This window comes from Pseudomonas sp. WOUb67 (genome assembly GCF_050058005.1).
Classification (GTDB): domain Bacteria; phylum Pseudomonadota; class Gammaproteobacteria; order Pseudomonadales; family Pseudomonadaceae; genus Aquipseudomonas; species Aquipseudomonas putida_R.
This window is the reverse complement of sequence record NZ_CP170112.1, coordinates 284,249-341,919: the sequence shown is the minus strand read 5'-3', so window position 1 is coordinate 341,919 and position 57,671 is coordinate 284,249. Positions and strand designations below refer to the sequence as shown.

The following is a 57,671-nucleotide window of genomic DNA, read 5'->3' as shown; positions in this document are numbered from 1 at the left end:
ATAACGCTGCGCCCAAGCCGCGCCAGAGCGCTTTTGGCCCTGCGCGCCGGGGTGTGCTGGCGGCGCGTAATGTGGCCATTGTCGAAGATGAGCTGTTGGGTGACGCAGAGCTGCAGCCGGCACGCCCGAGGCCCAAGCGCCTGAAGGTGATCAAGGCCAAGAGCGGTGCGGACCGCATGAAGGCGGCGACGGCCAAGGCCAGTGGCGGCGGTGGCAAGGTGCTGAAGGATGTTTCGCCACAGGAAGGAGCCGAGGCCATCCTCAAGCTGCTGGTGGAAGAGGGCGTGCTGCGCTAAAGCCTTTAGCCTTTACTGGCCTCATCGCCGGCAAGCCAGCTCCCACAGGATCACCACTGCCTTCGGGTTTAGTGGAATACCTGTGGGAGCTGGCTTGCCGGCGATTGGCCCTGACAGGCTAATGACGTTCCCTGGCCACATTGAACGCCCAGTAGCCCAATACCTCGGTCACAGGATTGAATGACACCCGCATCCCCCTCGACAACGCCACATTCACCGCTGCGCAGCGTAGAACCAGGTATTCCCGGGTTTGACCTTCGGCGCTGATAATCCCAATCCCCCGCCCTTCATCGAACCACTTCACAGTGCCCTCCTGGCGGCTGTGCATAAGTCACTCCTGGATAATGACAAAGTAGTAGCCATTACCCCATCACATCGCTGCATTTAACGAAACTGGCAGAAATATCAGGTACGCCTCTGTTTTGCCCACGGAATCTGTTCGCCAAGGTGTGGATAAAGTGTTGGCGCATGGCTGTGAGCCTTATGTAGCGGGGCTTACAGAGTTTTGATCATAAAGTGATCAGCGCGGACTCGGCTCACCAGCTAAAAATTGGCGTGGCGCTGTCTGGTTTTGCCCACAATCGCTGTTAGCGGGTCTGTGGATAATCTGTTCGGCACTACCTGAAAGCCGCGCAGTTAGTGGTCTGTGAGGAATTGATTATAAAATGATCAATTGGAAGAGAATGCCTTCCGATCCATGATTATCAAGGCCTTGAATCCCTTATCCACAACCCAAGCGCTGCATGTTCGCGTTTTGCTCACAAACTCTGTTGGTGTCTCTGTGGACAAGGTGTATGAACTGCGCTTTAGCCTAGATGGCGTGCGGCTTTGAGCGCTTCGATCAAAAAATGATCAGTCTGCACCTGATATTTATGCCAGTACGAAGGCCCGCAGTCTGACGCTAAGGTAGTAGAAACATTTGAAAGGGTTGTGGATAACCATGGCGACTCATCTTCTGGTTGCAGATCGGCAGTGTTCTATCCTGGGAGGGTTTCCCCCCCATGCACAAGCTTATTCACCGTATGGCGTTGTGGGAGATGGCCCGGCAACAGCGCTGGCATTTTCAGGGCAACGCCGTGATCCGTTAGTGGGCGGGTACCCATTGGGCAACGGCCGACGGTTCTATAGTCCGAGTTTGATGCGCTTCCTCGCGCCTGACGCGCTAAGCCCGTTCTCCAAGGGAGGCATCAATGGCTACGTTTATTGTGGGGCTGATCCGGTAAACCGGCATGACCCAAGTGGTGCTTTCTGGGTCAGCCTACTGTTGAGAGTCATTGGCATGGCCTCCAGCGGCGCCACCTTGTTTGGCGCCACGATGCGTACGGCCAGGAATGTTGTGTCGCGCAGGGCTGCTGGGCGGGCTGGCGCGTCTGGGGCTGCAAGCGGGGTCGCTTCAGCCATACCTTCGCATCAGGAACTGCCCCATGCAGCCAGGGTTTCCAACCAGATGTTCGCTTTGACCGGTACTGCTGGCGTGGCCACACACGCAGCGTTGATGGCCAGCGGTGTACCCGCAGGCATCTCTACCCTTTCCGAGGGCTTCGGTTTCGTCAACACAGTCTCTAATCTGAGTGGTGGCCTGGCGGGGAGTGCAGCTGCGGCTCGTGAGGTAGCCAATTATTTGCTGGTCAATCCTGGTGAGGCCGGGGGCGTCGCTCTGGAGACGTTCATGGACGTGACGATGCTGGACGAGATGCTAGCGGCTGGAGGGCGAGGGCTGGCGGGGTTATCGAGACGTATAAGGTCGAGCCGCCCGCAAATTTATGACACTCAGGTATAGAGCGGTCGTGACTGGTAAGGGTGACCTGGCGAGCTTCATGAGCGCTGCCAGGTCACTTTCACTTGCTTACTGCGCCTTCACCTCTTTCAGGTATGGAGCAGGCTCTGCACCCAAGTTGGCCAATACGCGGTCGCTGTACCAGTCAATGAAGTTCACCACGCCAAACTCGTAAGTCTTCGAGTAAGGCCCAGGCTGGTACGCCGTGGAGTTGATCCCGCGCTGGTTCTCTTCCGCCAGGCGGCGGTCCTGGTCGTTGGTGGCGTCCCACACCTTGCGCATGCGCTCAGGGTCGTAGTCCACACCTTCCACGGCGTCCTTGTGCACCAGCCACTTGGTGGTGACCATGGTTTCCTGGGCGCTGATCGGCCACACGGTGAACACGATCATGTGGTCGCCCATGCAGTGGTTCCACGAGTGCGGCAGGTGCAGGATGCGCATCGAGCCCAGGTCCGGGTTCTTGATGCGGCCCATCAGCTTCTGGCAGGCCTGCTTGCCGTCCATGGTCATCGACACGGTGCCTTTGAGCAGCGGCATGCGCACGATGCGGTTACGCAGGCCGTGGCTCTTGTGCAGGTAAGGGATTTTCTCGGCGTCCCAGGCAGCGGCCGAAGCGGCCACGTGGTCCTTGAATTCCTGGCTGGCGCGCGGGTCGTTGGTGTCGTCCCACTCCAGCAGGGTTTGCAAAAGCTCCGGGTGCGAACCGCTGCAGTGGTAGCACTCGCGGTTGTTTTCCAGCACCAGCTTCCAGTTGGCCTTTTCCATCAAGGTGGTGTGCACCGCCACCTTGGTGTTTTCCATGTCGTACGGTTCCATGTAGTGTTCCAGGGTGGCCAGGAACTCGTCGATGGCAGGCGGGTTTTCTGCCAGGCTGATGAAGATGTAGCCGCCGGCTACCTTCACGTGCACAGGCTTCAGGCCGTACTCCTTCATGTCGAAGTCGGCGCCCATTTCGGTGCCGGCGAACAGCAGACGGCCGTCCAGTTCATACGTCCATTGGTGGTAATGGCACACCAGCTTTGCCACCTTGCCTTTGTCGCTGACGCACAAACGCGAACCACGGTGGCGGCAGACGTTATGGAAGGCGTGCACCTTACCTTCGGCACCGCGTACTACCAGGATCGGGTTCTTGCCGATCTGCAGGGTGATGTAGTTGCCTTTCGCCGGAATTTCGCAAGTCATGCCGGCGATCAACCATTCTTTCTGGAAGATCTCCTGCATGTCGATCTGGAACAGACGCTCGTCGGTGTAGAAAGGCTGGGGCAGCGAGTAGGTCCGCTCGCGGGTCTGCAGCATTTCGGCGGTGGCCTTGCGTGCAGGTTCCAGTGGATCGCCCAGGCTCAGGGTTGCGGTGACGTCCATCGTGTATTCCTCGGGGCCGCGTGCGGCCGGCAAAAGGTGGCTAATCGTTGTTGTGGTGCCGCAAGGCCGTCTATCAAGAAACAGCCTGTTTATTTGCCGTGGAGTGTGCGTCCGAAGACGCCGTGATCCGTATCCACGGGCGACATGGCCGAATTGAATTACGACGCGCCAGCCCTTGTAGCGCGGGGCTGGTCGCGATAAGCACGCCGATGTCGCTGGCAGGAATGTACGTCGCTCTCAGCTTGCGCATTATCCAAGCCATAAAAAGCCCGATAGTCGGCTGCTGGAGATGAACATGTCCGATACCTTCCTCAATCCGGTCACCACCCAGACCTGGGCCAACGGCCGCCACATCGTGCGCTGCGTCAAGGTCATCCAGGAGACCTGGGACGTGCGCACTTTCTGCTTCATGGCCGATCAGCCGATCATGTTCTTCTTCAAGCCCGGGCAGTTCGTCACCCTGGAGCTGGAGATCGAAGGCAAGCCGGTGATGCGCTCCTACACCATCTCCAGTTCGCCATCGGTGCCGTACAGCTTTTCGATCACCGTGAAGCGTGTGCCGGGCGGCCTGGTGTCCAACTTCCTGCACGACACCATGCACGAAGGCGCCGAGCTGCCGGTGCACGGCCCGGTGGGGCTGTTCAACGCCATCGACTTCCCGGCCGGCAAGGCGCTGTACCTGTCGGGCGGTGTGGGCATTACGCCGGTGATGTCGATGGCGCGCTGGTTCTACGACACCAACGCCAATGTCGACATGGTGTTCGTGCACAGCGCCCGCTCGCCGAAAGACATCATCTACCACCGCGAGCTGGAGCAGATGGCCTCGCGCATCCCCAACTTCAGCCTGCACATCATTTGCGAGAAGCATGGCCTGGGCGAGCCATGGGCGGGGTACCGCGGTTACCTGAACCAGCGGCTGATGGAACTGATTGCGCCGGACTACATGGAGCGCGTGGTGTTCTGCTGCGGCCCGACGCCTTACATGACGGCGGTCAAGCGCATGCTCGAAGCGGTCGGCTTCGACATGAAGAACTACCACGAGGAGTCGTTCGGCGCGACGCCGCCAGAGGCCAAGGCCGACGCGGTGGAGCACGCCGAGCAGGCAGCCGATGCACCGGAGCTGGATGTTTCCGACCTCAACCTGGTGGAGTTCATCGGCAGCGACAAGAGCATCCGCGTTGCCCCGGGCGAGACCGTGCATGCGGCAGCCGCCAAGGTTGGCCTGATGATCCCGAAAGCCTGCGGCATGGGCATTTGCGGCACCTGCAAGGTGCTCAAGCTGGGCGGCGAAGTGGAGATGGAGCACAACGGCGGCATTACCGAAGAGGACGAAGCCGAGGGCTACATCCTGTCGTGCTGCAGCGTGCCGAAAGGGGATGTGCGGATCGATTACTGATTCACTGATCCGAGATCGCAGGGGGCTGCTTTGCAGCCCATCGCCGGCAAGCCAGCTCCCACAGGTACTGCACACGCGGTCGGTGTGGGAGCTGGCTTGCCGGCGATGGGCCGCAGAGCGGCCCCCGGTGCTTCAGGTCAGGTACGGAACCGTGCCACCAACCCATTCAGGTCCACCGCCAGGCGCGACAATTCAGCACTCGCCGCACTGGTCTGATGCGCCCCGGTAGCGCTCTGCACCGACAGGTCATTGATGTTAACCAGGTTGCGGTCCACTTCCCGCGCCACCTGCGCCTGCTCTTCCGCCGCACTGGCAATCACCAGGTTACGCTCGTTGATCTGCGCCACCGCCCCGGCAATGGTATCCAGCGCCATGCCTGCACCCCGGGCGATGTTCAGTGTCGACTCGGCACGTTCGGTACTGGTGCGCATCGACTCCACCGCCTCTTCCGTACCGCCCTGAATGCTGCCGATCATCCGTTCGATTTCGCTGGTCGACTGCTGGGTACGGTGGGCCAGCGCACGCACTTCATCCGCCACTACGGCAAAACCACGGCCCGCTTCGCCGGCACGCGCCGCCTCGATGGCAGCGTTGAGCGCCAGCAGGTTGGTCTGGTCGGCCAGGCCGCGGATCACGTCGAGTACCTTGCCGATGTCGCGCGACTGCTCGGCCAGGTGAGTGATCAGTTTGGCAGTGGCCTGCACATCACCGCTCATGCGCTCGATGGCGCCCACGGTCTCCATCACCAGGTCGCGACCGTCACCGGTGGAGCGGCTGGCTTCACTGGACGCTTCCGAGGTACTAACGGCGTTGCGCGCCACTTCTTCCACAGCGCTGGTCATTTCGGTTACAGCGGTGGCGGCCTGTTCTATTTCGTTGTTCTGCTGTTGCAGGCCACGGGCACTTTCGTCGGTGACGGCATTCAACTCTTCGGCCGCCGAAGCCAGCTGGGTCGCAGAACCGGCGATCAGTTGCAGGGTGTCGCGCAGCTTGTCCTGCATGCGGGCCATGGCGCGCAGCAAGCGGGCGGCTTCGTCGGTGCCTTCGGCGCGGATGACGTGGGTCAGGTCACCGTCGGCAACTTGCTCGGCGCACGTCAGCGCCTCTTCGATCGGCTTGACGATGCTGCGGGTCAGCAGGAAGGCGCAGGCGAAGGTCAGCACGGTGGCGGCAACCAGCAGGCCGATCACCAGGGCGAACGCCGCTGCGTACTGGCTGGCGGCTTTCTCGTTGGTGGCGCGGGTCTGGTCGGTGTTGATGCGCACCAGGGTGTCCATCACCTTGTTGATCTGCTCGGAGTTGGCCAGCAGGTCGCGGTTAAGCAGGTCGCGCAGTTCCTCGACGCGGTCGGCCTGGCTCAGGCTGCGCATGCGCGATTCCAGCTGGCGGTACTGGTTGAGCAACTGGCCGTACTGGTCGAATGCGGCCTGTTCGTCGGCGGCGCCGATCATCGGCAGGTAGGCCTGGCGCGCGCGGTCGATCTGGCTGTTGCGCTGGTCCAGCAGGTTGAGGGTATCGCGTTGCGTTTCCTGCTCACGGTTCAGCAGCAGGCGATAGGAGAGGGTGCGCATGCGCAGGTTAAGCGCGGTGAGCTCGTCGAGGATCTTGATGCTGGGCACGCTGACCTGTTCGATGGCTACGCCGGCCTGGCGGATGTTGCCCATCTGCACCAGCGAGAAGATGCCAAGGCCAAGCATCAGCAGGCCGATAAGCGCGAAGCCGAGCAGCGCGCGCGGGGCGATATTCATGTTGCGTAGAGACATGGAGGGGAGGTCCAGGCAAGGGGGGAAAGGTGCGACAAAACAAGACGTGTCTGGCTATCGGTCGTGACTGATCAGTCTTGAGTGCGACCCGCCAAATTTGTGAGGTGGCTAACCTTTTCCTGACCGGCGGTTGACCCAGGTCGGAACAAGGGGCCGGTTACCCTGTCAATCTGCGGGCCAGACACCTTATGAATCCGATATTTAATGGCGATGGGCCGCGCTTTTCTTTATCGTGTGCGCCCCTCGCAACAACCTGAGATAGACCCATGCTGGAAGCTTCCCTGAATCAAATCGAGCAACTGGTCAGCGACCTGATGCAGAAAAACGCTCAACTCACCGAGCAGAACTCCACCCTCGGCACGCAACTGGCCCAGGCCAAGGAAGAGAACGAAACCCTGCAGCTGTCGCTGATGGAGCAGGAAGAGAAGAACGGCAGCACCGCCGCCCGCCTGCAGGCCCTGGTTGACCGCGCCAGCGCTGGCGTTGTTGGCGCATGAGATTGCAAGAGCAGCCGGTCAATGTCGTGTCGATACTCGGCATCGACTATTCGATCAAGGCGCCCGAAGGCCAGGAAGAAACCCTGGCCCAGGCGGTGCGGATGCTCAACACCGCCCTGAACGAAACCAAGCGTCAGTACCCGACCCTGATCGGTGACAAATTGCTGGTGCTGGCTGCCCTTAACCTGTGCTCCAAACAGGTTGAACTGCAGAAAGAACACCAGCAGACCCTGGCGCGCACCCAGGCGCAGATCGACGCCACGGTGGACGCCATCGTGCGGACCATTGCCGAGTCCTGATCGGTAGCCGGGGGCGCTTCGCGCCCCAATCGCGACACAAGGCCGCTCCCACAAGGGTTATGCGTTCCCCTGTAGGAGCAGCCTTGTGCTGCGAATGGGCTGCACAGCAGCCCCAAAGGCCCAACTCATTGTTCCAGGTCACTGGATTAACTGGATACGCAAGTGTATACACTTCTCGCAAAACAATAATGTGCGGGGGAGTAGGGGCATGCGTATCTGGCGTAAAAGCATCCAGTGGCAGTTGATCACCAGCATGGGCGCCGCCCTGCTGGCCAGCATCCTGGTGGTGGTCATCATCTTCACCGTGGCGCTCAACCGCCTCACCGACCGCTACCTGGTCGACACTGCCCTGCCCGCCAGTGTCGAGGCCATCCGCAATGACATCGAGCGCATGCTCGGCCAGCCGCTGGTGGCGGCGGCGGACATTGCCGGCAACACCCTGCTGCGCGACTGGCTGGCTGCCGGTGAAGACCCCGCCCAGGCCGCGGCATTCATCGAATACCTGGACGCCGCCAAACAGCGCAACCGCGCCTTCACCACCTTGTTTGCCTCGACCGAAACCGGCCATTACTACAACGAAAATGGCCTGGACCGCACCCTCAGCCGCAGCAACCCCAAGGACAAGTGGTTCTACGGCTACATCGACAGCGGCGCCGAGCGCCTGATCAACATCGACATCGACGGTGCCACTGGCGAGCTGGCGCTGTTCATCGACTATCGCGTGGAAAAGGCCGGCCAACTGGTGGGCGTGGCCGGCATGGGCCTGCGCATGACCGAGCTGTCGCAGCTGATTCACGACTTCAGCTTTGGCGAGCATGGCAAGGTCTTCCTGGTGCGCAACGATGGCCTGATCCAGGTGCACCCGGACGCTGCTTTCAGCGGCAAGCGCCAGCTCGCCGAGCAGCTCGGCACGGATGCTGCCAAGGCCGTGATGACGGGCGGCGAAGGCCTGCGCAGCAGCCGCTTCAGCCGTGACGGCGAACGCTACCTGGCACTCGGCCTGCCCCTGCGCGACCTCAACTGGACGCTGGTGGCCGAGGTGCCGGAGTCGGAAATCTACGCGCAAATGCATCAGGCGGTATGGCTGACCAGCATGATCGGTGGCGGCGTGGCCCTGGTGTCGCTGCTGCTGGTAGTGCTGCTGGCGCGGGGCCTGGTGCGGCCTATCCGCCGTGTTACCGCTGCGCTGGTGCAGATTGGCAGCGGCGCAGGCGACCTCAGCCACCGCCTGGATGATTCACGCCAGGACGAACTGGGCGACCTGGCCCGGGGCTTCAACCGCTTTCTCGATAGCCAGCGCAGCCTGATTGGCGAGGTGTTGCAGACTTCCGAGCGGCTGCATCGGGCGGTCGAGCAGGTGACCCAGGTGGTGGACAACACCGCTGAACGTTCTGGGCGGCAGCAGGAAATGACCGAAATGGTGGCCACCGCCGTACACGAAATGGGCCTGACCGTGCAGGACATTGCCCGCAATGCCGGTGATGCGGCGCAGGCCTCGCAGTCGGCGCGGGATGAGGCGTTGCAGGCGCGGGAGGTGGTGCGGCGTTCGATTCAGGGCATCGAGGGCATGTCGGGCGACATTGGCAAGGCGGCCGATGCAGTCAGCCAGTTGGCCGACGAAGTCGCCTCTATCGATGAAGTTCTCGCGGTTATTCGCAGTATTTCCGAGCAAACCAATTTGCTGGCGCTGAACGCCGCCATCGAGGCTGCGCGGGCCGGAGAAATGGGCCGCGGGTTTGCCGTGGTGGCCGACGAAGTGCGCACGCTGGCGCGACGTACGCAGCTGTCTACCGATGAAGTGCAGCAGATGATCCAGCGCCTGAAGCACGGTGCGGGTTCGGCGGTGAGTTCGATGCAGGCGGGGCAGCAGGCGACCGGCAGTGGCGTGGAATCGAGCCAGCGCACTGGGACGTCACTGGGGGCGATTACCGACCAGGTGGAACACATCAGTGACATGAACCATCAGGTGGCCACGGCGACCGAGGAGCAGTCGGCGGTGACTGAGGAAATCAACCGGACGGTGCAGGGCATTTCCGACCTGGCGCGGGAGACGGCGGCTGAGGTGCAAGGGTGCCGCGAGGAGTGCCAGGCGTTGCGTGGTTTGGCCGATGACCTGGCGCGGCAGATGGGTGGGTTCAGGCTTTAGATCCGTGCTGGATTCTTCGCGGGCTTGCCCGCTCCCACAGGTTCATCATTGCCCTTGAGGGCAGTGCTGCACCTGTGGCCCTTGCAGGCTTATCACAGGCCTTGAGGCCTGCGCGGTCCCTGTGGGAGCGGGCTCGCCCGCGAAGAGGCCCTGTCAGGCGGTGATGATGCTGCGGATATCCGCGGCCAGTTCGCGCACCCGCTCTTCCTCGGTATCCCACGAGCACATGAACCGCGCCCCGCCGCTACCAATGAAGGTATAGAACCGCCACCCTTTGCCCCGCAGCGCTTCAATCGCGTGCTCCGGCATCTGCAGGAACACCCCGTTGGCCTCCACCGGGAACATCAGCTCTACCCCCGGCAAATCACTCACCAGCGACGCCAGCAACTGCGCGCAATGGTTGGCGTGCTTGCCATGGCGCAACCAGGCGCCATCTTCCAGCAGGCCCACCCACGGCGCAGACAGGAAGCGCATTTTCGACGCCAGTTGCCCGGCCTGCTTGCAGCGGTAGTCGAAGTCTTCGGCCAGCTGGCGGTTGAAGAACAGGATCGCCTCACCCACCGCCATGCCGTTCTTGGTGCCGCCAAAGCACAGTACATCGACGCCGGCCTTCCAGGTCAGCTCGGCCGGGCTGCAGCCCAGGAACGCGCAGGCATTGGTAAAGCGCGCGCCGTCCATGTGCAGGTTAAGCCCCAGCTCCTTGCAGGTGGCGCTGATCGCCTTCAGCTCGTCGGGGCGGTACACGGTGCCCACTTCCGTGGCCTGGGTAATGGTCACGACCCGTGGCTTGGGGTAGTGGATGTCCTGGCGCTTGAGCGCCACTTCGCGGATCGATTGCGGCGTCAGCTTGCCGTTGACGCTGGCCGCCGTCAGCAGCTTGGAGCCGTTGGAGAAAAACTCCGGCGCGCCGCATTCGTCGGTTTCGACGTGGGCGGTCTCGGAGCAGATCACGCTGTGGTAGCTCTGGCACAGCGAGGCCAGGGCCAGGGAGTTGGCGGCGGTACCGTTGAAGGCGAAAAACACTTCGCAGTCGGTTTCGAACAGGTTGCGGAAGTATTCCGAGGCACGCTCGGTCCACTGATCGTCGCCATAGGCGCGGTCGTGGCCGTGGTTGGCCTTCTCCATCGCCGCCCAGGCTTCGGGGCAGATACCGGAATAGTTGTCGCTGGCGAATTGTTGGCTCTTATCTGTCATGACACGGTCCTGTGAACGACGCAGAACAGCACTCTAAACCATCGATTCAGCGGTTGCCTATACAAGCAGCTCAACCGTCGATTTATCCGTTGTTCGTGCCGGCCTCTTCGCGGGTAAACCCGCTCCCACAGGGATACCACAAGCCTTCAGAGCACCACCGTACCTGTGGGAGCGGGTTCACCCGCGAAAGGGCCGGCACAAACAGCACAACAGCGAATGTCGTAAACGCGCCATTGCAAGGCGTGCGCAGGCATCTGACCCGACCCCGCCAGTCATACCATCGCCACAAAGGGCCACAGTGCCCCACGACAAAAAACGATCGCTGCCGGGAGATACACGATGTTCAGCAAGCAAGACCAGATCCAGGGTTACGACGACGCACTGCTGGCGGCGATGAATGCCGAAGAACAGCGCCAGGAAGATCACATCGAGCTGATCGCCTCGGAGAACTACACCAGCCAGCGCGTCATGCAGGCCCAAGGCAGCGGCCTCACCAACAAATACGCCGAAGGCTACCCGGGCAAGCGCTACTACGGTGGCTGCGAGCACGTGGACAAGGTAGAAGCCCTGGCCATTGAGCGCGCCAAGCAGCTGTTCGGTGCCGACTACGCCAACGTCCAGCCGCACTCCGGCTCGTCGGCCAACGGCGCGGTCTACCTGGCCCTGCTGCAAGCCGGTGACACCATCCTGGGCATGAGCCTGGCCCACGGCGGCCACCTGACCCACGGCGCCAAAGTGTCGTCCTCGGGCAAGCTCTATAACGCTGTGCAGTACGGCATCAACACCGACACCGGCCTGATCGACTACGACGAAGTCGAGCGCCTGGCGGTCGAGCACAAGCCGAAAATGATCGTTGCCGGTTTCTCGGCCTACTCCAAGACCCTCGACTTCCCACGCTTCCGCGCCATTGCCGACAAGGTCGGTGCGCTGCTGTTCGTCGACATGGCCCACGTAGCCGGCCTGGTTGCCGCTGGCCTGTACCCGAACCCGATCCCGTTCGCCGATGTGGTTACCACCACCACCCACAAGACCCTGCGCGGCCCTCGTGGCGGCCTGATCCTGGCCAAGTCGAACGAAGAGATCGAGAAGAAGCTGAACGCCGCTGTATTCCCGGGCGCCCAGGGCGGCCCGCTGATGCACGTGATCGCCGCCAAGGCCGTGTGCTTCAAGGAAGCACTGGAGCCTGGCTTCAAGGCTTACCAGCAACAAGTGATCGAAAACGCCCAGGCCATGGCCCAGGTGTTCATCGACCGCGGCTACGACGTGGTTTCCGGTGGCACCGACAACCACCTGTTCCTGGTCAGCCTGATCCGTCAGGGCCTGACCGGTAAAGATGCCGACGCCGCCCTGGGCCGCGCGCACATCACCGTCAACAAGAACGCCGTGCCGAACGACCCACAGTCGCCGTTCGTCACCTCGGGCCTGCGCATCGGCACCCCGGCCGTCACCACCCGTGGCTTCAAGGTTGCGCAGTGCGTGGCCCTGGCCGGCTGGATCTGCGACATCCTCGACAACCTCGGTGACGCAGACGTCGAAGCCGATGTGGCCAAGAACGTCGCGGCGCTGTGCGCAGACTTCCCTGTTTACCGCTGAGTGGAGTAAACGACCATGCAACGCTACTCGGGCTTCGGCCTCTTCAAACACTCCCTCAGCCACCACGAAAACTGGCAGCGCATGTGGCGCACGCCAACCCCTAAAAAGGTTTACGACGTGGTTATCGTCGGCGGTGGCGGCCATGGCCTGGCCACGGCCTACTACCTGGCCAAAGAGCACGGCATCACCAACGTTGCCGTGATCGAGAAAGGCTACCTGGGCGGCGGCAACACCGCCCGTAACACCACCATCGTGCGTTCCAACTACCTGTGGGACGAGTCGGCGCAGCTGTACGAGCACGCCATGAAACTGTGGGAAGGCCTGTCCCAGGACATCAACTACAACGTGATGTTCTCCCAGCGCGGCGTCTACAACCTGTGCCACACCTTGCAGGACATTCGTGACTCCGAGCGCCGCGTCAGCGCCAACCGCCTCAACGGCGTCGATGGCGAGCTGCTGAACACTGCCCAGGTCGCGGCCGAAATCCCGTACCTGGACTGCTCGAAGAACACCCGTTACCCGATCCTTGGCGCAACCGTTCAGCGCCGTGGTGGCGTGGCCCGCCACGACGCCGTGGCCTGGGGCTATGCCCGCGCTGCCGACGCCCTGGGTGTGGACCTGATCCAGCAGACCGAAGTGATCGGTTTCCGCAAGGAAAACGGCGCGGTCATTGGTGTGGAAACCAACAAAGGCTTCATCGGCGCCAAGCGCGTCGGTGTGGTCACCGCCGGTAACTCCGGGCACATGGCCAAGCTGGCCGGCTTCCGCCTGCCGCTGGAATCGCACCCGCTGCAAGCGCTGGTATCCGAGCCGATCAAACCGATCATCGACAGCGTGATCATGTCCAACGCCGTGCACGGCTACATCAGCCAGTCCGACAAGGGCGACCTGGTGATCGGTGCCGGTATCGACGGCTGGGTCGGCTACGGCCAGCGCGGTTCGTACCCGGTGATCGAGCACACCCTGCAGGCCATCGTCGAGATGTTCCCCAACCTCTCGCGCGTGCGCATGAACCGCCAGTGGGGCGGCATCGTCGACACCTCGCCAGACGCCTGCCCGATCATCACCAAGACCCCGGTCAAGAACATGTTCTTCAACTGCGGTTGGGGCACTGGCGGCTTCAAGGCGACCCCGGGTTCGGGCAACGTCTTCGCCGCGAGCCTGGCCAAGGGCGAAATGCACCCACTGGCCGCGCCGTTCTCCATGGACCGTTTCTACAACGGCGCACTGATCGACGAACACGGCGCCGCCGCCGTCGCCCACTAACCGGAGACACCGTCATGTTGCATATTTTCTGTCCCCACTGCGGCGAGCTGCGCTCCGAAGAAGAGTTTCACGCCTCTGGCCAGGCGCACATCGCCCGCCCGCTGGACCCTGCCGCCTGCTCCGACGAGGAGTGGGGTACCTACATGTTCTACCGTGACAACCCACGCGGTATTCACCACGAACTGTGGGACCACGTTGCCGGCTGCCGCCAGTACTTCAACGTCACCCGCGACACCGTGACCTACGAAATTCTGGAAACCTACAAGATTGGCGAGAAGCCGCAAGTGACCGCCAACGGTAAAGCTGCGAACGCACCGTCGACCGTCAAAGGCCAAGGGGAAAAAGTATGAGCCAGACCTATCGCCTCGCCAGCGGCGGCCGCATCGACCGCAGCAAGGTCCTGAACTTCACCTTCAACGGCAAGACCTACCAGGGTTATGCCGGTGACAGCCTGGCCGCCGCGTTGCTGGCCAACGGCGTCGACATCGTCGGCCGCAGCTTCAAGTACTCGCGCCCACGCGGCATCATCGCGGCCGGTACCGAAGAGCCGAACGCCATCCTGCAGATCGGCTCCAGCGAAGCGACCCAGATCCCGAACGTGCGCGCCACCCAACAGGCGCTGTACGCAGGCCTTGTCGCCACCAGCACCAACGGCTGGCCGAACGTCAACAACGACGTGATGGGCATCCTCGGCAAGGTGGGCGGCAGCATGATGCCGCCGGGCTTCTACTACAAAACCTTCATGTACCCGAAATCGTTCTGGATGACCTACGAGAAGTACATCCGCAAAGCGGCAGGCCTTGGCCGTGCACCGCTGCAGAACGACCCGGACAGCTACGACTACATGAACCAGCACTGCGACGTGCTGATCGTCGGCGCCGGCCCTGCTGGCCTGGCGGCTGCACTGGCGGCTGCGCGCAGCGGCGCCCGTGTGATCCTGGCCGACGAGCAGGAAGAGTTTGGCGGCAGCCTGCTCGACAGCCGCGAAACCCTCGACGGCAAGCCTGCCGCCGACTGGGTCAACGCCGTGATCAAAGAGCTGGAAGGCCTGCCGGAAGTGACCCTGCTGCCACGCGCCACGGTCAACGGCTACCACGACCATAACTTCCTGACCATTCACGAGCGCCTCACCGACCACCTCGGCGACCGCGCCCCGATTGGCCAGGTGCGCCACCGTGTGCACCGTGTACGCGCCAAGCGCGTGGTACTGGCGCCCGGCGCCCACGAGCGCCCGCTGGTGTACGGCAACAATGACGTGCCGGGCAACATGCTGGCCGGTGCTGTTTCTACCTACGTTCGCCGCTACGGCGTGGCACCGGGCCGCAAGCTGGTGCTGTCGACCAACAACGACCACGCCTACCGCGCCGCGCTGGACTGGCACGACGCTGGCCTGCAAGTGGTCGCCATTGCCGATGCCCGCCACAACCCACGTGGCTCGCTGGTTGAAGAAGCGCGTGCGAAAGGCATCCGCATCCTCACCTCCAGCGCCGTGGTCGAGGCCAAAGGCAGCAAGCACGTCACCGGCGCCCGCGTGGCGGCCATCGATGTGCAGGCGCACAAAGTCACCAGCCCGGGCGAAACCCTTGAGTGCGACCTGATCGCAACCTCCGGCGGCTACAGCCCGATCGTCCACCTGGCTTCGCACCTGGGCGGTCGCCCGGTATGGCGTGACGACATCCTCGGCTTCGTGCCCGGCGATGCGCCGCAGAAACGCGAGTGCGTGGGTGGCATCAACGGCGTCTACGCCCTTGGCGACGTGATTGCCGATGGCTTCGAAGGCGGCGTGCGCGCAGCCACCGAAGCGGGCTTCAAGGCCTCTGTTGGCACCCTGCCAAAAACCGTGGCGCGCAAGGAAGAGGCCACCGTGGCACTGTTCCAGGTGCCGCACGACAAAGGCACCAAGGGGCCGAAGCAGTTCGTCGACCAGCAGAACGACGTGACCGCTGCCGGTATCGAGCTGGCCACCCGTGAAGGCTTCGAGTCGGTCGAGCACGTAAAACGCTACACCGCGCTGGGCTTCGGTACCGACCAGGGCAAACTGGGCAACATCAACGGCTTGGCCATCGCCGCCCGGTCGATCGGCATCACCATCCCGGAAATGGGCACCACCATGTTCCGCCCCAACTACACGCCGGTCACGTTCGGCGCGGTAGCGGGCCGTCACTGTGGTCACCTGTTCGAACCCGTACGCTTCACCGCCCTGCATGCCTGGCACGTGAAGAACGGCGCCGAATTCGAAGACGTCGGCCAGTGGAAGCGCCCGTGGTACTTCCCGAACGCCGGTGAAGACATCCATGCCGCCGTGGCCCGTGAATGCAAGGCCGTGCGCGACAGCGTGGGCCTGCTGGACGCCTCCACCCTGGGCAAGATCGACATCCAGGGCCCTGACGCCCGCGAGTTCCTCAACCGCATCTACACCAACGCCTGGACCAAGCTCGACGTGGGCAAGGCCCGCTACGGCCTGATGTGCAAGGAAGACGGCATGGTCTTCGACGACGGCGTAACCGCCTGCGTTGGCGACAACCACTTCATCATGACCACCACCACCGGCGGCGCCGCCCGTGTGCTGCAGTGGATGGAGCTGTACCACCAGACCGAATGGCCGGAGCTGAAGGTGTACTTCACCTCGGTCACCGACCACTGGGCCACCATGACCTTGTCCGGCCCGAACAGCCGCAAGCTGCTCAGCGAGCTGACCGACATCGACATGGACAAGGAAGCCTTCCCGTTCATGACCTGGAAGGAAGGCAACGTCGGCGGCGTGCCGGCCCGTGTGTTCCGTATCTCGTTCACCGGTGAGCTGTCGTACGAAGTCAACGTGCAGGCCAACTACGCCATGGGCGTGCTGGAAAAGATCATCGAGGCTGGCAAGAAGTACAACCTGACCCCGTACGGCACCGAGACCATGCACGTACTGCGTGCCGAGAAGGGCTTCATCATCGTTGGCCAGGACACCGACGGTTCGATGAACCCGGACGACCTGAACATGAGCTGGTGTGTGGGCCGCAACAAGCCGTACTCGTGGATCGGCCTGCGTGGCATGAACCGCGAAGACTGCGTGCGCGAGAACCGCAAGCAGCTGGTAGGCCTGAAGCCGGTCGACCCGACCAAGTGGCTGCCGGAAGGCGCCCAGCTGGTATTCGACCCGAAACAGCCGATCCCGATGGACATGGTTGGCCACGTCACCTCCAGCTACGCGTCCAACTCCCTGGGCTATTCGTTCGCCATGGGTGTGGTCAAAGGCGGCCTCAAGCGCATGGGCGAGCGCGTCTACTCGCCACAGGCGGATGGCAGCGTGATCGAGGCGGAGATCGTGTCTTCGGTGTTCTTCGATCCGAAGGGTGAGCGGCAGAACGTTTGACTCCGGGCCCTGTGGGGGCAGGCCAGGCCTCATCGCCGGCAAGCCAGCTCCCACAGGATCGATGCAGTTGAAGGTTGGTGAACTCCCTGTGGGAGCTGGCTTGCCGGCGATAGGGCCGGTAGCCACAACACAGAAGCTGCGTCGCATCGACGAACAAGAATTCAAGGCAGGTAAGAAATGAGCGCTATCAACGTCTACCAGCAAAACCCCGGCGCCGAGGCCAAGGCCCAGTCGCCACTGCACCACGCCGACCTGGCCAGCCTGGTTGGCAAAGGCCGCAAGAACGCAGGTGTGACCCTGCGTGAACGCAAGTTCCTCGGCCACCTCACCCTGCGTGGTGATGGCCATAACCCGGAATTCGCCGCCGGCGTGCACAAGGCCCTGGGCCTGGAGCTGCCAGTGGCCCTGACCGTGGTCGCCAACAACGACATGTCGCTGCAATGGGTCGGCCCCGACGAGTGGCTGCTGATCGTGCCCGGCGGCCAGGAACTGGCGGTCGAGCAAAAGCTGCGCGCGGCCCTTGAAGGCCAGCACATCCAGGTGGTCAACGTCAGCGGCGGGCAAAGCCTGCTGGAACTGCGCGGCCCGAACGTGCGCGAAGTGCTGATGAAGTCCACCAGCTATGATGTTCACCCGAACAACTTCCCGGTGGGCAAGGCTGTCGGCACCGTGTTCGCCAAGTCGCAACTGGTGATCCGCCGCACCGCCGAAGACACCTGGGAACTGGTGATTCGCCGCAGCTTCGCCGACTACTGGTGGCTGTGGCTGCAGGACGCTTCGGCCGAATACGGCCTGAGCATCGAGGCTTAAGGAGAGCAGAACATGAGTCGGGCACCGGATACCTGGATTCTCACCGCCGACTGCCCGAGCATGCTCGGTACCGTCGACGTGGTGACGCGTTACCTCTTCGAGCAGCGCTGCTACGTGACGGAGCACCACTCCTTCGATGACCGGCAGTCGGGGCGCTTCTTCATTCGCGTCGAGTTCCGCCAGCCGGGCGATTTCGACGAGGCAGGCTTCCGGGCCGGCCTCGCCGAGCGCAGCGACGCGTTTGGCATGACGTTCGAGCTGACCGCACCCAATCACCGCCCCAAGGTGGTGATCATGGTGTCCAAGGCCGACCACTGCCTTAACGACTTGCTCTATCGTCAGCGCATCGGCCAGCTGGGCATGGACGTGGTTGCGGTGGTGTCCAACCACCCCGACCTCGAACCCCTGGCCCATTGGCACAAGATCCCTTACTACCACTTCGCCCTCGACCCCAACGACAAGGCAGGGCAAGAGCGCAAGGTGCTGCAGGTGATCGAGGAGACCGGCGCCGAGCTGGTTATCCTTGCCCGTTACATGCAGGTGCTGTCGCCGGAGCTGTGCCGGCGCCTGGATGGCTGGGCGATCAACATTCACCACTCGCTGTTGCCAGGGTTCAAGGGCGCCAAGCCTTATCACCAGGCGTACAACAAGGGCGTGAAGATGGTCGGCGCCACGGCGCACTACATCAACAACGACCTCGACGAAGGGCCGATCATTGCCCAGGGCGTCGAGGTGGTGGACCACAGCCATTACCCGGAAGACCTGATTGCCAAAGGGCGCGACATCGAGTGCCTGACCCTGGCGCGGGCTGTGGGGTATCACATCGAGCGGCGGGTGTTCCTCAACGCCAACCGGACGGTCGTTCTCTAACAACCTGCACCGGCCTCTTCGCGGGCACGCCCGCTCCCACAGGTATTGCGATAGGCCTGAGGGCAGCACAATACCTGTGGGAGCGGGCGTGCCCGCGAAGGGGCCGGTGCAGGTCTGTGCCGCTGTTCCACCCTTCATACCTTCCAGCGACACCCCTGCCGCTAAAAGGCATCTCTCTGTCGCTCCCAGTCAGTGCATCTCGCCCTTTCAGGCCCACAATTCCCTTCATTCCAGAAACACATGCCGCCCATGGATGGCGGCGCGTTCAACCACCGCTGCATAAATAAAAATCAAGCGAGGTAAGAGCATGTCTGGCAATCGTGGAGTGGTATATCTCGGCGCCGGCAAGGTCGAAGTGCAACACATCGACTACCCGAAAATGCAGGACCCGCGCGGCAAGAAGATCGAGCACGGCGTTATCCTGAAGGTAGTCTCTACCAACATCTGCGGCTCCGACCAGCACATGGTCCGTGGCCGCACCACTGCCCAGGTCGGCCTGGTTCTGGGCCACGAAATCACCGGCGAAATCGTCGAGCTGGGGCGCGACGTAGAGCGTTTGAAGATCGGCGACCTGGTGTCGGTACCGTTCAACGTTGCCTGCGGCCGCTGCCGCTCCTGCAAAGAGATGCACACCGGTGTCTGCCTTACCGTCAACCCGGCCCGCGCCGGCGGTGCCTACGGCTACGTCGACATGGGCGACTGGACCGGCGGCCAGGCCGAATACGTGCTGGTGCCGTACGCCGACTTCAACCTGCTGAAGCTGCCAGACCGCGACAAGGCGATGGAAAAGATCCGTGACCTGACCTGCCTGTCCGACATCCTGCCAACCGGCTACCACGGCGCCGTGACTGCGGGCGTTGGCCCAGGCAGCACCGTTTATGTCGCGGGTGCTGGCCCGGTTGGCCTGGCTGCCGCTGCCTCGGCGCGTCTGCTGGGTGCCGCCTGTGTGATCGTGGGTGACCTCAACCAGGCCCGCCTCGCGCACGCCAAGTCCCAGGGCTTCGAAGTGGTCGACCTGTCCAAGGACACCCCGCTGCACGAACAGATCATCGACATCCTCGGTGAGCCAGAAGTGGATTGCGCCGTCGATGCCGTTGGCTTCGAAGCCCGCGGCCATGGCCACGAAGGCGCCAAGCATGAAGCCCCGGCCACCGTGCTGAACTCGCTGATGCAGGTTACCCGCGTCGCCGGCAGTATCGGTATCCCGGGCCTGTACGTGACTGAAGATCCGGGCGCCTCCGATGCCGCCGCCAAGATCGGCGCACTGAGCATCCGCTTCGGCCTCGGCTGGGCCAAGTCGCACAGCTTCCACACCGGCCAGACCCCGACCATGAAGTACAACCGCCAGCTGATGCAGGCGATCATGTGGGACCGCATCAACATTGCTGAAGTGGTGGGTGTGCAGGTGATCAACCTGGATCAGGCGCCGGAAGGGTATGGCGAGTTTGATGCGGGTGTGCCGAAGAAGTTTGTGATTGACCCGCATAAGATGTGGGGTGCGGCGTAATAAGTCTTACGTAACAAGAGCCCCTCAATTGAGGGGCTTTTACATGGTTGTGTCCAATAATGTGCAACTTAACCGCTACAAAGGCATCGGTCGTGCAATTTTTTATGCGCTTTGGCTGTATGTTAAAGTCCGAGCAGATTTCGGATACGATTTCGATCTTGGCGCAACGCATCGAGATTTCGGCGATACTCATCAGGAATGTACATATTTCCCCGCTCTAGTCTTCGGATGACGTTTTTCAATCGGCTGTATCTTCCGTTCATCTCCTGTAGCCTGGCTTGATAGGCTTGCGCTTGGGCTGGCGGAAGTGCATCTTGTATCTGCGGACGGGCTTTCAGTTGATTGTATTTTGGCGGCGCTGGTAGCTCTAAAAACTTCCCGGTTTTTGACAGTGTAGGCGCGATAACGCGCTGATGACCGGGTGGCAATTGCTCGGAGTAACCTGGAAGTTTTCCGGGATTGTAGCTAGGTGGGGCGCCGGCGGTCGAGAATGCTTGTGGATGTGAGGCATAGTGCGGGGGCGCATCTTGTCGAGATCGGGCGTTGACCTGTGCAGGACTATCGAATTGGATCAGCAATTGAGAGCGTGTATGGGGCTGTCGCCTGGCAATATTTAATCGAACACCGACATGTCCCGACGGGTCAATATTATTAATCGGATCGTTGCCGCAATAGCTATAAGCGTTAATGCCTCCCTCGGCAAATGGGCTCAAGCTGTCAGGCGATACAAACCGCATTAGACCAGCCCTGTACCCCCTGTATCCGGAGCCTAGTATGTAGAGCTTCGCCAGATCATCAGGGTACTCACCATTGAAACCTAAGAGCGTCCGTTCTGAGGGTGGTATTGTAGCGTGACCATAAGCAGTATAGGCGCGAATTTGGTGTTTGTTCATTAGTCTTAACCTATATTGGCTTTTGGGAGCAGTGTCTGTCATTCCAGTCTATGCGGCTACTGGCATAATTATCAGGTGGACGGTGTCATCCCGATGTGGGCAGAGTCCCGATAGCTGGCAGGAACAATCCACGACAATCCCAGTCAAAACCCTCGTTTCCCCGACTATCCTGGCCCACGAGGTCCCTCCCGATGAAAGCATTCACCCTGGCAACCCTGATGACCCTGGCCGCAAGCCCGGTGTTTGCCTTCAACCTCAGCGACGCGGCCAACGCCGTATCGGCCATGCAGACCCAGAAACAGCAAGGCCAGGTGCAGGCACCCGAGGCACAGGCCAACCTGCTCAATACCCTGGGCAGCGAATTGAAGATCACCCCCGAACAGGCAGTAGGCGGGGCAGGGGCCATGTTGGGCTTGGCGCGCAATAACCTGAGCAGCGATGACTATGGCCAACTGACCAAGGCGGTGCCTGGGCTGGACCTGCTGGCAGGGGCCAATGCGCTGGGTGGCTTGAGTGGCCTGGGCGGTTTGCTGGGCAAGAACAGCGAAAACCAGTCAGCCTTGAGCAATGCGCTGGGCAACAACGTGGAAAACCGCAGCGACCTGGACACTGCATTCAAGGCGCTGGGGATGGATACCGGGATGATCGGGCAGTTTGCGCCGCTGATTTTGCAGTACCTTGGGCAGCAGGGGATTGCCGGGTCATTGCTGCAGAATCTGGGGAGCTTGTGGACTACGCCGGTACCAGCGAGCACGCCATCGGTCTGAATCAGACGATCAGGAATTTTCTCAGGAGTGGAACCATCGGACCATATCCCTGCTCAGTTCAGCTTGCTGCTTCGGTACGGCTCTGCGGATGCGGGCGAGAGAAAGCTGGTAGTCCGAACGCATTTCAGGGTCATGTATGTACCCGAGGTTCTTCTCAGCATCTGCCAGGTGACGTTGTGATTTGATCAATGTGTTGGCTCGAATGACAACTTCTTGCAATGGCAAGCCCGGGCGTCGTCGGTCCTGGAATGGCATCCGGTTACCGGTTGCGAGTGGATTTCTATTGGCGGGTGGTTGCTGAGTGGGAGGGGGCTGCGTTAAAGGCCCACCGTTTGGATTGTAGTCCCTGGGCAACCGCTGCCTGTTCAACGCGCGATTGAGATGCTGTGCTGTCTGCAGAGGAGGCCCATCGGGCGTCAGGACAACCGGCTGGCGGCGCAGTTTATTGATAACGGTATGTCCGTCTGGGTCCACATTGTTAATGGGGTCGCCGGTGCAATAGCCAAAGGCATTTAACCCACCGTCGCCAAACGGGCTCCAGTTATCAGGCGCAAGGAACCGCATACATACCGGGCTGAACGGGCGATAGCCATTGCCAAGCATATAGGTTCCAGAGTGACTTTCTAGCAGTTCGCCATTGAAGCCGAGCGATTGCTGATGTGAGAGGTCGTTTTTAAGATATCCATAAGGTGTATAAATGTGAAATGATGTGGCGTTCACAAAGTATTTCTCCTTTTGGCTGTCAGACATTATAGCTTCTGAGCGTAGAGTTGAGGTGGCGCAAACGGTCTTCCATCTCTCCAACGCTTTTTGCGATTCTGTTTATCGCTCTATCATAGCCTTTATCAGTAATGCCTAGTTTCTTGGCTTGATTGAATGTCTCGGGAGTGCTGAGGAATACAAGATCCTGGAATTTTTGGTCTTTATATGCGGTGAGTTGCTGGATGTAATCCTGTAAGGCTTTTTTGTCTATAGCATAGTGTTCCCTAAGTGCTATCTGTTCTTTTGTGTATTCTAAGGTCGTGATTGCTTTGCTAAACCGTACCTTCTTTTTCTGTTGCGCGGGATCACGTGGCGCGTGCTGTTCTCTATTCGGCTGACGGTTCTCAGTCATCCGAGATGCAGTTTTTTTCCGTGGCGCCATCTGTTGAACTGGTTGACGCGACCTGTCTTCCCACATTTTTCTTAAACGAGCAAAGTCTCGAGATTGGCCTGTATCATCCCGGTAATTGAGTGGGTCACCCGCGCAATACGCATAGGCGTTATAGCCCCCCTCTGCGAAGGGGCTGAGTTCGTCGGGCCTGCAAAAGCGCATCAGAGCAGGGCTATAGCTTCGGAAGCCTTGTCCCAATGCATACATGTCGGTGAGAGGATCATACCGTTCACCATTGTAGCCAAGCATAGGTGCCTGACGTATATGATCGGCGATGTAGCCATATGGGCTGTAGGCAGGAACGGCGGCTTTCAACGGCGGGTACCTCTTGGAGGACGGTGCTACGCAGTCTTCGCCTATGCGAGGCATTTTACAACTAGCAGATTTATCTGTGTCCGCTATCAATGCGGATTGTACTTATTTTGAGGTTGACCCGTCAGTCGAATATTTTTCAATTGACTGTCTATGTTCAAGGATTCTTGCCATATTGTTGTGAGCGCGCCATTAGTTACCTCAATTGCTTTACGGTATTCAGGTAACGTCTTCAATTCTTTTACGCGTTCTCGTGTAGCAGGGGCCCACAGAGTTGCCAGCGACTTTTGATAGTATTCATACTCTTCATAAAGATAAGCCATGCGGTCAATGAGGTCCTTTCGTTTTTGAAAGTCTTGATGTGCTGGGACTTTCGCTGCGTTTACGGCTTGATGGGGCCTGGCTTCTTGTATCGGAATGCCAACTTTAGTGTCAGTTTCAGCTGTACTTGACCTGACTGTCTTGAAAAGGCTTTGTTCGCGATGATTGGCTGGGGACCGAATGACGGCTTTCGGCCCCGACTTGATCCTGGCCCTAACAGGCATGGGAGCATGCCCCGTAGCGTCCAGGTAGTTGATTGGGTCCGCCCCGCAGAAGGCATAGGCGCCCAGGCCACCCTCTCCAAAGGGGCTGAGCGAATCGGGCGAGAGGAAGCGCATCAATGCCGGGCTGTAACTGCGATAGCCCTGGCCAAGCACATACGTGCGGCTTAACCACTCGTAGGGTTCACCATTGAAGCCAAGCATGGGCGCAAGGTTGGCTTGAGTGTGGCTATGCCCGTAAGGGGTATAGGCAGGTAGAGCAATTCGCATCGGTAATGGCCTCGCGCAAGTCTGTTCAGCTTCAGTCTTGATCAACGCGAGGCCATGTACAACTGGCAGAAATGTCAGTACTCGGGGTGTACCTCAGCCTGCTTCGGAGAAGTCCACCAGGCGCACTGGGCGGCGGAAGCCGGCAGTCAGTGTTGCCAGATAGGCCAACCCCAGCGCAAACCAGCACAACCCGATCACCAGCGTCAGTGCCGACAGGCTGGTCCACAGCCACAGTGTCAGCCCCAACCCCACCAGTGGCACCACGCCATAGCTCAACAGACCCTTGGCATTACGCTGGCTGGCATCGTCCATCAGGTGCGTCTTCACCACCGCCAGGTTCACCGCAGAGAACGCCACCAGCGCGCCAAAGCTGATCAGCGAGGCGAGGGTGGACAGGTCGATGACCAGCGCCAGCAGCGAGAACGCCGACACCAGCAAAATGGCAAACACCGGTGTACCAAAGCGCGGCGAAAGGTAGCCGAAGCTACGGCGTGGCAGCACGTTGTCACGGCCCATGGTGAACAGGATGCGCGACACCGCCGCCTGCGAGGCCAGCGCCGAACCCAGGCTGCCCGCAACATACGCGGCGGTGAAGAAGTTGGTGAGGAACTGCCCGCCCGCCTTGAACATCACTTCGTTGGCCGCTGCATCGGCATTGGCGAAGCTGCTGCCCGGCAGCACCAGCTGGCTGACGTAGGCCAGCAGGGTGAACAGCAAACCGGCAAACAGGGTGGTGAGAATGATCGCCCGTGGCACATCGCGGCGTGCGTCGCGGCATTCTTCGGCCAGGGTGGATACGGCGTCGAAGCCCAGGAACGACAGGCACAGCACCGCAGCACCCGCCATCAGGTGGCCGAAGCCCGGTTTGCTGCCGTCACCCAGCAGCGGCGACAGCAGGTCGAGCGGTTGGCCAGCCAAGGTCTGGCAGGACAGCGCGACAAACACGCCGATGAACACGATCTGCGCGCCGACGATCAGGTTGCTGGTCTTGGCCACCGAGTTGATGCCGACCACGTTCAGCACGGTCACCAGGGCGATGCACGCGAGCACGAACGCCCAGGCGGGCACTGCGGGGAAGGCGATGTTGAGGAACACGCCGATCAGCAGGTAGTTGATCATCGGCAGGAACAGGTAGTCGAGCAGCAGCGACCAGCCGGCCAGGAAGCCGATATTGGGGCCGAAGGCCATGTTGGTGTAGGAGTACGCCGAGCCCGCCACCGGGAAGCGTTTGACCATGAAGCTGTAGGACGCCGCGGTGAACAGCATGGCCACCAAGGTGACCAGGTAGGCGCCGGCAGTACGGCCGCCGGTGAGTTCGGTGACGATGCCGTAGGTGGTGAAAATGGTCAGCGGGACCATGTAGACAAGGCCGAAAAACACCAGGGCGGGCAGGCCAAGGACACGGCGGAGCTGGGCGGGGGCGGAGCTAGGTTGGTTGGCCATTGATCGATCCAGGCTTTTTTGTAGTTGTGCTTTGGTCGATTTTTATCCACTTAGGTGGGGTGTGACAAAGAAGTAATCCTAATGTTGATTATTAGCCTAGGTTTTAATCGGGTTTCTGCATTGGAGTCACTGGCCCTATCGCCGGCAAGCCAGCTCCCACAGGATGCTCACAGGCCTGAGCCCTGTGCAGTTCCTGTGGGAGCTGGCTTGCCGGCGATAGGGCCAGTACAGGTCAACCCATTTCGGCCCGCAACTGCTCAATCCGCTGGTCCTTCTCTACCCACAGCTGATTCACCCAGGCCTGCACGGTCTGCCGAAACTCGGGGTCATTCTCGTAATCCCCCGCCCACAACGCGGGGTCCAGCTCGCGCACCTGAATGTCGATAATCACCCGGCTAATGCTGCCATTGAGCAACGCCCAGAACCCCGGTGCCTGGTTGCCGGGGTACACGATGGTTACGTCCAGCAGGGCATCCAGCTGCTCGCCCAGCGCCGCCAGCACGAACGCCACGCCGCCCGCCTTGGGCTTGAGCAGGTAGCGATACGGTGACTGTTGTTCCTGGCGCTTGGCTTCGGTAAACCGGGTGCCTTCCAGGTAGTTCACCACAGTCACCGGCTGGCGCTTGAACAGCTCGCAGGCGGCCTTGGTAATTTCAAGGTCCTTGCCCTTGAGCTCTGGGTGCTTTTCCAGAAACGCCTTGCTGTAGCGCTTCATGAACGGGTAATCCAGCCCCCACCAGGCCAGGCCCAGCAGCGGTACCCAGATCAGCTCCTTCTTGAGGAAGAACTTGAAGAACGGCGTGCGGCGGTTGAGGCTTTCGATCAACGCCGGGATATCGACCCAGGTCTGGTGGTTGCTCACGGCCAGGTAGGAGGTGTCCCTGCGCAGGTTCTCCACGCCGCGAATGTCCCACTTTGTGGGAATGCACAGGGCGAAGATGGCCTTGTCGATCTCTGACCAGGTTTCAGCCACCCACATCACCGCCCACGAGGCATAGTCGCGGCCACGGCCTGGCAACACCAGCTTGAGCAGGGCGAAGACCAGCAGTGGGCAGATCAACACCACAGTGTTGAGCAGCAGCAGGAGGGTGGTGAAGATGCCGGTCAGCAGGCGACGCATAAAGAAACTCGTGTTGTAGGAAATAAACAGTGGGCAATGATAAGCAGGGCCGCTGCCTACGCCAAATGTCCAATGGCCGTTGGTGGGGACAAATGTTTCACAACATGTTGGTTAGGCTTGTGACAGCGAACCTATCCTGCCCGTGCAGTCTAAGCACTGACCCCTCTCAAGGAAGCCTGCCTGTGAAACCTCTGCTTGCCCTGTTGTCGCTGTTGGCACTGCCGGTAATGGCCGCTGAGCCCACGATCTACGGCCGTTACGAGAACATCGCCCTGCCTGAGCTTGGCGAAACCCTGAAAGCCAAGATGGACACCGGTGCCTTCACCGCGTCGCTGTCGGCCAAGGACATCGAGCTGTTCAGCCGCGATGGCGAGGAGTGGGTACGCTTCCGCCTGGCCACCAAGGACTCGGACGGCAAGGTGTACGAGCACAAGGTCTCGCGTATCAGCAAGATCAAGGGCCGTGCCGATGAAGAGGAGGAGGGCGATGCGCCGGAAATCTCCAAGCGCCCGGTAGTGGACCTGGAGCTGTGCCTGGGTGACGTGAAGCGCACCGTGGAAGTGAACCTGGTGGACCGCAGCAGCTTCAACTACCCGCTGCTGGTGGGCTCCAAGGCGCTGCGCGAGTTCAAGGCCGCGGTCAACCCGGCCAAGAAGTTTACGGCGGGCAAGCCAGACTGCTGATCCAAGCCGGCTGTTTTGGCCCTTTCGCGGGCACGCCCGCTCCCACAGGGATAGCGCTGCTCTCAAAGGCAGCACAGTAGCTGTGGGAGCTGGCTTGCCTGCGATGGGCCGCAAAGCGGCCCCACGATCTCAGCGTTGATGCAGATATTGCCGGGGCCGCTCTGCGGCCCTATCGCGACACAAGGCCGCTCCTACACAATAGTGCGTTGCCATTGACATTTGCACAGGCCGCGCATCATGCCCCATATCCTCATCGTCGAAGACGAAGCCGCCATCGCCGACACCCTGGTCTACGCCCTGCAAGCCGACGGCCACAGCACCGAATGGGTGACCCTGGGCAGCGCCGCCCTCGAGCAGCAGCGCCAGCGCCCCGCCGACCTGATCATCCTCGACATCGGCTTGCCCGACATCAGTGGCTTCGAAACCTGCCGCCAATTGCGCCGTTTCACCGAAGTGCCGGTGATGTTCCTCAGCGCCCGCGACGGTGAAATCGATCGCGTGGTGGGCCTGGAAATCGGGGCCGACGATTACGTGGTCAAACCCTTCAGCCCGCGTGAAGTGGCTGCGCGGGTGCGGGCGATCCTCAAGCGCATGGCCCCCAGGGCCGAGTCTGCTACCGATGCGGCATTGTTCCAGCTCGACACCCTGCGCATGCAGATCACCTACCGCGGCCAGCCACTTACGCTGACCCGCCATGAGTTCCGCCTGCTGCAATCCCTGCTGGAGCAACCGCAACGGGTGTTCAGCCGCGAACAACTGCTCGACGCCCTTGGCGTGGCCTCCGACGTGGGCTACGAGCGCACCATCGACAGCCATATCAAGAGCCTGCGCGCCAAGCTGCGCCTGGTAGCGGGTGAGGCCGAACCGATCCAGACCCACCGCGGCCTCGGCTACAGCTACAGCCCGGACCATGCCTGATGCGCCTGGGCATCCGGATCTTCCTGGTGTACTTCCTGTTCGTCGGCCTGGCGGGCTACTTCCTGCTCAACACGGTGCGTGAACAGATCCGCCCGGTGGTGCGCCAGTCTTCCGAAGAAACACTGGTAGACACCGCCAACCTGCTGGCCGAGATCCTGCGCGAGGACGTAAAGGCCGGCACTCTGAACCAGAGCCGCCTGCCAGAGGTACTCAAGGCCTACGGCTCGCGCAGCCCGGGTGCGCAGATCTGGGGCCTGGCCAAGAACCAGGTCAGCCACCGCATCTATGTGACTGACGCCAAGGGCACCGTGCTGCTGGACTCCAGTGGTGAGGCCCTGGGCAAGGATTACTCGCAGTGGAATGACGTGCTGCTGACCCTGCGCGGCCAGTACGGCGCCCGTTCCACCCGCAGCGATCCCAATGATGAAAGCACTTCGGTGATGCACGTTGGCGCACCGATCATCGACGACGGCAAGATCATCGGCGTGGTCACCGTGGCTAAACCCAACAGCTCGCTGCAGCCGTACATCGACCGTTCCGAGCGACGCCTGCTCACACTGGGCCTGGGGCTGATCGGCCTCGGCTTGCTGATCGGCGCGGCGTTGTCGTGGTGGCTGGCGCGCTCGCTGCGGCGGCTGGCCCGTTATGCCCAAGCGGTCAGCGAGGGCGAGCGTACCGCGTTGCCGCACTACAAGGGCGGCGAGCTGGCGCACCTGGCCCAGGCGGTGGAACGCATGCGCACCCAGCTGGAGGGCAAGGCCTATGTCGAGCGCTATGTGCATACCCTGACCCACGAACTGAAAAGCCCGCTGGCGGCCATTCGTGGGGCCTCCGAGCTGCTGCAGGACGCGAACATGCCCGCCGACCAGCGCGCGCGTTTTGCCGGCAATATCGAGCGCGAGAGCGAGCGCTTGCAGCAGATGGTCGAGCGCCTGCTCAACCTGGCCCGGGTCGAGCAGATGCAGGCGCTGGAAGATGAACAGCAGGTGGCGCTGGCGGCGCTGGTGGACGAGTTGCTGCTGGCCCATGTTGCGCGTATCGAAAGCGCCGGTTTGCATGTGCGTCAGCGGGTGCCCGCCGGTTTGCGTTTGCTGTGTGACCCGTTCCTGATGCGCCAGGCGCTGGCCAACCTGCTGGATAACGCACTGGATTTCACCCCCGAGGGTGGCGCGCTGCTGTTTGACCTGGAGCGTGATGGCGAGCGTGTGGCGTTGAGCCTGTTCAACCAGGGGCAGGCGATACCGGCGTATGCCATTGGGCGGGTCAGCGAGCGGTTCTACTCGCTGCCGCGGCCGGGCAGCGGGCGCAAGAGCACCGGGCTGGGGCTGAATTTTGTGGCCGAGGTGATGCAGCTGCATGGCGGGGCGTTGGCGGTGGATAACGTTGATGGCGGGGTGCGGGTGCGGTTGTGGTTGCCGGTGCGGCGTATCAGCTGAGATTGCCGGGTCCGCTTCGCGGCCCATCGCCGGCAAGCCAGCTCCCACAGGTACAGCGCAAGGCTTGAAAGCTGTGGAGGCCTGTGGGAGCTGGCTTGCCGGCGATAGGGCCCTTGAAAGTACACACAATCTCCACACAAGCTCCCCAAGGCCTCCACGCAAGGTGCAGACACTGCGCCCACTGCCACAGGAGGCCCCATGAACAAGACCCTCGGTTACAAGCTCGGCATGATCGCCGTGCTCATATTACTGCTGCTCATCCCGCTGCTGCTGATCAACGGCCTGATCGATGAACGCCAGGCCCTGCGCGACAACGTACTGCGCGACATCGCCCAGAGTGCCAGCTTCGACCAGCAGCTCAGCGGCCCGCTGCTGGTGGTGCCGTACCGCAAGTACCAGCGCCGCTGGATAGAAAAGGACGGCGAGCGTACGCAAGAAACCAGCACCATTGCCGGTCACCTGTACTTCTTGCCGGAAACCTTCGATGCCGACCTTGGCGTAGACACAGAACTGCGTGCCCGCGGTATCTACCAGGCGCGGCTGTTCCACGCCAAGGGGAGGGTCAGTGGCCGCTTCAAGCTCCCGGAGCGTTGGGGCATCGACAAGGACTTCGACGACTACCGCTTCGACAAACCCTTCCTGGTGGTAGGCATCAGCGATATCCGCGGCATCGAGAATGGCCTGGAACTGAGCATGGACGAGCAGAAGCTGCCGTTCGAGGCCGGCACACAGCTCGACTGGCTGCGCGGTGGCGTGCATGCCAGCTTGCCGGGGCTGGACGGCCTGCAGGCACGGGAATTCAGCTACAGCTTCGACCTTGCATTGCAAGGCACCGGGCAATTGCACATCGTGCCGGTGGGCCGCACCAGCAGCGTGGAAATGCGCGCCAACTGGCCGCACCCGAGCTTCGTCGGCAGCTATCTGCCCAACCGCCGCGACATCGATGCCCAGGGCTTCAGCGCCCACTGGCAGACGTCGTTCTTCGCCACCAACCTTGAAGATGCCCTGCGCCAATGCGCCACCGCCGGCCAGTGCGAAGACTTCAGCGAGCGTAGCTTTGGCGTGAGCTTCGTCGACCCGGTGGACCAGTACCTGAAGAGCGAGCGGGCGATCAAATACGCGTTGTTGTTCATCGCGCTGACCTTTGCCGGCTTCTTCCTGTTCGAGGTGCTGAAAAACCTGAGTGTGCACCCGGTGCAGTACATCCTGGTCGGTGTGGCGCTGGCGTTCTTCTACCTGCTGCTGCTGTCGTTGTCCGAGCACATCGGCTTTGGCCTGGCGTATGGGCTGTCGGCTTCGGCGTGTGTGCTGCTGATCGGCTTCTACCTGAGCCATGTGTTGCACAGCCTGGGGCGAGGGGTTGGGTTTGCGGCGGGGTTGGCGGCGTTGTATGCGCTGCTCTACGGGCTGTTGAGTGCCGAAGACTATGCACTGCTGATGGGGTCGCTGCTGTGCTTTGGCTTGCTGGGGGTGTTCATGGTGCTGACCCGGCGGCTGGACTGGGCGCGGGTGGGGAGGTCGGCATGAGGGAGGACAGAGAATTAGGGCGGTGGCTGGCCCTCAGGATCGGGCAGCTGTTTCCTGTGATACCGAGGTGAGGCATTCGCAGCACAAGGCTGCTCCTACAGGCGGTCGCATTCTCCTGTAGGAGCAGCCTTGTGCTGCGAATGGCCCTGTCAGGCCACTGGAGATGTGGCGACCATCGATGGCCGCTTGGCCACCTCGGCATACCACGCCGCCAACCCAGGCTGGCGCTCACGCCAGCCAAATTCGGGCTGACGCAAATCCAGATAACCCAGCGCACAGGCCACGCCAATCGCCGCCAGGTCGAACCCGGACATCAGCTCGGGCAGGTGCTCCTGCTCCAGGTTGGCCAGGCTACGGCGAATCTTGTCGCCCTGCGCCTGCAACCAGCCGTCCCAGCGCTTGTCTTCTGGCCGCAGGAAGCTTTCATAGCGCGACGACACCGCCGCATCCATGATCGCATCGGCCTGCGACACCAGTGTCAGGCGCCGCCAGCGCGCCGAGCCTTCGCGGGGCAGTAGCGGCAGGCCGACGTGTTGCTGGTCGAGGTATTCGCAGATCACCCGGCTGTCATGCAGCACGGTGCCGTCGTCCAGGCGCAGGGCCGGGATCTTGCCGATCGGGTTGTCCTGGTTGAGCTGCGGGTCGCCGCTGACCGGGCTGATGTTGACCGGTTGCAGCGTCACACGCTCAAGCTGGGCGGTCTCGTGCAGCACCACCATGACCTTGCGCACGAAAGGCGACAATGGCGAGTGGAACAGGGTCATCGTGGCCATGGTTCAGTTGCCCTGCAGGCTGGGTGGCAGGCACACACCGGTGCCGCCGATGCCGCAGTAACCTTGCGGGTTCTTGGCCAGGTACTGCTGGTGGTAGGCCTCGGCGAAGTACACGGTCGGTGCCTGGTCGATTTCGGTGGTGATTTCACCGAAGCCGGCCTTGTTCAGTTCGGCCTGGAAGGCGTCGCGGCTGGCTTTGGCCTGCTCCAGCTGTTCCGGGCTGGTGCAGTAGATGGCCGAGCGGTACTGGGTGCCGACGTCGTTGCCCTGGCGCATGCCTTGGGTCGGGTTGTGCAGTTCCCAGAACATCGCCAGCAGTTCGCGGTAGCTGACCTTGTCCTTGTCGAACACCACCAGTACCACTTCGGTGTGGCCGGTCAGGCCCGAGCAGACTTCTTCGTAGGTAGGGTGGGGGGTGATGCCGCCGGCGTAGCCGACCACGGTGCTGACCACGCCTTCACGCTGCCAGAAGCGCCGCTCCGCGCCCCAGAAGCAACCCAGGCCGAAGATGGCGAAGTCGATGGCGCCTTCGAAGAAGGGGCCAAGCAGCGGGGTGCCTTCGAACACGTAGTGGAACTCGGGCAGGCTCATTGGCGTTTCGCGGCCAGGCAGGGCCTGTTCCGCGGTAGGCAGGACGTTTTTGTTCACCAGGATTTCCGAACGCAGGACCATGGCCGTTCCTCTGTGTTTATTCAGTTGGATAGGTGTTGGGGCATTCGCAGCACAAGGCTGCTCCTACAGGGGACGCGCTTTTCTGTAGGAGCAGCCTTGCGCTGCGAAAGGGCCCGAATGACCTCTATAGTGCCCGAGGTTTGAGCCGCTGTCAGGCCACCGGGCCACGCGGATAGCGCTTCAGCCGTTCAGCCAGCTCGCGCCCCGGAATCGGCCGGTCGAACAGGTAGCCCTGCCCAACGTCGCAGCGGTGGCGGCGCAGGAACGCCAGCTGCTCCGGGGTCTCGATACCCTCGGCCACGACCTTGAGCTTGAGGTTGTGGGCCATGGCCACCACCGCCGAGGTGATTTCCATGTCGTCCTGGTTGTCGGGGATTTCGTTGATGAAGCTGCGGTCGATCTTGAGGATGTCGATCGGAAACTTCTTCAGGTAGCTGAGCGACGAATAACCGGTGCCGAAGTCGTCCATGGCCAGGGTCAGGCCCAGGGCCTTCAGCTCGTCCAGCTGGCGGTGGGTGTCTTCGCTGGCTTCCAGCAGCAGGCCTTCGGTCAGTTCCAGCTCCAGCAAGTGCGGGGGCAGGGCTTCTTCCTTGAGGATGCTGCTGATCGACGCCACCAGGTCCGGGTCGGAAAACTGCTTGGGCGACAGGTTGATGGCCACGTGCAGGTTGCCCAGGCCGGCCTCGCGCAGTTCCTGGCTCATGCGGCACGACTGGCGTACCACCCACTTGCCGATGGGGATGATCAGGCCGGTTTCTTCTGCCACGCTGATGAACTGGTCCGGGCGGATCATGCCGCGTTCGGGGTGGTTCCAGCGCAGCAATGCCTCCAGCCCCAGCAGACGGCCGCTGCGCAGGCAGATCTTGGGCTGGTAGAACACCTCCAGCTCGTTCTGGGTCAGCGCGCGGCGCAGGTTGTTCTCGACGAACAGCTTGTAGCTGGCCTCGGCGTTGAGCACCTCGGTAAACACCTGCACCTGGTGCTTGCCGTTGGCCTTGGCCTTGTGCAGTGCAAGGCCCGCGTTTTTCATCAGGCTGGCCGGGTCGGTGCCGTGCAGCGGCGCGCAGGCCAGGCCTACCGAGGCGGTGACGTTGATCAGCTGGTTGTCGACGAACATCGGTTTGTCGAGGGTGCGCAGCAATTGCTGGGCAACCCCTTGGCCCTCTTCAAGGCCGGTTTCGTCCAGCAGCACGGCAAACTCGTTGCTGGCGAAGCGCGCCAGGATACCGCCGGTATGCAGGCTGTTGCGCAGGCGCCGGGCCAGGCTGATCAGCAGCTTGTCGCCGGTCTGGTGGCCGAGGCTGTCGTTGATGCGCTTGAAATTGTCGATGTCCACCAGCAGCAGGCACATCGAGCTTTCGCCATCACGGGCAAAACGCTCGTCCAGGCTGCGGATGAACGCCGGGCGGTTGCCCAGGTTGGTCAGGTTGTCGGTATAGGCCAGGCGCTCGATGCGCTGCTGGGCCAGCTTGGTCTGGGTGACGTCTTCGTAGATGCCGATGTAATGGGTCAGCTCACGGTTGTCGCCGTACACCTTGGAAATCGACAATTGGCCCCAGTAGGGTTCCAGGTTCTTGCGCCGGCTCTTGAATTCGCCCTGCCAGCTATTGCCCATGGCCAGGCTGGAGGGCGAGTCGAACAGCAGTTCGCTGAGGTTTTCCAGTGCCGGCAGCTCACCCAGGTGGCGGCCTTGCACTTCGTCGGTGCTGTACTGGGTGATGGCGGTGAAGCTTGGGTTGACGTACTCCACCCGGCCATCGCGGTTGACCAGCAGGAAGGCGCTGGCGCTTTGCTCCACCGCCCGCTGGAACAGGTGCAGTGCGCTGGCCGCAGCGCGGCGATTGTGGTTGGTGATGACCTGGGCGAACTGGTCGGCCAGCTCGCCGGCAAAGGCGATCTCGTCCGATTGCCAGGCCCGTGCCTGGCCGCTCTGCTCCAGGCACAGCACGCCGACCACCTGGCCATCGACGCGGATACTGGCATCGAGCATGGCCTTGTTTTCCGGGCGCAGGCTTTGCGTCAGGGCGCGGGTGCGCGGGTCGTGGCCGGCGTTGTGGGCGTCGATGGCGCGGCTGGCGTGCAGGGCTTCAAGGTAGTCGGGGAAGCGGCTGGCATCGATGGCCTCGGGCTGGCGATGCTCCTGCGCGTCGCGGTACCAGGCGGTGATCGGTTCCAGGCGCTGATCATCCAGGTGCCAGATGCTGGCGCTGTCGACCTTGTAGATTTCGCAGGCGCTCTGGGTGATCAGCTGGGCGGCTTCCAGCAGGGAGTTCTCGGCGCTGTAGCGCTGGCGGGCCAGGCGCAGGATCAGGTCCTGCTGGCCGCGTACCCGCTCCAGGTGTTCCAGTTGTTCTTGCTGGGCGCGCTGGTTCAGTTGCAGGGCCAGTTGCAGGCGGTTGTTGCGCGACTCCAGGTCGCTGGCACTCTCGCCTGCGTCGTCGGGCTGGTCGTCGAGCACGCTCAGGTAACCGCGCAACAGGTGCCGGTTGTGCTGCTTGTAGGCTTCCCCGGTCTCCAGCAGGCGCAGCGAGGTGACGGGCGTATGCAGGGAGTAGCGCACGCGGTAGTAGCCGCGCTGGGCCAGTTGCAGCTGGATCTCGTCGTGCAGCCGGTAGCGGGCCTCGGGCTCCATCAGGCTGGCGTAGGGCGCGTCCACCAGGGCGCACAGGTCGGCGGCGTGCAGGCCAAACTGGCGCTCGCAGGCCGGGTCCAGGTAGAGCATGGACCAGGCGGGTTCGTTGAGCCTTTCGAAACGCAGCATACCGAGCCGCGAGGGCACGGGTAACGGCGTGACGACCTCGGCCGCCACACGGCTGGCGGCATCGGGTTGGCTTTTCATCGAAGACTCGCTTGAAGAGGGCACGCAGCCTGGCGGCGACGCTGGATCTGGCAAGGTTGCATCATGTCCCGAGGGCTGGCAAGCGGCCATGCGTGATGCTGTGGACGGGTTATCGGCAGAAATACGACAAACTGTAGGCGCGCCCCTTGTAGGAGCAGCCTTGTGCTGCGAAGAGGCCCTGCCAGGCGCTGGAGATGTTGGCGGTGCTACTGGCCCTTTCGCAGCACAAGGCTGCTCCTACAAAAAGCGGCTGCGGTGGAAGTTCCAGGCAAAAAAAAGCCCCGCCAATTGACGGGGTTGAGGTACGAGCGTGGCAGCTCGAAAAGGGTACTGCCCCTCGCAAGGAGGGGCAGTGGGCTGCCTTACAGCAGCATGGTGCGGATATCGCCCAGCACGTCGCCCAGGCGCTTGGTGAAGCGCGCGGCGGCAGCGCCGTTGATCACACGGTGATCGTAGGACAGCGACAGCGGCAGCATCAGCTTCGGCTGGAAGGCCTTGCCATCCCACACGGGCTGCATGGTCGCCTTGGAGACGCCCAGGATAGCCACTTCCGGCGCGTTGACGATCGGCGTGAAGCCGGTGCCGCCAATGTGACCGAGGCTGGAGATGGTGAAGCAGGCACCTTGCATGTCGTCGGCCGACAGCTTTTTGGTGCGCGCCTTCTCGGCCAGTGCAGCGGCTTCGGCAGCCAGTTGCAGCAGGCTCTTCTGGTCGACGTTCTTGATCACAGGGACCAGCAGGCCGTCCGGGGTGTCCACGGCGAAGCCGATGTTCACGTACTTCTTGCGGATGATGGCCTTGCCGCTTGGCGCCAGCGAGCTGTTGAAGTCCGGCATTTCCTTGAGCAGGAAGGCGCTGGCCTTGAGCAGCAGTGGCAGCACGGTCAGCTTCACGCCGGCTTTCTCGGCCACGGCCTTCTGCGCAACGCGGAAGGCTTCCAGCTCGGTGATGTCGGCGGAGTCGAACTGGGTCACGTGCGGCACGTTCAGCCAGCTGCGGTGCAGGTTGGCGGCACCGACCTGCATCAGGCGGGTCAGGGCCACTTCTTCCACTTCACCGAACTTGCTGAAGTCCACTACCGGGATCGGCGGGATGCCAGCGCCACCGGTTGCGCCGGCGGCTGCCGGGGCGCCCGATGCCTTTTGCATCATCGCCTTGACGTAAACCTGCACGTCTTCCTTCAGGATGCGGCCGTGCGGGCCGGTGGCAGCAACAGCGCCCAGCTCGACACCGAATTCACGGGCCAGCTGACGAACGGCCGGGCCTGCGTGAACCTTGGCGTTGTTGCCAGCAGCCGGTGCGGTAGCAGCCGGAGCAGGGGCAGCAGCCGGGGCGGCAGCGGCAGGTGCGGCGGCCGGGGCAGCTTCAGCCTTGGCCGGTGCAGCAGCGGCCGGAGCCGGAGCAGCAGCCGGAGCAGCCCCCGCGACTTTCAGCTTGAAGATCAGGTCGCCAGTGCCGACTTCGTCTTCCAGCTTGCACAGTACTTCTTCGACCACGCCAGCGGATGGCGACGGGATCTCCATGGAAGCCTTGTCGGATTCCAGGGTGATCAGCGACTGGTCGGCTTCGACGGTGTCGCCGACCTTGACCAGCACTTCGATGATCTTGGCCTTGCCCGACGAGCCGATGTCCGGCACGTGGATGTCTTGCACGCTGGCAGCAGCCGGGGCTGCGGCAGGCGCAGGGGCGGCTTCGGCGGCAGGCGCTGGAGCAGCCGCCGGGGCAGCGGCCGCGGCCGGAGCCTCAGGCGCCGCAGCAGCGGCACCCTCGACTTCCAGCACCAGCAGCTCGTCGCCTTCTTTCAGGCGGTCGCCCAGCTTGACCTTCAGTTCCTTGACGATACCGGCCTTGGGGGCAGGGATCTCCATGGAGGCCTTGTCGGACTCCAGGGTCAGCAGGCTCTGGTCAGCCTCGATACGGTCACCGACCTTGACGAACAGCTCGATGATTTCACCTTCACCGCTGCCGATGTCAGGTACGCGAATGAGTTCGCTCACTTAAAAATACTCCTCAGCAGTCCAGTGGGTTGCGCTTGTCCGGGTCGATGCCGAACTTGACGATGGCGTCAGCCACAACCTTGGGTTCGATCTCGCCACGGTCAGCCAGGGCTTCCAGGGCAGCCAGTACCACGAAGTGGCGGTCGACTTCAAAGAAGTGACGCAGCTTCTTGCGGCTGTCGCTGCGACCGTAACCGTCGGTACCCAGGACCTTGAACTCTTTGCTCGGCACCCACTGGCGAATCTGCTCGGCGAACAGCTTCATGTAGTCGGTAGAGGCGATGACCGGGCCCTTGCGGCCGGCCAGGCATTCTTCGACGTAAGTCTGCTGTGGCTTCTGGCCAGGCTTCAGGCGGTTGGCGCGCTCAACGGCCAGGCCGTCGCGACGCAGTTCGTTGAAGCTGGTGACGCTCCACACGTCGGCACCGACGTTGAACTCTTCACGCAGGATCTTCGCGGCTTCGCGGACTTCGCGCAGGATGGTGCCGGAGCCCATCAGCTGTACGTGGTGCGCGGCTTCGCGGGTGTCTTCTTCCAGCAGGTACATGCCCTTGATGATGCCTTCCTCGACACCGGCCGGCATGGCTGGCTGCTGGTAGGATTCGTTCATCACGGTGATGTAGTAGAAGATGTCCTGTTGCTCTTCGGTCATCTTCTTCATGCCGTCCTGGATGATCACCGCCAGCTCGTAGCCGTAGGTAGGATCGAAGGTGCGGCAGTTCGGGATGGTGCCCGCCATCAGGTGGCTGTGACCGTCTTCGTGCTGCAGGCCTTCACCGTTCAGGGTGGTACGGCCGGCGGTACCGCCGATCAGGAAGCCACGGGTGCGGCTGTCGCCAGCGGCCCAGGCCAGGTCGCCAATACGCTGGAAGCCGAACATCGAGTAGAAGATGTAGAACGGCAGCATCGGCTGGTTGTGGCAGCTGTACGAGGTACCGGCAGCGATGAACGACGACATGGCGCCGGCTTCGTTGATGCCTTCCTCGAGAATCTGGCCCTTCTTGTCCTCGCGGTAGAACATCACCTGGTCTTTATCGACTGGCTCGTAGAGCTGGCCGACCGACGAGTAGATGCCCAGCTGGCGGAACATGCCTTCCATACCGAAGGTACGGGCTTCGTCCGGGATGATCGGAACGATGCGCTGGCCGATTTCCTTGTCCTTGACCAACTGCGCCAGAATACGCACGAAGGCCATGGTGGTGGAGATTTCGCGGTCGCCCGAACCGTCCAGGATCGCTTTCAGCGTTTCCAGGGATGGGGTCGGTACGCTGAAGCTCTTGGCACGGCGCTGAGGTACGAAGCCACCCAGGGCTGCGCGGCGCTCGGCCAGGTACTTGGCTTCGGCAGAACCTTCTTCCGGCTTGAAGAACGGCAGGTTCTCCAGGTCGGCATCCTTGACCGGGATGTCGAAGCGGTCACGGAAGTGACGCAGGCTGTCGACGTCGACCTTCTTGGTGTTGTGCGCGGTGTTCTTGGCTTCGCCAGCACCGGTGCCGTAACCCTTGATGGTCTTGGCCAGGATGACGGTCGGCTGCTCTTTGTGGTTCACAGCCTGGTGGTATGCCGCGTAGACCTTGTACGGGTCGTGGCCGCCACGGTTGAGCTTCCAGATCTCTTCGTCGGACAGGTCTTCGACCATGGCCTTGAGTTCTGGGGTGTTGAAGAAGTTCTCACGAACGTACGCGCCGTCTTTGGCTTTGTAGTTCTGGTACTCGCCGTCGATGACTTCGTCCATGCGGCGCTGCAGGGCACCGTTGGTGTCCTTGGCCAGCAGTGGGTCCCAGAAACGGCCCCAGACCACTTTGTTGACGTTCCAGCCACCGCCACGGAACACGCCTTCGAGTTCCTGGATGATCTTGCCGTTGCCGCGAACCGGGCCGTCGAGGCGCTGCAGGTTGCAGTTGATGACGAAGATCAGGTTGTCCAGCTTCTCGCGGCCAGCCAGGGCGATTGCACCCAGGGATTCCGGCTCGTCGCACTCGCCGTCGCCCATGAAGCACCAGACCTTCTGCTTGCCGGCCGGGATGAAGCCACGGGCTTCCAGGTACTTCATGAAGCGTGCCTGGTAGATAGCCTGGATCGGGCCCAGACCCATCGATACGGTCGGGAACTGCCAGAAGTCAGGCATCAGCCATGGGTGCGGGTACGAAGACAGGCCTTTGCCGTCCACTTCCTGACGGAAGTTGTTCATCTGGTCTTCGTTGATGCGGCCTTCCATGAAAGCACGGGCGTAGACGCCCGGCGAAGCGTGGCCCTGGAAGAAGATCAGGTCGCCGCCGTGTTCTTCGGTCGGGGCCTGGAAGAAGTAGTTGAAGCCGATGTCGTACAGGGTGGCGCTGGAGGCGAAGCTGGAGATGTGTCCGCCCAGGTCCGAGTCTTTCAGGTTGGTGCGCATGACCATGGCCAGGGCGTTCCAACGCACCATCGAGCGAATGCGGCGTTCCATGAACAGGTCGCCAGGCATGCGTGCTTCGTGGGTGACAGGGATGGTGTTGCGGTATGGCGTGGTGATCGCATACGGCAGCTGGGAGCCACTGCGGGTGGCCAGCTCGCCCATACGGGTCATCAGGTAATGAGCGCGGTCTTCGCCTTCTTTGTCGAGGACCGACTCCAGGGCATCCAGCCATTCCTGGGTTTCGATTGGATCGAGGTCTTGCATGGCTTGCTCCAGGGCGGAAAGGCAACCAGAATCGATTGCCTGAAGTTGCGACTGGCCTTATGGGCAGACGTCGTGAATTCTTGGATTACCGGGGTGTCTTCCGGCGCCGTGTAGTTTTACTACATTTGCTTGCGCATTTCATGCTTTTACACGACATGAGTAGTAGTAAAACTACATTTCTGCGACGTTTGGTCGCACCTTGGCTTGTGAGGAAAAACGTTCATGGTGGTTGGCATTGTGACGCAAACGGGTGCTTCTTGATGTTTGTTGCCAAGTTTTCGTTTTTTTCAGCTATTTCCAACTTTTGTACGACAGTCCAACCGTGGTCCGGCTTCCCCTTGGCCGCTTTTTCCCTTCTATTTCACGCCGATCAAGGATAGACCATGCGCCTGCCTTTGCCGTCCGATCTGCCCGCCACCCTCCAGCCATTGCTCGCCCGTAACCGGCAATTCCTCAGCGATGCCGTGGCCGCTCACGCCGAACTCGACCTGAATGCCTGGAGCCCGGTGCACCGGCAACAGTTCGACCAGGTGGCCGCCGCCAGCGACTTTGTTCTGGGCCTGGCCCAACGCGAGCCGGCCATGCTGTTCGAGCTGCTGGCCAGTGGCGAGCTGGAGCGGCGTTATGCGCCGGGTGAGCTGCGCGGGCAAATCGCTGCGGCCGCCCAGGCGGCGCAGAGTGACGACGAGCTGGCGCGTAACCTGCGCCGGGCGCGCAACCGCCAGCAGCTGCGCATCATCTGGCGCGACATCACCCGCCAGGCTGAGCTTGGCGAAACCTGCCGCGACCTGTCGGACCTGGCCGATGCCGCCATCGACGAAGCCTACCAATGGTTGTACCCGCGCCATTGCCAGCAGTTCGGCACGCCCATCGGCAACCGCAGCGGCCAGCCGCAGCACATGGTGGTGCTGGGCATGGGCAAGCTGGGGGCGGTGGAGCTGAACCTGTCGTCCGACATCGACCTGATCTTCGGCTTCCCCGAGGGTGGCGAAACCGAAGGGGTGAAGCGCTCGCTGGAAAACCAGGAGTTCTTCACCCGGCTTGGCCAGCGGCTGATCAAGGCGCTGGACCCGGTGACCGTCGACGGCTTCGTGTTCCGCGTCGACATGCGCCTGCGCCCCTATGGCTCGGCCGGCGCACTGGTGCTCAGCTTCAATGCGCTGGAGCAGTACTACCAGGACCAGGGCCGCGACTGGGAACGCTACGCCATGATCAAGGCGCGGGTGGTGGCTGGCGACCAGGCGGCCGGGGCGCAATTGCAGGAAGTGCTGCGGCCGTTCGTGTACCGCCGTTACCTGGACTTTTCCGCGATCGAAGCGCTGCGCACCATGAAGCAGCTGATCCAGCAGGAAGTGCGGCGCAAGGGCATGGCCGACAACATCAAGCTGGGTGCCGGTGGCATTCGCGAGGTGGAGTTCATCGCCCAGGCCTTCCAGCTGATCCACGGCGGGCGCGACCTCAGCCTGCAGCAGCGGCCGTTGCTGAAGGTGCTGGCCACCCTCGAAGGCCAGGGTTACCTGCCGCCGGCGGTGGTCGCCGAGCTGCGCGAGGGCTATGAGTTCCTGCGCTATACCGAGCACGCCATCCAGGCCATCGCCGACCGCCAGACGCAAATGTTGCCGGAAGGTGAGACCGACCAGGCGCGGGTAGCCTATATGCTCGGCTTTGCCGACTGGCAGAGCTTCCACGACCAGCTGATGTACTGGCGTGGCCGTATCGACTGGCACTTCCGCCAGGTGATCGCCGACCCGGATGACGAAGACGGTGAGGGCGAACTGGTGGTGGGCGGCGAATGGTCGCCGTTGTGGGAGCAGGCACAGGACGAGGAAGCCGCGGGTCGGCAGTTGGAAGAGGCCGGTTTCAAGCAGCCCGTCGAAGCCCTGCGGCGCCTGGCCGGGTTGCGCTCCAGCCCGCAGCTGCGCTCGATGCAGCGTATCGGCCGTGAGCGCCTGGATGCCTTCATCCCCCGGCTGCTGGCCCAGGCGGTGGAACATGACAACCCCGACCTGGTGCTTGAGCGTGTGTTGCCGCTGGTCGAGGCGGTGGCGCGGCGTTCTGCCTACCTGGTACTGCTCACCGAAAACCCGGGTGCCTTGCGCCGTCTGCTGACGTTGTGCGCCGCCAGCCCGTGGATTGCCGAGCAAATTGCGCTTTACCCGCTGCTGCTCGACGAACTGCTCAATGAAGGCCGCTTGTTCAGCCCGCCACTGGCCCCAGAGCTGGCCAGCGAGTTGCGCGAGCGCCTGACGCGCATTCCCGAGGACGACCTGGAGCAGCAGATGGAAGCGCTGCGCCACTTCAAGCTGGCCCACAGCCTGCGTGTGGCCGCTTCGGAGATCAGCGGCAACCTGCCGTTGATGAAGGTCAGCGACTACCTGACCTGGCTGGCCGAGGCCATCCTCGACCAGGTGCTGGCCCTGGCCTGGCGCCAGACCGTGGCCCGCCACGGCCAGCCCAAGCGCAGCGACGGCAGCCTGTGCGACCCAGGGTTCATCATCATTGGTTACGGCAAGGTCGGCGGCCTGGAGCTGGGCCATGGCTCGGACCTGGACCTGGTGTTCATTCACGACGGCGACCCGCACGCAGAAACCGACGGCAGCAAGCCCATCGACAGCGCGCAGTTCTTCACCCGCCTGGGCCAGCGCATCATTCACTTGCTGACCACCCAGACCAACTCGGGCCAGCTGTATGACGTGGACATGCGCCTGCGTCCGTCCGGTGCTTCCGGCCTGCTGGTCAGTTCGCTGGGCGCATTCGAGCGCTACCAGCAGAACGAAGCCTGGACCTGGGAGCACCAGGCCCTGGTGCGGGCCCGCGTGCTGGTGGGTTGCAAGCAGGTGGGCACGGCGTTCGAAGGCGTGCGCGCCAAGGTGCTGGGCCAGGCACGCGACCTGGAAAAACTGCGCACCGAAGTGAGTGAAATGCGCGCCAAGATGCGCGGCAACCTGGGTACCAAGGCCACGGCTGCCGGTACTGCAGCCAATGCCTTCGAGGCCGGTGTACCCTTCGATATCAAGCAGGATGCCGGCGGTATCGTGGATATCGAATTTATGGTGCAATACGCCGCTTTGGCCTGGTCCCACGACCACCCGGCCATACTCCGATGGACCGATAACATCCGCATTCTGGAAGAGCTGGAGCAGGCGAACCTGATGCCGGCCAGTGACGCGGTGCTGTTGCGTGAAGTGTACAAGGCGTTCCGCTCGGCCTCGCACCGCCAGGCCCTGCAGAAACAGGCCGGGGTGATCGATGCGACGCAGTTTGCCGATGAACGCCGCGAAGTGCGGCGGATCTGGGGTGAGCTGGGTTTGACTTGAGATTGCGGGGGCCGCTTTGCGGCCCATTCGCAGCACAAGGCTGCTCCTACAGGGGAACGCGATCCCTTGTAGGAGCAGCCTTGTGCTGCGAATGGGCTGCGAAGCAGCCCCAAAGGCTCATGCCTCACCACCGGTGGTACACTGTCCGCCACATAGCCTGAATATAAAGAGGGGAGGCCAGGCTGTACCGCAGTCTGTAGCCTCCCCGAGCGTTTCTGGACTAAGCATGAGAATACTGATCATTGGCCCCAGCTGGGTCGGCGACATGGTGATGGCGCAGACCCTGTTCCAGTGCCTGAAACAGCAGCACCCCGAGTGCGTGATCGACGTGCTGGCGCCCGAGTGGAGCCGGCCGATCCTGGAGCGTATGCCCGAGGTACGCCAGGCCTTGAGCTTCCCGCTCGGCCACGGCGCACTGGAGCTGGCCACGCGTCGGCGCATCGGCAAATCCCTGGTCGGCCAGTACGACCAGGCCATCCTGCTGCCCAACTCGCTGAAGTCGGCCTTGGTGCCGTTCTTCGCTGGCATCCCCAAGCGTACCGGCTGGCGCGGTGAACTGCGCTTTGGCCTGCTGAACGATGTGCGCAAGCTGGATAAAGCCCGCTACCCGCTGATGATCGAGCGCTTCATGGCCCTGGCCTACGCGCCCGGCGCCGAGCTGCCGCAGCCGTACCCGCGCCCCAGCCTGCAGATCGAAGCGCAAAGCCGTGATGCTGCACTGGCCAAGTTCGGCCTGGAGCTGGACCGCCCGGTGCTGGCGCTGTGCCCCGGCGCCGAGTTCGGTGAGGCCAAGCGTTGGCCGGTCGAGCATTACGCTGCCGTGGCCGACGCGATGATCCGCCAGGGCTGGCAGGTGTGGCTGTTCGGCTCGAAGAACGACCACCCGGTCGGTGAGCAGATCCGCGACCGGCTGATCCCGGGTTTGCGTGAAGAATCGTCCAACCTGGCCGGTGAAACCTCGCTGGCCGAGGCCATCGACCTGATGTCCTGTGCCCATGCCGTGGTGTCCAACGACTCCGGCCTGATGCACGTGGCCGCCGCGCTGAACCGCCCGCTGGTGGCGGTGTACGGCTCGACGTCGCCCGGCTTTACTCCGCCCTTGGCCGACCAGGTAGAGGTGGTGCGCACCGGTATCGAGTGCAGCCCATGCTTCGACCGTACCTGCCGCTTCGGCCATTACAACTGCCTGCGCCTGCTGGAACCGGGCAAAGTCATCGCCGCGCTGCACAGCCTGAGCGGGCCTGACCTGATCGATACCGTGGCCGAGGTCGACTAAGTGCGGGTACTGATCATCAAGACCTCGTCGCTGGGTGATGTGATCCACACCCTGCCGGCGCTCACCGATGCCGCCCACGCTATTCCGGGCATCCGTTTCGACTGGGTGGTGGAGGAAGGCTTCGCCGAAATCCCCAGTTGGCACCCTGCGGTCGATCAGGTTATCCCGGTGGCCATCCGCCGCTGGCGCAAGAACCTTTGGCAAACCCTCAAGAGCGGCGAGTGGAAGGCATTCAAGCAGCGTGTGCGCGAGCGCAAGTACGACCTGGTGATTGACGCCCAGGGCCTGGTCAAGTCGGCTTGGCTGACCCGCTACGTGAAGGCCCCGGTCGCCGGCCTGGACCGCTACTCGGCCCGCGAAGGCTGGGCCAGCCGCTTCTATGACCGGCGCCTGTCGGTTGCCACCGGCCAGCATGCGGTGGAGCGGGTGCGCCAGCTGTTCGCCATGGCCCTGGCCTACGACTTGCCAGAAGGCATTGGCGACTACGGGCTGGACCTGGAGCGCCTGCAATTGCCGCCCGCCGCGCCTTACGTGGTGTTTTTGCATGGCACTACCTGGGCGACCAAGCACTGGCCCGAAGCCTACTGGCGCGAGCTGGCCGAGCGCATGGGCCGGCGCAAGCTGGAAGTGCGCCTGCCGTGGGGCAACCCGGCCGAGAAGGCGCGGGCCGAGCGTATTGCACAGGGCTTGAACAACTGCCAGGTGCTCCCCAAATTGAACCTTGCCGGCGTTGCGCGTGTATTGGCGGCGGCAAAAGCCTGTGTGGCGGTCGATACCGGCCTTGGCCACCTGGCAGCGGCACTTGATGTGCCGACCATTTCGCTGTTTGGCCCGACCAACCCGGGCCTGACCGGTGCCTACGGACGGACCCAGATTCACCAGGCCAGTGACTGGCCTTGCGCTCCCTGCCTGCAGAAGAAGTGCACCTATAAACCGAGCGCTGACGACCTGCGCCGGTTCGATCTGAAACGCGAGTGGCCGCTGTGCTTCACTCGCCTGAATCCCGAGCATGTGGCGGGCCGCTTGAGCGCGTTGCTGCTGGCTGAGGATGTCCGTTGATGCAACTGGCTTTCGTGCTTTACAAATATTTCCCCTTCGGCGGGCTGCAGCGCGATTTCATGCGCATTGCCCTGGAATGCCAGAAGCGGGGCCACCAGATCCGTGTGTACACGCTGATCTGGGAGGGTGACATTCCGCCGGGCTTCGAAGTGCTGGTGGCGCCGGTGAAGGCGATTTTCAACCACCGTCGCAACGAGAAGCTCAGCGCCTGGATGGCCGCCGACCTGGCCAAGCGCCCGGTCGACCGCCTGATCGGCTTCAACAAGATGCCGGGGCTGGACGTGTACTACGCCGCCGACGGCTGCTTTGAAGACAAGGCGCAGACCCTGCGTGGTGGCCTGTACCGCCGCTGGGGCCGCTACCGGCACTTTGCCGAGTACGAGCGTGCGGTGTTCGCCAAGGATTCCCACACCGAAGTGCTGATGATTTCCGAGGTGCAGCAGCCGCTGTTCATCAAGCATTACGGCACCCCGGTGGAACGCTTCCACCTGCTGCCGCCGGGCATTTCCCAGGACCGCCGCGCGCCGGCCAATGCCGCCGAGATCCGCGCCGAGTTCCGCAAGGAATTCAACCTGGGCGATGACGACCTGTTGCTGGTACAGATTGGCTCGGGCTTCAAGACCAAGGGTGTGGACCGTAGCCTCAAGGCGCTGGCCGCGCTGCCGTCGGCCCTGCGCAAACGCACGAAGCTGATGGTGATCGGCCAGGACGACCCCAAGGTGTTCCAGCTGCAAAGCGCCACCCTGGGCCTGGGTGACCAGGTGCAGTTCCTCAAGGGCCGCAGCGACATACCGCGCTTCCTGCTGGGTGCCGACCTGCTGATTCACCCGGCGTACAACGAGAACACCGGCACCGTGCTGCTTGAAGCGCTGGTGGCCGGCCTGCCGGTGCTGGTGTCCAAGGTGTGCGGTTACGCCCATTACATTGCCGAGGCCGACTGCGGCCTGGTGCTGGACGAACCGTTCGAACAGGACCAGCTCAACGGTTACCTGCAACGCATGCTTGACGACCCGCAGGCCCGTGCCAGCTGGTCGCGCAACGGCCTGGCGTTTGCCGAAACCGCCGACCTGTACAGCATGCCGCAGCATGCCGCCGATGTGATCCTTGGGCAGGAGCCTGCATGAAGCTGATACTGGCCGAACCGTTCAAGCGCCTGTGGGCCGGGCGCGATGCCTTCGATGCCGTAGAAGCGCTGCAGGGCGAGGTGTATCGCGAGCTGGAAGGGCGCCGCACGCTGCGCACCGAAGTGGCTGGCGAAGGCTTTTTCGTCAAGATCCACCGCGGCATCGGCTGGGGCGAGATCTTCAAGAACCTGTTCACCGCCAAGCTCCCGGTGCTCGGTGCCGGCCAGGAATGGCGGGCTATCCAGCGCCTGCACGAGGTGGGTGTGCCAACCATGACCGCAGTCGCCTATGGCGAACGTGGCAGCAACCCGGCCACGCAGCACTCGTTCATCATCACCGAAGAACTGGCGCCGACCATCAGCCTGGAAGACTTCAGTATCGACTGGGTCAGGCAGCCGCCCGAGCCGCGCCTGAAGCGTGCGCTGATCGCCGAAGTGGCGAAGATGACTGGCGGCATGCACCGCGCGGGGGTCAACCACCGCGACTGCTACATCTGCCATTTCCTGCTGCACACCGACCGCCCGGTGACGGCGGATGACTTCAGGCTGTCGGTGATCGACCTGCACCGCGCCCAGACCCGGGCGACAATCAGCCGCCGCTGGCGCGACAAGGACCTGGCGGCGCTGTACTTCTCGGCGCTGGACATCGGCCTGACCCAGCGCGACAAGCTGCGCTTCCTGCGGGGTTACTTCCAGCGCCCGCTGCGGCAAGTCCTCAAGGACGAAGCGCAGCTGCTTGCCTGGCTGGAGCGCAAGGCGCAGAAACTCTACGACCGCAAGCAACGCTACGGGGATGCGCTCTGATGGCGGGCTGGACACTGGCGCCGGGCTACGAACACCTGGCGGCGGACTTCGGCAGCCTCGATGCGGTATTTGCCCTGCAAGGCGAACGTCTGACCCGCGACCCGCTCAGCGAGGTGGTGCGCATCGAGCGTGACGGGGTCAACTACTACGTCAAGCGCTATACCGGGGCCGGCAAGCACATGCGCCGCTACCTGGGCCGACCGCGCATCAAGGCCGAATGGCAGAACCTCAAGCAGTTCGCCAAGTGGGGCATCCCTACCGCCGAAGTGGTGGCCTGGGGCCTGGAGCGCCATGGCCTGGCCTTTGGTCGCGGGGCGATGATCACCCGCGAGCTGCCGAACACCGAAGACCTGTCCGCGCTGGCCGAGCGCAACGATCCACGCCTGGCCGACCGGGCCTGGGTCGACCACCTCAGCCGTCAGCTGGCGCACCATACCCGGGTGATGCACGAGCACCGCTTTGCGCACAATGACCTGAAATGGCGCAATCTGCTGGTCGACGACCAGGGCACGCTATTCTTCATCGACTGCCCCACCGGCGACTTCTGGCGCGGCTTCATGTGGCGGCACCGGATGATCAAGGACCTGGCGTGCCTGGACAAAGTGGCCAAATACCACCTGTCGGCCACCCAGCGCCTGCGTTTCTATCTGCAATACCGTGGCCGCGACCGGCTGAATGAGCGTGACAAGAAGCGCATTCGCCAGGTGCTGGGCTTTTTCGAGGGAAGGGAATGACCGATTACCTGGCCAGCGCGGACCTCGCGCTGCTCAAACGCCATGGCCTGGACGACTTCGAGGCGCTGTGGGCCTTGCAACTTGAGGCTGTGGATGAACCCAATACCGGCCGTGGCGGCTGGAGCAGCGTGTTCCGGCTGGAACTCGAAGGCAAGGGCTACTACCTCAAGCGCCAGAGCGACTACCTGACCCGCACCCTGCACCGGCCGTTTGGCGAGCCCACCTTCGCCCGTGAATTTCGCAACATCAGCCGCTACCAGAAGCTGCACATTCCGGCCTTGCAGGCGGTGTTCTATGGTGAGCGCAAGCAGGGCGGCAAGCATCGCGCCATCCTGATGACCCGCGCGCTGGACGAATGGGCCGACCTCGACAGCCTGCTGGCCCAGTGGCCACAGCTGGGCGATGCCGAGCGCAATGGCATCCTGCAGGCGTGCGGCCAGCTGGCGCGCACCCTGCACAGCGCCGGCCAGGTGCATGGCTGCTTCTACCCCAAGCACATTTTCCTGCGCCAGCGCCGTGAAGGCTGGGACGCGCAACTGATCGACCTGGAAAAGACCCGGCCATTGCTGTTCGGCATGCGCGACCGCCTCAAGGACCTGGAGCCGCTGCTGCGCCGCGCTCCGGCCTGGAGCGAGGCCGATGTGCGCACCATGCTGGCGACCTACCTGGCGCAGCCGGCAGACAGCACGCTGGTCAACACCTGGTTGCAACGCCTGACGCAACGCCGTCGTGAAAAAGAGGCCCGCTGATGCGTTTGTCCGAACTGAAGGACGCCGGGCGCAGCCCGACGTTGCCCCTGAGCATCACCCTGGCGGATGCCGCCGGCAGCGCCGAGCTGCAACTGCTCAGCCTGCTGCGCGTGCTGCCTGGCCAGCGCTATGTTGGCGCGGGCGTGTGGCGCGGTACCCCGGTGCTGGCCAAGCTGCTGGTGGGCGGTAACGCCGCCCGGCATTTCCAGCGCGAACTGCACGGTGTGAAGCTGCTGGCCGAGCAAGGCCTGACCACGCCAAAGCTGTTGGCCGACGGCCTCAAGGAAGGCGAGGGTGGCTGGCTGCTGTTTGAATTCCTCGACGGCGCCGAAAGCCTGGCCGATGCCTGGGCGGCGGTGGAAAACCTGCCGGTACTGGCGGACGAACAACACCTGGTGCTGGGCGAAGCGCTGACTGCTGTCGCGCACATGCACGCCCAGGGCCTTTGGCAGGAAGACCTGCACCTGGACAACCTGCTGCGCCGCGGCGGCAAGCTGTACCTGATCGACGGCGCCGGTATCAAGGCCGAAACGCCTGGCCAGCAGCTGTCACGCCCGCGCGTGCTGGAAAACCTTGGGGTGTTCTTCGCCCAGTTGCCCAAGCGGCTGGAGCCGTTCATCGAAGAATTGCTGGTGCATTACCTGCTGGCCAATGCCGAACACGCACTGCCGCTGGAAGCCTTGCAGAAGCAGGTGGACAAGGTGCGCAACTGGCGGCAAAAGGACTACCTGGAAAAGGCCGGGCGCGAATGCAGCCTGTTCAGCGTGCAGCACAGCCTCTCGGGCTTGCAGGCGATCCGCCGCAGCGAAGTCGACGCCATGCAGCCAGTGCTGGAGCAGGCCGATGCGCTGATCGACAAGGGCCACCTGTACAAGACCGGTGGCGCCGCCAGTGTGGCGCGCATCGAGGTGAACGGTCGCCAGTTGGTGCTCAAGCGCTACAACATCAAGAACACCGCGCACTGGTTCAAGCGCTTCTGGCGCCCGAGCCGTGCCTGGCATTCGTGGATCGAAGGCCACCGCCTGGAGTTTCTCGACATCGCCACGCCCAAGCCGTTGGCAGTGCTGGAGCAACGGGTGATGGGGTTGCGCAGCCGTGCCTACCTGGTGACCGAGTATGTCGATGGCCCGGACCTGACCGCGTGCTTCGCCCCCTTCGTCGAAAACGGCGATGCGCCCGAGGAGCAAGTGGATGCCCTGGTGCATGTGATGCAACAGCTGATTCGTGAACGCATCAGTCATGGCGACTTCAAGGGCCACAACCTGTTCTGGGACAATGGCCGGTGGTCGCTGATTGATCTCGATGCCATGTGCCAGCACGCTACCCAGCTCAGCTTTGCCCCGGCCTATGCCCGTGACCGGGCGCGGCTGTTGCGCAACTGGCCGAGTGGCAGTGCCTTGCACCAGCGGCTGGACCGGTTGTTGCCGAAGCTGGGCGACTAAGGCGCCCGATTCGGGCCTTCAGCGGGCTGGCAGGGGCTGATCTGGCAATGCCAGCCAGTCGCTGCTGCGCCCTGCCTGGCGAACGCGTATCAGCCACTGGCCATTCTCGTGACGCAACACCGCCCACGGCACCACGCCGGCACTGGTAGCCAAGGCGATTTCCAAGTGGTAGCGATCCGGCAGCAGGTGGCTGCGCACAGGCAGTTGCCCGCCCTTGAGTGCCAGGTACAGCTGGTCGTCCGCCTGGTAGAGCCCTTGTTCGATATTGACAGGGGCGCCTGCCAGTGGTGCTTGTAAGTAACAATCCTGAAGCAGCTGCGGCAGGTCGGGAAGCCCGTCGTACCAGTGCACCGGTGAGTCGATTACCCATTGCCCGTCGGCTTTGCGCTTGACCGGCTGCTGAAGATAGGCATCCGGTTGGTCAGGGTCGATGGCCCGCCAGCGGTAGCCGTCGAAGCTGACCTGGTAATAGCGGTTGTTATCGTCCTTGACGAAGTACAGCGATAGCCCGCCAAACGCCGTGCGCTGTTCGTACACCCCTTCACCGTAGATCCCGTCGATGCGATAGCGCAGGTTGCTGCTGTCCGGTTGCGCCTGGAAGCGCGCGGGCAACGGCAATGGCGGTTGTTTGGGCATGCCACGCAACGAGCGGCGCAGCAGGCCGGAGCCCACATAACTGATCGCTGCATCATTGAGGTGGCTGAGGGCGTTGTAGGCGTGTCGCATCACCCCTTCGGCATCGCCCTGCTTGAGGGCCTCGACGCCGTCCCAGATATCGATGGTCATGCGCCCGATCGACAATGCCATCAGGGCCTGACTGGGCAGCAGCAGGCTGATGAAGTCCACCAGCCGCCAGCTTAGCGCGATGACAGACTCCGCGTTCACTTCCCGGGTCGTCATGCTGTCGGCATCCGCCTGGGCGATCAGCGCCTGTACCTCGGCCAGGTAATAGACGAAGAACAGGTCGTCATTGACCGCAGGTGTTTTCACATGTGTGCCCAGGCGCCCCTTGTCCACAAGGTGCTGCACCGTGGCAGCGGGAAGCAATGGCAGGCGCTGTGCCACGTATGCTTTCAACCGGGGCTGCTGGCGTAGGGTGCGAAGCAGTTCGCGGGTCGTCCGAAAGCGGCGCCAGGCCCTGCGGTCCGGGGCATCCGGGGTATACAACACGCATGCCTGGGACTTGTAGGGGGTGCTATTGAGCAGCAGTACGCCCTGCAGGGTATGGCCCATGATGTCCAAGTGCCGAACGGTGACCGGGTAGCCTGCTACCGGCGCGCGCAAGGCATTGTGCGGTTGGTCCAGCACTGCGCACACCCAGTGGTAGCCATGCTCGAAAGGGTCATCGCCGAAGTGCCCGGCATGGCGCGCCTTGACCGCTTCTGCACGCATGCGCGCCAGGTTTACCCGGCTGTGTGCGGCCTGGCGCCACTTGCCCGCTCTGGAGCTGACAAGTTGGGTGTGCAGGTACTTTGCGTAGCTGTCGCCCACGTTCAGCTCCCGGATCATGCCTTTCACATAGTGCGCAGTGAGCCCGGGCGGCATGGCACTGCCTCGGGCATGGACCATGCGCGCGGTAAGCCAGTAGTCGGTGTCGAACCATGGCAGGTTCTTCAGCGCCAGTTGTTCGAGCGTGTTGCTTTCCTCGACCATTTCCACCATCTCGTTGCCCACGCGCTGCATACCGGCGTAGGTCACGTAGGAGGAGGTGGCGAAGGGATGCATGACAGCGCCGGTACGGCGGGCGCGGACGATACTGACTTGAATTTCGCGAGGGTCTGCGTGGTAGCCCAGGTCATGGCTCAGGCGCTCACGCAGGCGCGCATTGGCCCAGGCCAGCAGGCTGTGGCGTTGCTTGAAGTCGTTGAGGCTCAGCACCCCGGGGGCGGCTGCCCGCTCGGCGGTTGCCACCAGATCCTGCATGGTCTGCATGATATGGCTCAAGCCTTGCGCGGGGGTATTGCGCAGCCAGTTTGGCAGGTTCTTTTCCAGCAAATGCGAGTAGCGTGCCTGCAGAATGGGTTTGGCGCCGACTTCGTGCCGAAGTGCCATGGCCCTGTTCAACCGGGTGTGCCGGTCGGTTGTATCGGTGCCCCACAAAGCGGGTTCACTCAACCGCTGGCGCTGGGCTTCGATCACCCAGTCGACCTGGGCCTCCAGCAGGCTGTCTGCATACCAGTCATAGCGCAGGCGTTGAGACCGGCGAGCACGGTCCGCCTGTTCCTCCAGGTACAGGTGCAACAGTGGCCTGCTCTGGAGAGGGTCTTCCAGGCGTTCGCAGAGTTCTTTGTTCAGGGCGGCAAGGGAATCGAAGGCCTCGATACCCTGTGACAGGCTGCACAGCAAGGCGCTGCCAGTGGCGTCGTCAGCTGTGAGCATAAGGCCCTCGGCGGTACCGGCAATGATGACCAGAGTGCCTGGCAGGTAACTGCGCCAGTTGGGCCGCCGGTGTTCCAGCAGGACCCGGTAGACCTGCGGCCGATTGGTCAGGGGGAGGTGCCGGCGCTGAAAGGGCAGCGGTTGTTCCAGGCAGGCCCGCAACAACCCGGCGGGCCCGCTGGCCAAGGTCTCGTCGTTCAGGCGCAATTCGATTTCGTTCAGCATCAGCGCCTTGCGCAGTATCAGCAGCTGCTGCCTGGGTGTGTTGCCGTGCTCATCGGCCGTGGCCCAGAAACGGGCCAGTTCTGCGTGCAACCTGTTGCGCGTGCCGGGGCTGATGGGTTGTTTGGGGTCGATGCTCGGGAGACCGTCAAGCAGGCCAGCGATCTGCCGGTCGATCTGTTCCAGCCGTTCGAGAGGGCGCATGGGGCTGATCCTTGGTTGAGGAAAGCCCCATGCTTGGCAATACCTGCGGCTGCGAGGTGGTAGCGGGCTAGCGCCGCCGACGCCAGAACAACCCGCGCAGGCTCAGCAGGGCTGGAAGGCCCAGGCCGGCCCAGGCCAGCACATCCCAGCCACCGTCACCGAGCAGCGCGGCGAACAGGCCGAGTAAGCCCAGCAGGGCAATCAGTGCTGGCCAGGCGAAGAGGCGCGCGGTGGATTGCGACTTGTGGCTCATGCACGCGCCTCCCGGTGTTTGCGCTGCTTGCCCCACCACAGGTACAGGCCGCTGCCGAGCACGATGATGGTCAGCACGTCCAGTACGGCCCAGAGGATCTGCATCGGCCGGCCGCCGTAGTCGCCAAAATGCAGCGGCTGCGACAGGCCCATCGCGTCCATGTACCAGGGGCGGTCGCCTACCGCTGTCACTGCCAGGGTGCGGGCGTCGATCAGCACCGGCGTGAACAGGTGCGACGTCAGATGGGTGGCGCCGTTCATGAACACCGCGTAGTGGTGCTCGCTGGAGAAGCGCGTACCGGGGAAGGCGATGAAGTCCGGGCGCATGCCGGGGGCGGCCTGTTCGGCAATCTCCAGCAGGCGTGTGGCGGGCGCGCGCTCGGTGAGCGGCGGGGCATCGCGGTAAGGCGCGACCATGGTGGCCAGGCTGTCGTTGCGCCAGGCGGCGATGACCAGGTCGGACAGGGCGCTGATCACACCGGTCACGCCCACCGTCAACGCCCACGCCAGGGTGACCACGCCGAGCAGGTTGTGCAGGTCGAGCCAGCGCAGGCGGCGGGACTTTTCGTGGCGCACGGTGCCGAAGTCCAGGCGCCGCATGAACGGCGCGTAGAGCACGGTGCCAGAGACAATCGCAACGATGAACAGGATGCCCATGAATGCCAGCAGCAGCTTGCCGGGCAGGCCGGCGAACATGTCCACGTGCAGGCGCAGCATGATCATCATGAAGCCGCCATTGGCAGCCGGCATGGCCACTGCTTCGCCGGTGCGGGCGTCGAGCATGAAGGTGTGCGACAGGTTGGGGTCGGTGCCAGCGGTGGCGGCGGTGATGGCTACAACGCCGTTGGGTTCGTCTTCTTCGTAGCCGAAGTACTGCACGACCTCGCCGGGGCGGTGTTGCTCGGCTTTCAGCACAAGCTGCTGCAGGTCGAGGTGTGGGGTACCTGCTGGCATTTCGCGCAGTTCGGGGGCATCGCCGAGCAGGTGTTCGAGTTCGTGGTGGAAGATCAGCGGCAGGCCGGTGAGGGCCAGCAACAACAGGAACAGGGTACAGACCAGGCTGCTCCAGGTGTGGACCACGGACCAGCGGCGGATGGTTGGGCTTTTCATCACGGTACCGATTTTTGTCTGTTGGAACCTGGGGCTGCCTTGCAGCCCATTCGCAGCACAAGGCTGCTCATACATGAGAATGCGATCCCTTGTAGGAGCAGCCTTGTGCTGCGAACGGGCCGCAACGCGGCCCCCAGCTCACTCAGAACTTGTAAGTGGCGCTGGCAACAACGCTGCGCTCATCGCCGTAGTAGCAGTAGTACGAGTCACAGGTAGAGAGGTAATCCTTGTTCAGCAGGTTGGTGGCATTGACCGCCACCGACGCGCCCTTCAGGCTGCTGTTCAGGCGGCCCAGGTCGTAATGCACCGAGGCATCGAACACGGTGTAGGCCTTGGCCTTGCCCAGGTAGGTATTGCCCTGGTCACCGTAGGTATTGCCGGTGTAGCGCGCGCCCAGGCCGATGCCGAAGCCGTCGAGCACGCCGGAGTGCCAGGTGTAGTCACTCCACACCGAGGCTTGCTGGTTAGGCATCAATTGCAGGCGGTTACCCTTGTAGATGCCGTCCTGCACTTCAGATTTGGCCAGGGTGTAAGCGGCAATCACTTTCAGGTTTTCGGTAACGTCGGAAACCGCTTCAAGCTCAAGGCCATGGACTTTCACTTCGCCGGTCTGGCTGGTGACGGTTACGCCACCCACGTTGTTGGTGACCGAGACGTTCTTCTGGGTCAGGTCATACACAGCTGCCGAAAGCAGGGTGTTGGAGCCCGGTGGCTGGTACTTGACGCCCAACTCCCACTGCTGGCCTTCGGTCGGCTTGAACGACTCGGTCGCAGAAGCGCTGGCATTGCTGGCAGGTTGGAACGACTCGGCATACGAAAGGTACGGCACGAAGCCCGAATCGAACACGTAGCTGATGGCCGCGTTGCCGCTGAACTTCTTGTCGCGCTGGGTATTGGTGGCATCACCCTGGTTGAGATACCGGGTACCGGTGTGTACCCAGTCCTCACGACCGCCCAAGGTCAGGCGCCAGTTGCCGAGCGCCATCTGGTCCTGCACATACAGGCCGGTCTGACGGGATTTCTGGTTGTAGTCGTAGAACGCCGTGGAGCGGTCCGGGCGGGTGATCGGCACCCCGTAGACCGGGTTGTTGACGTTGCTGTCCGGCACGTTGAAGCCGAATATCGACAGGTAGTTGGTGTTGATGCGCTGGTGGTCCAGGCCGAGCAGCAGGGTGTGGGTGATGTCGCCGGTGGCGAAATCGGCCTGGAAGTTGTTGTCCACGGCGAACTGGCTGATGTCTTCGTCCGTGTTGGTGGACATGCGGCTGACCGTACCATCGTCTTTCACCGGGCCACCGGGCTGGTAGTAGCTGCCTGGCGTGATGGTCTGGAACGCCAGGTCTGTCTTGGTGTAACGCAAATTCTGACGGAACTGCCACACGTCATTGATGCGGTGTTCGAAGGCGTAGCCCAGCGCGTAGTAGGTACGGTCGTAGAACTCGTAGTCCGGGTCACCGAGGTTCTTGTGGTGCGAGATCTTGCCGAACGGCATGTCGATCTTGGTGCCCTGGATTGGCCGGAACTGGCTGGTGGCGCCGGTATCGTCGCGGGTGAACTGGGTCAGCAAGGTCAGCGTAGTGTCCTCGTCGATGTTCCAGGTCAGGCTCGGGGCGATGTTGTAGCGCTTGTCGTCGATGTGGTCGATCTGCGTGCCGCCGTCGCGGATCACACCGCTGACGCCGTAAAGGAAGCGGCCTTCATCGTCGATCTTGCCAGTGCTGGCGAAGTTGATCTGGCGATGGTTGTCGCTGCCGTACTGCACTTCAATCTCGTGCTCGCTTTCGGCTTGTGGGCGGCGGCTGACCATGTCCAGCAGGCCGCCGGGCGGTGTTTGGCCATAGATCGAGGAGGCCGGGCCACGCAGCAGGGCGAGGCGGTCGAGGTTCCAGGTTTCGGCTTTCGGGTTGGCGTACACCCCGCGTGGCAGCGGCAGGCCATCGAGGAACTGGGTGGGCTCGAAGCCGCGCACGCGCATCCAGTCATACCGGGTGTCGCTGCCGAAACTGGCCGACACGATGCCCGGCATGTAGCGCACGGCGTCATCCAGGCTGTGCACGCCGCGGTCTTTCATCTGCTCACGGGTGGCGACGGAAATGGAGCGTGGGACTTCGACCAGCGCGGTATCGGTCTTGGTGCCGGCAGCAGTGCGCTTGGCCACATAACCTTCGACCGGGCCCCAGGCGCTTTCGCTGGCGCTGGCGGCATCGATGGTGGTTACCGGCAACGCGAGGCTGCCGTCCGGTACGGCCACCAGGCTATAGCTGCCTACGCTGCTTTGCTGCAATTGCAGGCCAGTGCCGCGCAGGGCCGCTTGCAGGGCACCGAGGCCGTCGTACTGGCCGCTTACCGGGGCCGAAGTGCGGCCGCTGACCAGTGCCGGGTCGATGGCCAGGGCAATGGCGGCCTGGCTGGCGATCTGGTTCAGGGTGGTGGCTAGCGGCGCGCTGGGCAGGTTGTAGGCGCGAGCAGTGGATTGCTCGGCGGCGAACAAGGCAGGGCTGGTCAGCGGGGCAGCCAGGCCGATGGCCAGGGCCATCAGACTGGGGCGCAGGATACGATCAACGGCACGGGACATGCGGCGGTTCCTCGACGGGTAAGTGCTTGCTGCTTCCTTGCCGAGCGAGATTTGAAAAGTGACAGGGCGAATCTGAAAAAAAGTGAGAATTATTTGGAATTGATGTTTTCCTGCACTGGCCTCTTCGCGGGCTTGCCCGCTCCCACAAATACCCCCAAGTCTCAAGCGCCGTGGTGTACCTGTGGGAGCGGGCAAGCCCGCGAAGAGGCCGGTACAGGTCTACCTGGGAACGACGTTGACCCACCACTGGGTATGCCGCTCGATCTTCACCGGCAAGGCCGGCA

General features: G+C 62.7%; 46 protein-coding genes and 2 pseudogenes (2 of these 48 running past the window's edge). 27 read left to right on the top strand and 21 right to left on the bottom strand.

Going from position 1 to position 57,671, the window contains the following annotated elements; genetic code table 11:
- A protein-coding gene (locus tag ABOC32_RS01570) for an electron transfer flavoprotein subunit beta (RefSeq protein ID WP_027610134.1) crosses the window boundary here: on the top strand, positions 1-296 show its end. Its footprint begins 475 nt before the window's first position; 296 of the gene's 771 nt are visible here — the last part of the coding sequence; its start codon lies off the left edge, out of view; its stop codon occupies positions 294-296.
- Between the two features lie 118 nt (positions 297-414).
- On the opposite strand, the gene ABOC32_RS01565 is transcribed toward ABOC32_RS01570, so the two are convergent.
- A complete protein-coding gene (locus ABOC32_RS01565; protein ID WP_426809921.1) occupies positions 415-624 on the bottom strand; it encodes a hypothetical protein in 210 nt (69 codons plus the stop codon).
- Positions 625-1,236: 612 nt separating this feature from the next.
- On the opposite strand from ABOC32_RS01565, the gene ABOC32_RS01560 reads away from it, so the two are divergent.
- Positions 1,237-2,076, top strand: coding sequence for an RHS repeat-associated core domain-containing protein (locus ABOC32_RS01560; protein WP_426811555.1), 840 nt, complete (start codon positions 1,237-1,239; stop codon positions 2,074-2,076).
- Between the two features lie 66 nt (positions 2,077-2,142).
- Here the strand turns inward: ABOC32_RS01560 and gbcA are convergent, their stop codons facing one another.
- Positions 2,143-3,435: a glycine-betaine demethylase subunit GbcA gene (gene gbcA / locus ABOC32_RS01555; RefSeq protein ID WP_086976913.1), complete on the bottom strand. Its 1,293-nt coding sequence runs from the start codon at positions 3,433-3,435 to the stop codon at positions 2,143-2,145.
- 295 nt (positions 3,436-3,730) lie between these two features.
- On the opposite strand from gbcA, the gene gbcB reads away from it, so the two are divergent.
- Positions 3,731-4,831, top strand: coding sequence for a glycine-betaine demethylase subunit GbcB (gene gbcB, locus ABOC32_RS01550; RefSeq protein ID WP_086976911.1), 1,101 nt, complete (start codon positions 3,731-3,733; stop codon positions 4,829-4,831).
- 137 nt (positions 4,832-4,968) lie between these two features.
- On the opposite strand, the gene ABOC32_RS01545 is transcribed toward gbcB, so the two are convergent.
- Positions 4,969-5,832, bottom strand: coding sequence for a methyl-accepting chemotaxis protein (locus ABOC32_RS01545; protein ID WP_409321521.1), 864 nt, complete (start codon positions 5,830-5,832; stop codon positions 4,969-4,971).
- Positions 5,824-6,579: pseudogene (locus ABOC32_RS01540) on the bottom strand (MCP four helix bundle domain-containing protein); the annotation flags it as partial. The gene ABOC32_RS01545 and the pseudogene ABOC32_RS01540, both read right to left, overlap by 9 nt.
- 281 nt (positions 6,580-6,860) lie before the next feature.
- On the opposite strand from ABOC32_RS01540, the gene ABOC32_RS01535 reads away from it, so the two are divergent.
- The 4 genes and pseudogenes from ABOC32_RS01535 (at position 6,861) to ABOC32_RS01520 (ending at position 9,536) form a co-directional block, all read left to right on the top strand.
- The gene (locus ABOC32_RS01535; RefSeq protein WP_426809920.1) at positions 6,861-7,091 is read left to right on the top strand and encodes a hypothetical protein; all 231 of its coding nucleotides are present in this window, start codon (positions 6,861-6,863) and stop codon (positions 7,089-7,091) included.
- Positions 7,088-7,390, top strand: a complete 303-nt coding sequence (locus ABOC32_RS01530; RefSeq protein WP_016484532.1) for a cell division protein ZapA — start codon at positions 7,088-7,090, stop codon at positions 7,388-7,390. The genes ABOC32_RS01535 and ABOC32_RS01530 overlap by 4 nt, the downstream gene beginning before the upstream one ends.
- A 94-nt stretch (positions 7,391-7,484) precedes the next feature.
- A pseudogene (locus ABOC32_RS01525) lies at positions 7,485-8,672 on the top strand (HAMP domain-containing protein); the annotation flags it as partial.
- Between the two features lie 126 nt (positions 8,673-8,798).
- Complete coding sequence (locus ABOC32_RS01520) at positions 8,799-9,536, top strand: methyl-accepting chemotaxis protein (RefSeq protein WP_426811554.1); 738 nt, start codon at positions 8,799-8,801, stop codon at positions 9,534-9,536.
- Between the two features lie 153 nt (positions 9,537-9,689).
- Here the strand turns inward: ABOC32_RS01520 and ABOC32_RS01515 are convergent, their stop codons facing one another.
- Positions 9,690-10,730 carry a threonine aldolase family protein gene (locus ABOC32_RS01515; protein WP_426809919.1) on the bottom strand — a complete coding sequence of 347 codons (1,041 nt, stop codon included), beginning with the start codon at positions 10,728-10,730 and terminating at the stop codon, positions 9,690-9,692.
- Between the two features lie 339 nt (positions 10,731-11,069).
- Here ABOC32_RS01515 and ABOC32_RS01510 point away from each other — a divergent pair, with 339 nt between their 5' ends.
- From ABOC32_RS01510 to fdhA, 7 genes are all read left to right on the top strand, one after another.
- Complete coding sequence (locus tag ABOC32_RS01510; RefSeq protein ID WP_016497629.1) at positions 11,070-12,323, top strand: serine hydroxymethyltransferase; 1,254 nt, start codon at positions 11,070-11,072, stop codon at positions 12,321-12,323.
- Between the two features lie 15 nt (positions 12,324-12,338).
- Positions 12,339-13,589: a sarcosine oxidase subunit beta family protein gene (locus ABOC32_RS01505; protein WP_016484536.1), complete on the top strand. Its 1,251-nt coding sequence runs from the start codon at positions 12,339-12,341 to the stop codon at positions 13,587-13,589.
- 14 nt (positions 13,590-13,603) lie between these two features.
- Positions 13,604-13,939, top strand: coding sequence for a sarcosine oxidase subunit delta (locus ABOC32_RS01500; RefSeq protein WP_016484537.1), 336 nt, complete (start codon positions 13,604-13,606; stop codon positions 13,937-13,939).
- Positions 13,936-16,950 (top strand): sarcosine oxidase subunit alpha, encoded by a 3,015-nt coding sequence (locus ABOC32_RS01495; protein ID WP_426809918.1) that lies wholly within the window; start codon positions 13,936-13,938, stop codon positions 16,948-16,950. Before ABOC32_RS01500 ends, ABOC32_RS01495 begins: the two co-directional genes overlap by 4 nt.
- Before the next feature lie 177 nt (positions 16,951-17,127).
- Positions 17,128-17,760 carry a sarcosine oxidase subunit gamma gene (locus tag ABOC32_RS01490; RefSeq protein WP_086976906.1) on the top strand — a complete coding sequence of 211 codons (633 nt, stop codon included), beginning with the start codon at positions 17,128-17,130 and terminating at the stop codon, positions 17,758-17,760.
- Between the two features lie 12 nt (positions 17,761-17,772).
- Entirely contained in the window at positions 17,773-18,630 is an 858-nt protein-coding gene (gene purU, locus ABOC32_RS01485) for a formyltetrahydrofolate deformylase (RefSeq protein WP_426809917.1), read from the top strand.
- A gap of 307 nt (positions 18,631-18,937) precedes the next feature.
- The gene (gene fdhA / locus ABOC32_RS01480; RefSeq protein ID WP_086976904.1) at positions 18,938-20,137 is read left to right on the top strand and encodes a formaldehyde dehydrogenase, glutathione-independent; all 1,200 of its coding nucleotides are present in this window, start codon (positions 18,938-18,940) and stop codon (positions 20,135-20,137) included.
- A gap of 122 nt (positions 20,138-20,259) precedes the next feature.
- Here fdhA and ABOC32_RS01475 read toward each other — a convergent pair whose 3' ends face one another.
- The gene (locus ABOC32_RS01475) at positions 20,260-21,030 is read right to left on the bottom strand and encodes an RHS repeat-associated core domain-containing protein (RefSeq protein WP_426809916.1); all 771 of its coding nucleotides are present in this window, start codon (positions 21,028-21,030) and stop codon (positions 20,260-20,262) included.
- A 191-nt stretch (positions 21,031-21,221) separates the two neighbouring features.
- Between ABOC32_RS01475 and ABOC32_RS01470 the strand changes: the two genes are divergently transcribed.
- Positions 21,222-21,797 (top strand): DUF2780 domain-containing protein, encoded by a 576-nt coding sequence (locus ABOC32_RS01470; RefSeq protein ID WP_426809915.1) that lies wholly within the window; start codon positions 21,222-21,224, stop codon positions 21,795-21,797.
- Positions 21,798-21,818: 21 nt separating this feature from the next.
- Here the strand turns inward: ABOC32_RS01470 and ABOC32_RS01465 are convergent, their stop codons facing one another.
- The 5 genes from ABOC32_RS01465 to ABOC32_RS01445 form a co-directional block, all read right to left on the bottom strand.
- On the bottom strand, positions 21,819-22,547 hold the full coding sequence (locus ABOC32_RS01465; protein ID WP_426809914.1) for an RHS repeat-associated core domain-containing protein: 729 nt from the start codon (positions 22,545-22,547) through the stop codon (positions 21,819-21,821).
- Positions 22,540-23,265, bottom strand: coding sequence for an RHS repeat-associated core domain-containing protein (locus ABOC32_RS01460; RefSeq protein WP_426809913.1), 726 nt, complete (start codon positions 23,263-23,265; stop codon positions 22,540-22,542). Before ABOC32_RS01460 ends, ABOC32_RS01465 begins: the two co-directional genes overlap by 8 nt.
- A gap of 86 nt (positions 23,266-23,351) precedes the next feature.
- Entirely contained in the window at positions 23,352-24,119 is a 768-nt protein-coding gene (locus ABOC32_RS01455; RefSeq protein WP_426809912.1) for an RHS repeat-associated core domain-containing protein, read from the bottom strand.
- A 48-nt stretch (positions 24,120-24,167) separates the two neighbouring features.
- Positions 24,168-25,517 carry an APC family permease gene (locus tag ABOC32_RS01450; RefSeq protein ID WP_426809911.1) on the bottom strand — a complete coding sequence of 450 codons (1,350 nt, stop codon included), beginning with the start codon at positions 25,515-25,517 and terminating at the stop codon, positions 24,168-24,170.
- A gap of 232 nt (positions 25,518-25,749) precedes the next feature.
- A complete protein-coding gene (locus ABOC32_RS01445; RefSeq protein ID WP_426809910.1) occupies positions 25,750-26,637 on the bottom strand; it encodes an acyltransferase in 888 nt (295 codons plus the stop codon).
- A gap of 182 nt (positions 26,638-26,819) precedes the next feature.
- On the opposite strand from ABOC32_RS01445, the gene ABOC32_RS01440 reads away from it, so the two are divergent.
- The 4 genes from ABOC32_RS01440 (at position 26,820) to creD (ending at position 31,201) form a co-directional block, all read left to right on the top strand.
- Positions 26,820-27,320 carry an ATP-dependent zinc protease family protein gene (locus ABOC32_RS01440; protein ID WP_234228243.1) on the top strand — a complete coding sequence of 167 codons (501 nt, stop codon included), beginning with the start codon at positions 26,820-26,822 and terminating at the stop codon, positions 27,318-27,320.
- A gap of 237 nt (positions 27,321-27,557) precedes the next feature.
- On the top strand, positions 27,558-28,238 hold the full coding sequence (gene creB, locus ABOC32_RS01435; protein ID WP_426809909.1) for a two-component system response regulator CreB: 681 nt from the start codon (positions 27,558-27,560) through the stop codon (positions 28,236-28,238).
- A complete protein-coding gene (gene creC, locus ABOC32_RS01430) occupies positions 28,238-29,674 on the top strand; it encodes a two-component system sensor histidine kinase CreC (protein ID WP_426809908.1) in 1,437 nt (478 codons plus the stop codon). Before creB ends, creC begins: the two co-directional genes overlap by 1 nt.
- A 198-nt stretch (positions 29,675-29,872) precedes the next feature.
- Positions 29,873-31,201: a cell envelope integrity protein CreD gene (gene creD / locus ABOC32_RS01425; RefSeq protein ID WP_426809907.1), complete on the top strand. Its 1,329-nt coding sequence runs from the start codon at positions 29,873-29,875 to the stop codon at positions 31,199-31,201.
- A gap of 149 nt (positions 31,202-31,350) precedes the next feature.
- Here creD and ABOC32_RS01420 read toward each other — a convergent pair whose 3' ends face one another.
- From ABOC32_RS01420 to aceE, 5 genes are all read right to left on the bottom strand, one after another.
- A complete protein-coding gene (locus ABOC32_RS01420; RefSeq protein WP_043202910.1) occupies positions 31,351-31,974 on the bottom strand; it encodes a glutathione S-transferase in 624 nt (207 codons plus the stop codon).
- A gap of 3 nt (positions 31,975-31,977) precedes the next feature.
- Complete coding sequence (gene msrA / locus ABOC32_RS01415; protein ID WP_043202912.1) at positions 31,978-32,646, bottom strand: peptide-methionine (S)-S-oxide reductase MsrA; 669 nt, start codon at positions 32,644-32,646, stop codon at positions 31,978-31,980.
- 151 nt (positions 32,647-32,797) lie between these two features.
- On the bottom strand, positions 32,798-35,485 hold the full coding sequence (locus tag ABOC32_RS01410) for a putative bifunctional diguanylate cyclase/phosphodiesterase (RefSeq protein ID WP_426809906.1): 2,688 nt from the start codon (positions 35,483-35,485) through the stop codon (positions 32,798-32,800).
- Positions 35,486-35,847: 362 nt separating this feature from the next.
- Entirely contained in the window at positions 35,848-37,482 is a 1,635-nt protein-coding gene (aceF, locus tag ABOC32_RS01405) for a dihydrolipoyllysine-residue acetyltransferase (protein ID WP_426809905.1), read from the bottom strand.
- A gap of 13 nt (positions 37,483-37,495) precedes the next feature.
- Positions 37,496-40,141, bottom strand: coding sequence for a pyruvate dehydrogenase (acetyl-transferring), homodimeric type (aceE, locus tag ABOC32_RS01400; RefSeq protein WP_086976892.1), 2,646 nt, complete (start codon positions 40,139-40,141; stop codon positions 37,496-37,498).
- A gap of 383 nt (positions 40,142-40,524) precedes the next feature.
- Between aceE and glnE the strand changes: the two genes are divergently transcribed.
- The 8 genes from glnE (at position 40,525) to ABOC32_RS01360 (ending at position 50,645) form a co-directional block, all read left to right on the top strand.
- Positions 40,525-43,458: a bifunctional [glutamate--ammonia ligase]-adenylyl-L-tyrosine phosphorylase/[glutamate--ammonia-ligase] adenylyltransferase gene (glnE, locus tag ABOC32_RS01395; protein ID WP_426809904.1), complete on the top strand. Its 2,934-nt coding sequence runs from the start codon at positions 40,525-40,527 to the stop codon at positions 43,456-43,458.
- 226 nt (positions 43,459-43,684) lie between these two features.
- The gene (gene waaF, locus ABOC32_RS01390; RefSeq protein ID WP_426809903.1) at positions 43,685-44,734 is read left to right on the top strand and encodes a lipopolysaccharide heptosyltransferase II; all 1,050 of its coding nucleotides are present in this window, start codon (positions 43,685-43,687) and stop codon (positions 44,732-44,734) included.
- A complete protein-coding gene (gene waaC, locus ABOC32_RS01385) occupies positions 44,735-45,793 on the top strand; it encodes a lipopolysaccharide heptosyltransferase I (RefSeq protein WP_016497648.1) in 1,059 nt (352 codons plus the stop codon).
- Positions 45,793-46,917, top strand: coding sequence for a glycosyltransferase family 4 protein (locus ABOC32_RS01380; protein WP_426809902.1), 1,125 nt, complete (start codon positions 45,793-45,795; stop codon positions 46,915-46,917). Before waaC ends, ABOC32_RS01380 begins: the two co-directional genes overlap by 1 nt.
- Positions 46,914-47,720, top strand: a complete 807-nt coding sequence (gene rfaP, locus ABOC32_RS01375) for a lipopolysaccharide core heptose(I) kinase RfaP (RefSeq protein ID WP_234228253.1) — start codon at positions 46,914-46,916, stop codon at positions 47,718-47,720. The genes ABOC32_RS01380 and rfaP overlap by 4 nt, the downstream gene beginning before the upstream one ends.
- Complete coding sequence (locus ABOC32_RS01370) at positions 47,720-48,454, top strand: lipopolysaccharide kinase InaA family protein (protein WP_426809901.1); 735 nt, start codon at positions 47,720-47,722, stop codon at positions 48,452-48,454. Before rfaP ends, ABOC32_RS01370 begins: the two co-directional genes overlap by 1 nt.
- Complete coding sequence (locus ABOC32_RS01365) at positions 48,451-49,203, top strand: lipopolysaccharide kinase InaA family protein (RefSeq protein ID WP_086976885.1); 753 nt, start codon at positions 48,451-48,453, stop codon at positions 49,201-49,203. The genes ABOC32_RS01370 and ABOC32_RS01365 overlap by 4 nt, the downstream gene beginning before the upstream one ends.
- The gene (locus ABOC32_RS01360) at positions 49,203-50,645 is read left to right on the top strand and encodes a lipopolysaccharide kinase InaA family protein (RefSeq protein ID WP_426809900.1); all 1,443 of its coding nucleotides are present in this window, start codon (positions 49,203-49,205) and stop codon (positions 50,643-50,645) included. Before ABOC32_RS01365 ends, ABOC32_RS01360 begins: the two co-directional genes overlap by 1 nt.
- An 18-nt stretch (positions 50,646-50,663) precedes the next feature.
- Here ABOC32_RS01360 and ABOC32_RS01355 read toward each other — a convergent pair whose 3' ends face one another.
- The 5 genes from ABOC32_RS01355 to ABOC32_RS01335 all read right to left on the bottom strand — a co-directional run.
- The gene (locus ABOC32_RS01355) at positions 50,664-53,450 is read right to left on the bottom strand and encodes a dermonecrotic toxin domain-containing protein (RefSeq protein ID WP_426809899.1); all 2,787 of its coding nucleotides are present in this window, start codon (positions 53,448-53,450) and stop codon (positions 50,664-50,666) included.
- A 67-nt stretch (positions 53,451-53,517) separates the two neighbouring features.
- Positions 53,518-53,703 carry a hypothetical protein gene (locus tag ABOC32_RS01350; RefSeq protein WP_426809898.1) on the bottom strand — a complete coding sequence of 62 codons (186 nt, stop codon included), beginning with the start codon at positions 53,701-53,703 and terminating at the stop codon, positions 53,518-53,520.
- Complete coding sequence (locus ABOC32_RS01345) at positions 53,700-54,812, bottom strand: PepSY-associated TM helix domain-containing protein (protein ID WP_426809897.1); 1,113 nt, start codon at positions 54,810-54,812, stop codon at positions 53,700-53,702. Before ABOC32_RS01345 ends, ABOC32_RS01350 begins: the two co-directional genes overlap by 4 nt.
- Before the next feature lie 142 nt (positions 54,813-54,954).
- Positions 54,955-57,387, bottom strand: coding sequence for a TonB-dependent siderophore receptor (locus ABOC32_RS01340; RefSeq protein ID WP_426809896.1), 2,433 nt, complete (start codon positions 57,385-57,387; stop codon positions 54,955-54,957).
- 219 nt (positions 57,388-57,606) lie between these two features.
- On the bottom strand, positions 57,607-57,671 hold the 3' portion of the coding sequence (locus tag ABOC32_RS01335) for a FecR domain-containing protein (RefSeq protein WP_426809895.1). 892 nt of this gene lie beyond the right edge of the window; only the last 65 of its 957 coding nucleotides appear in the window; its start codon lies beyond the right edge, outside the window; it ends in the stop codon at positions 57,607-57,609.

What these genes read in the sequence shown, in the direction of transcription:
- ABOC32_RS01565 (WP_426809921.1), bottom strand. Translation starts at nt 624, where the DNA reads ATGCACAGCCGCCAGGAGGGCACTGTGAAGTGGTTCGATGAAGGGCGG.
- ABOC32_RS01560 (WP_426811555.1), top strand. Translation starts at nt 1,237, where the DNA reads ATGGCGACTCATCTTCTGGTTGCAGATCGGCAGTGTTCTATCCTGGGA.
- gbcA (WP_086976913.1), bottom strand. Translation starts at nt 3,435, where the DNA reads ATGGACGTCACCGCAACCCTGAGCCTGGGCGATCCACTGGAACCTGCA.
- gbcB (WP_086976911.1), top strand. Translation starts at nt 3,731, where the DNA reads ATGTCCGATACCTTCCTCAATCCGGTCACCACCCAGACCTGGGCCAAC.
- ABOC32_RS01545 (WP_409321521.1), bottom strand. Translation starts at nt 5,832, where the DNA reads ATGCAGGACAAGCTGCGCGACACCCTGCAACTGATCGCCGGTTCTGCG.
- ABOC32_RS01535 (WP_426809920.1), top strand. Translation starts at nt 6,861, where the DNA reads ATGCTGGAAGCTTCCCTGAATCAAATCGAGCAACTGGTCAGCGACCTG.
- ABOC32_RS01530 (WP_016484532.1), top strand. Translation starts at nt 7,088, where the DNA reads ATGAGATTGCAAGAGCAGCCGGTCAATGTCGTGTCGATACTCGGCATC.
- ABOC32_RS01520 (WP_426811554.1), top strand. Translation starts at nt 8,799, where the DNA reads ATGACCGAAATGGTGGCCACCGCCGTACACGAAATGGGCCTGACCGTG.
- ABOC32_RS01515 (WP_426809919.1), bottom strand. Translation starts at nt 10,730, where the DNA reads ATGACAGATAAGAGCCAACAATTCGCCAGCGACAACTATTCCGGTATC.
- ABOC32_RS01510 (WP_016497629.1), top strand. Translation starts at nt 11,070, where the DNA reads ATGTTCAGCAAGCAAGACCAGATCCAGGGTTACGACGACGCACTGCTG.
- ABOC32_RS01505 (WP_016484536.1), top strand. Translation starts at nt 12,339, where the DNA reads ATGCAACGCTACTCGGGCTTCGGCCTCTTCAAACACTCCCTCAGCCAC.
- ABOC32_RS01500 (WP_016484537.1), top strand. Translation starts at nt 13,604, where the DNA reads ATGTTGCATATTTTCTGTCCCCACTGCGGCGAGCTGCGCTCCGAAGAA.
- ABOC32_RS01495 (WP_426809918.1), top strand. Translation starts at nt 13,936, where the DNA reads ATGAGCCAGACCTATCGCCTCGCCAGCGGCGGCCGCATCGACCGCAGC.
- ABOC32_RS01490 (WP_086976906.1), top strand. Translation starts at nt 17,128, where the DNA reads ATGAGCGCTATCAACGTCTACCAGCAAAACCCCGGCGCCGAGGCCAAG.
- purU (WP_426809917.1), top strand. Translation starts at nt 17,773, where the DNA reads ATGAGTCGGGCACCGGATACCTGGATTCTCACCGCCGACTGCCCGAGC.
- fdhA (WP_086976904.1), top strand. Translation starts at nt 18,938, where the DNA reads ATGTCTGGCAATCGTGGAGTGGTATATCTCGGCGCCGGCAAGGTCGAA.
- ABOC32_RS01475 (WP_426809916.1), bottom strand. Translation starts at nt 21,030, where the DNA reads ATGAACAAACACCAAATTCGCGCCTATACTGCTTATGGTCACGCTACA.
- ABOC32_RS01470 (WP_426809915.1), top strand. Translation starts at nt 21,222, where the DNA reads ATGAAAGCATTCACCCTGGCAACCCTGATGACCCTGGCCGCAAGCCCG.
- ABOC32_RS01465 (WP_426809914.1), bottom strand. Translation starts at nt 22,547, where the DNA reads ATGTCTGACAGCCAAAAGGAGAAATACTTTGTGAACGCCACATCATTT.
- ABOC32_RS01450 (WP_426809911.1), bottom strand. Translation starts at nt 25,517, where the DNA reads ATGGCCAACCAACCTAGCTCCGCCCCCGCCCAGCTCCGCCGTGTCCTT.
- ABOC32_RS01445 (WP_426809910.1), bottom strand. Translation starts at nt 26,637, where the DNA reads ATGCGTCGCCTGCTGACCGGCATCTTCACCACCCTCCTGCTGCTGCTC.
- creB (WP_426809909.1), top strand. Translation starts at nt 27,558, where the DNA reads ATGCCCCATATCCTCATCGTCGAAGACGAAGCCGCCATCGCCGACACC.
- creC (WP_426809908.1), top strand. Translation starts at nt 28,238, where the DNA reads ATGCGCCTGGGCATCCGGATCTTCCTGGTGTACTTCCTGTTCGTCGGC.
- creD (WP_426809907.1), top strand. Translation starts at nt 29,873, where the DNA reads ATGAACAAGACCCTCGGTTACAAGCTCGGCATGATCGCCGTGCTCATA.
- ABOC32_RS01420 (WP_043202910.1), bottom strand. Translation starts at nt 31,974, where the DNA reads ATGGCCACGATGACCCTGTTCCACTCGCCATTGTCGCCTTTCGTGCGC.
- msrA (WP_043202912.1), bottom strand. Translation starts at nt 32,646, where the DNA reads ATGGTCCTGCGTTCGGAAATCCTGGTGAACAAAAACGTCCTGCCTACC.
- ABOC32_RS01410 (WP_426809906.1), bottom strand. Translation starts at nt 35,485, where the DNA reads ATGAAAAGCCAACCCGATGCCGCCAGCCGTGTGGCGGCCGAGGTCGTC.
- aceE (WP_086976892.1), bottom strand. Translation starts at nt 40,141, where the DNA reads ATGCAAGACCTCGATCCAATCGAAACCCAGGAATGGCTGGATGCCCTG.
- glnE (WP_426809904.1), top strand. Translation starts at nt 40,525, where the DNA reads ATGCGCCTGCCTTTGCCGTCCGATCTGCCCGCCACCCTCCAGCCATTG.
- waaF (WP_426809903.1), top strand. Translation starts at nt 43,685, where the DNA reads ATGAGAATACTGATCATTGGCCCCAGCTGGGTCGGCGACATGGTGATG.
- ABOC32_RS01380 (WP_426809902.1), top strand. Translation starts at nt 45,793, where the DNA reads ATGCAACTGGCTTTCGTGCTTTACAAATATTTCCCCTTCGGCGGGCTG.
- rfaP (WP_234228253.1), top strand. Translation starts at nt 46,914, where the DNA reads ATGAAGCTGATACTGGCCGAACCGTTCAAGCGCCTGTGGGCCGGGCGC.
- ABOC32_RS01370 (WP_426809901.1), top strand. Translation starts at nt 47,720, where the DNA reads ATGGCGGGCTGGACACTGGCGCCGGGCTACGAACACCTGGCGGCGGAC.
- ABOC32_RS01365 (WP_086976885.1), top strand. Translation starts at nt 48,451, where the DNA reads ATGACCGATTACCTGGCCAGCGCGGACCTCGCGCTGCTCAAACGCCAT.
- ABOC32_RS01360 (WP_426809900.1), top strand. Translation starts at nt 49,203, where the DNA reads ATGCGTTTGTCCGAACTGAAGGACGCCGGGCGCAGCCCGACGTTGCCC.
- ABOC32_RS01355 (WP_426809899.1), bottom strand. Translation starts at nt 53,450, where the DNA reads ATGCGCCCTCTCGAACGGCTGGAACAGATCGACCGGCAGATCGCTGGC.
- ABOC32_RS01350 (WP_426809898.1), bottom strand. Translation starts at nt 53,703, where the DNA reads ATGAGCCACAAGTCGCAATCCACCGCGCGCCTCTTCGCCTGGCCAGCA.
- ABOC32_RS01345 (WP_426809897.1), bottom strand. Translation starts at nt 54,812, where the DNA reads ATGAAAAGCCCAACCATCCGCCGCTGGTCCGTGGTCCACACCTGGAGC.
- ABOC32_RS01340 (WP_426809896.1), bottom strand. Translation starts at nt 57,387, where the DNA reads ATGTCCCGTGCCGTTGATCGTATCCTGCGCCCCAGTCTGATGGCCCTG.